Genomic DNA, 57,671 nt, shown 5'->3' with positions numbered 1-57,671 from the left:
CCAGGACCGCGAGCGCCATGATGCCGCCGAACAGCTTGATCGGCGCCCCCACGACCCACAGCAGCGCCAGGAAGATCATGAACAGCACGAGCGTGGTGCCGAGGTCGCTGCCCAGCATGACCATGACGGCCAGGATCGCGGTGCCCGGCATGAGCGGGATCAGCATCTGCCGCCACTCGATCTTGCCCTGCCTGGCCCGCCTGGCCAGCAGGTCGGCGCCCCACAGCACGAGACCGAGCTTGGCCGGCTCCGACGGCTGCACGGTCAGCGGGCCGATGTAGATCCAGCGCTGCGCGCCCAGCTCGGACGAGCCGATGAACAGCACCATGACCAGCGCGATGATCGACAACGCCATCAGCGGGTAGCCGGCCCAGCGGAAGAACTTCACCGGCAGCCGCGAGCACGCGTACATCAGCGGCACGCCGATCGCGGCCGACAGCGACTGCTTGATGAACCACGAGAACGGGCTGCCGGTCTTGTTCAGCGCCTCGATGCTGGAGGCCGACAGCACCATCATCAGGCCCAGCGCGAGCAGCAGCGCGCTGCACATGATGATCAGGTAGTAGGTGGTCAGCGGCTTGTCGAGCAGCTCCTTGAGCGCGACGAGCTGCTCGCGCAGGAACTTCTGCGGGCTCTCCTGGGCGCGGGCCGGCGGCCGCACCCGCTCCTCAGCGCTCGTGCTCACGTCGTGCCCTCAGCTCGCGTACGGCACGCGCGAAGGCCTCCCCCCGCGCCGGATAGTTCGCGAACATGTCGAAGGAAGCCCCCGCCGGGGAGAGCAGCACGGTGTCGCCTGGCGAGGCCAGCCGGGCCGCTTCGGTGACGACTTTGTCCATCGCACCAGTGTCCCGATCCGCGATGTCCACGAGGGGGACATTCGGCGCGTGTCGCGCGATGGCTTCGGCGATCCTGGCGCGGTCGGCGCCGATCAGCACCGCGGCGCGCAGCCTCGGGGCGGCCTGGCGTACCAGGTCGTCCACGTCGGCGCCCTTGAGCAGGCCGCCCGCCACCCACACCACCGAGGGGTAGGAGGCCAGCGCCGCCGCCGCGGCGTGCGGGTTCGTCGCCTTGGAGTCGTCGACGTAGTCGACCTCGCCGATCCTGTCCACGTGGGCGAGCCGGTGCGGGTCGGGGACGAAGTCGCGCAGCCCCTGGCGTACGGCCTCGGACGGCACGCCGAGCGAGCGGGCCAGGGCGGCGGCGGCCAGCGCGTTGGCCACGTTGTGGGGCGCGAACGGCTTGACGTCGTCAAGCGTGGCCAGCTCCTCGGCCGCCTCCACGGGGTCGGCCACGAACGCGCGGTCCACCAGCAGGTCCTCCACCACGCCGATCTCGCCCCGCTTGGGCACCCGCAGGGTGAACCCGACCGCCCCGGGATAGGGCGCGGCCAGCCGGGCCGCCTCGGGGTCGTCGGCGTTGAAGATCACCGTGCCGGCCCGCTCGAACACGCGACCCTTGGCGGCGGCGTACTCCTCCATGGAGCCGTGCCAGTCGAGGTGGTCGGGCGCCACGTTGAGCACCGCCGCGGCGTGCGGGGCCAGCGTGGAGGACCAGTGGAGCTGGAAGCTGGACAGCTCGACGGCCAGCGCGTCGTACGGCTCCCCCACCGCGCGCACCACGGGCACGCCCACGTTCCCCACGGCCAGCGCCTTGCGGCCGGCGGCCAGCAGGATCGAGGTGAGCATGCGCACGGCGGTGGTCTTGCCGTTGGTGCCGGTCAGCGCCAGCCACGGCGCCGCCTGTTCGGGGCGCAGCCGCCAGGCCAGCTCGACCTCGCCCACGACCTCGACCCCCGCCTCCAGCGCGGCGGCGATGAGCGGGTGGTGCGGCGGCCAGCCGGTGGTGACCAGCCGGGTCACGCCGTCGGGCAGCGCCATCTCGCCGAACCTGGTCTCGACGCCGGCCCCGGCCAGCGCCGCGGCGGCGGCGAGCTGCCGCTCGCCCTCGGTCGCCTCGACCACCACGACCCGCTCGCCCCGCGCGGCCAGCACCTCGGCCACGGCGGTGCCGGACACGCCGAGCCCGGCCACACACGTGAGCGTCATGGCCGCGGCATCCACTCGACGTAGAACAGGCCGAGGCCGAGCGCCGCGCACAGCATCGCGATCAGCCAGAAGCGGACCACGATCGTGGTCTCCGCCCAGCCCTTGAGCTCGAAGTGGTGCTGCAACGGCGCCATCCTGAACACCCGTCTCCTGGTCATCTTGAAGAACCCGACCTGGATGATGACCGACAGGGTGATGATCACACACAGGCCGGCCAGGATGATGAGCAGCAGCTGCGTACGCGTGGCGATGGCGAGGCCGGCCAGCACGCCGCCCAGCGCCAGCGAGCCGGTGTCGCCCATGAAGATGCGGGCCGGCGGGGCGTTCCACCACAGGAACCCGATCAGCGCCCCCAGCACGGCGGCGGCCACCACGGCGAGGTCGAGCGGATCTCGCACCCAGTAGCAGTTGGGGCCGAGCTGGTCGATGCAGTTGTTGCGCAGCTGCCAGTTGCCGATCAGCACGTACGCGGCCAGCACCGTGCCGGTCGCGCCGCTCGCCAGGCCGTCGAGGCCGTCGGTGAGGTTCACCGCGTTGGAGAACCCGACGATCATGATGAGCACCCAGATGGTGAACCCGACGATGCCGATCGAGGGGCCGATGTCGCGCAGGAACGACACCCGGGTCTCGGCGGGGGTGATGCCGTAGACGTTGGGCTGGCGTACGACGAGGACGGCGAAGACCGCGCCCACGACGAGCTGGCCGAGCGCCTTCGCGCCGCTGCGCAGGCCCAGGCTGCGCTGCTTGTAGATCTTGATGAAGTCGTCGAGGAAGCCGACCGCGCCGAGTCCCGTCATCAGGAACAGCACCAGCATGCCCGACACGGTGATGGGGGTCAGGGTGGCCAGGTGGGAGGCGCCGTAGGCGAGCAGGGCGGCCAGCACGAACACCGTGCCGCCCATGGTGGGGGTGCCCCGCTTGCCGAGGTGGGCCTGCACGCCCTCCTCGCGGACCTGCTGGCCGATGCCGCGCCGCGAGAACAGCCGGATCGCCAGCGGGGTGCCCAGCATCGAGAGGATGAGGCCAACCGCGCCGGCGATGATGATGTTGGTCACTGGGGGGCACCCCCGAGCACGAGCTCGGCCGTCCGCTCGAGGCCCATCGCCCTGGGGCCCTTGATCAGCACCGCGTCACCGGGCCGCAGCCACGCGGCGAGCTGCTGCGCCGCCGCCTCGGCGTCGACCACGTGCACGACCGTCGTCGGCTGCCCGTACCCACCGGGCGGCCCGAGCGGCGGCCCTCCGGGCGGGCCCTGCCACCCCGGCACCGGCCCTCCCTGTCCGTGGGGTCCGGGCACGGGAGCGCCAGGGGCCTGCGGGCCCGGGGCGGGGGTGCCGGGGACCGCGGCGGGAGGCTGGAAGGTGTTCTGGGATTCCATGGCGGCGGCCGTCTCCACGGCGGCGGCGCGGGCGCCCTGGAGGACCGGCTCGGCTTCGGGGCCGGCCACGATGAGCCCGGCCAGACCGGCGGCGCCGGCCATGCGGCCCAGCTCGGTGTTGAGCGCCTCGCTCTCCTCCCCCAGCTCGCGCAGCGCCGCGATGACGGCGAAGCGCCGCCGCCCGCGCCCGATGACGTCGAACGCCTGGAAGGCGGCCCGCATCGAGTCGGGGTTGGCGTTGTAGGCGTCGTTGACCACGGTCACCCCGTCGGGCCGGTCGGTGACCTCCATCCGCCACCGGCTGCGCGGCGTGGCCGCCGACAGCTCCTCGGCGATCGTGGCGACCGGCAGCCCCAGCTCGTAGGCGGCGGTGGCGGCGGCCAGCGCGTTCTCGACGGCGTGCGCCCCGATCAGCTTGAGCGCCACGTGCGCCGACCCCGAGGGGGTGCGCAGCGTGAACGAGGCCCGCCCGCGCGCGTCGACCACGACGCCCTCGGCCCTGACCGAGGCGGACTCGCTCTGCCCGAAGTACGTGACCCGCGCCTCGGTGCGCGATGCCATGCCGCGCACGAGCGGGTCGTCGGCGTTGAGCACCGCGACGCCGTCGCGCGGCAGCGCCTCGACCAGCTCGCCCTTGGCCTTGGCGATGGCCTCCTTGCCGCCGAACACGCCGAGGTGGGCGGTGCCGACGTTGAGCACGACGCCGATCTTCGGGGGCGCGATGCGGGTGAGGTCCTTGATGTGGCCGATGTTGCGGGCGGCCAGCTCGAGCACCATGAAACGGGTGTCGAGGCCGGCCCGCAGCACGGTCAGCGGGTGGCCGAGCTCGTTGTTGAAGCTGCCGACGGGCGCGATGGTGGCGCCGATCCGCCCGGTGAGGCGGGCCAGCAGGTCTTTGGTGCCGGTCTTGCCGGCCGACCCGGTCACGCCGATGACGGTGACCTCGGGCAGCGTGCGCGCCTGGGCGGCGGCCAGCTCGGCGAGCGCGGCGGCGACGTCGGGGACGATCACCGCGGGCGCGTCGACGGGGCGGCTCGCGAGCACGGCGACGGCGCCGTCGCGTACGGCCTGGGCGGCGAAGTCGTGACCGTCGACCCGCGCGCCCTTGATGGCGACGAAGAGGGATCCCGGTTCTACGGCCCGCGAGTCGATCACGACGGGCCCGCGCACCACCGCGCGGGGATCGGCCATGCCCGACAGGGCGCCCGAGGTCATCTCGGCGATCCTGGCCAGAGGCAACGGGATCATTAGTGCTTCCTGCTTTCCTTGCGTGCGTCGATCGCTTCGGCGACCACTTCGCGGTCGTCGAAGGGGATCACCTCGCCTGAAACGTACTGGCCCTGTTCGTGACCCTTGCCCGCTACGACGATCACGTCGCCGCGCCCGGCCCGGGCGATCGCCAGGCCGATGGCGGCCGCGCGGTCGGGCTCAATGATCACATGAGCGCGGTCGTGCTGCGGAACGCGGAGCGCCCCTTCCATCATCGCCGCGAGGATGGCCAGCGGATCCTCGGACCGCGGATTGTCGTTCGTGAAGATGGCCACATCAGCCAGTTGTGCGGCGATCTCCCCCATGATGGGACGTTTACCGCTGTCGCGATCGCCGCCGCAGCCGAGCACGATCGTCAGCCGCCCCTCCGTGACCGACCGCAGCGAGCGCAGCACCGACTCGACGGCGCCCGGCTTGTGTGAATAGTCCACGACGGCCTGGAACTCGTCGTCCGCGGCCGTGACGCGCTGCATGCGGCCGGGCACCCCGGCGAGCGTGCCGAGGCCCTCCACGGCCGCCTGGAGCGGCACGCCGGCCTCGACGAGCGTCACCACCGCGCCGAGCGCGTTGGCCACGTTGTACGGCCCGGGCAGCGCCACGCTCGCGTCGGCCTCGACCCCGCCGGGGCCCACCACGCGGAAGGTGCTGCCGTCGGCGCCGAGCCTGGTCTCCACCGCCCGCCAGTCGGCCTCAGGATCGCCCAGCGCCGAGAACGTCGTCATCGGCACCTTCGCCAGGCTCAGCAGCTCGCGCCCGTAGCGGTCGTCGAGGTTGGTCACCCCGACGCGGCTCAGCTCGGGCTGGAACAGCTTGACCTTGGTCATGAAGTAGTCCTCGAAGTCCTTGTGGAAGTCGAGGTGGTCCTGCGACAGGTTGGTGAACAGCGCGACGTCGTAGTAGACGCCGTCGACCCGGCCGAGCGCGAGCGCGTGGCTGGAGACCTCCATGGCCGCCGCGGTGACGCCCAGCTCGCGCATGAGCGCGAACAGGCCGTGCAGCTCCGTCGCCTCCGGCGTGGTGAGCCTGGGCTGGAAGCGCAGCTCGCCGGCGTGGATCTCGACGCCGCCCACCAGGCCCGTACGGTGACCCGCGGCCCGCAGGCCCGCCTCGATCATGAACGTGGTGGTGGACTTGCCGCTGGTGCCGGTCACGCCGAGCACCTGGATGTCGTGGGCCGGCTGGCCGTAGATCCAGGACGCGATCTGCCCGAGCAGGGCGCGCGGGTCGGGCACGATGAGCACGGGCAGCCCGGTGGCCACCGCCGCGTCGCGCCCGGCGCGGTCGGTGAGCACGGCGACGGCTCCGCTCGCCATCGCGTCCGCGGCGAACGCGGCGCCGTGGACCCGGTTGCCCGGCAGGGCGACGTAGAGGTCGCCGCGCCGGACGTCACGGGAGTCGATGGTGACGCCGGTCAGCGCGGCGTGCGGTGAGCGCGAGGTGCCCGAATCGGCATCGAGCATGGTCGCGAGCCCGCTCAGCGGGCGAGGCGGGCTGGTCGTGGGACGCATAGACGACGGGGGACGCACGGCGAGAGCGTACCTTCCCTGGTCACTGTCCCGCGCGGTTCCGCACCGGCGGGGCGGCGGAGCCTGTGGGAGGAATCTTCTTGCTCTTGATGGCGAACGTCATCACATCCTTGAAGACGGGGGCCGCGAGCTGCCCGCCGAAGTGGCCGTTCTTCGGGTTCTGCAGCACCGACAGCACCACCAGGCGGGGGTCGTCGGCCGGCGCGAACCCGGCGAACGAGGCCGTGTAACCGTCGTAACGGCCGAGTTCGGCATCGTAGCGGTTGGCGGTGCCCGTCTTGCCCGCCACCCGATATCCGTCGATGGCGGCCAGCTGGCCGGTGCCCTCCTCACCCACGGCGCTCTCCAGCATGGTCGCGATCTCCTTGGCCGTCGTCTCACTCACCACCCTGGTCTGCTTACCTGCGGGAGCGGGGACGAACCTGCCGGACGCGTCGGTCGTGCCCGCCACGATCTGCGGCTCCATCTTGACGCCGCCGTTGGCGATGGTCTGGTAGACGCTGGCCATCTGCAGCGCGGTCACCGAGACGCCCTGCCCGTAGGCGACCGTGCAGTTCTGGCTGCCCGACCACTTCTTGTAGTCGGGCAGCAGACCGGCCTCGGCGCCGGGAACGCCGCCGCCCGGCCTGGTGCCGAACCCGAACGCCTTGAGCATGGCGTGCAGCCGCTCGCTGCCGACCTTGCGCGCGGCCATGACCGTGGCCACGTTGCTCGACTGCGCCATCGCCTGGCGGAACGTCATCGACTCCACCTTGTGGCTGTGGGCGTCGCGCAGCACCTGGTCGGCGCACTTGATGCGGTCGGGCACCTGGTAGACCGTGTCGGGCGTGACCGCCTTGGCCTCCAGCGCCGCGGCGGCCGTGATCACCTTGTTGGTGCTGCCCGGCTCGAACACGACGGCGGCGGCCTTGTTCACGAAGCTCTCCGCGGGGGCCTTGCGCCAGTTGTTCAGGTCGAGCTCGGGCGCGTTGGCCATGGCGACGATCTGGGCGGTCCGCACGTCCATGACGATGACGGTGCCGCTGTCGGCGCCCGACTTCTTCACCTGCTCGGCGATGGACTTCTGGGCGGCCCACTGGATGTCGCGGTCGATGGTGAGCCGGACGTTCCTGCCGTCCACGGGCGCGGTCTGCTGGCTGGCGGTCATCGGGATCTGCTGGCCGTCGCGGCCGGTCTCGACGCGCTGCTCGCCGTCGCGGCCCGCCAGCAGCTTGTTCTGGGTACGTTCGACGCCGCCGAGCCCGGTGCCGTCGTCGCCGACGAACCCGATGAGGCTGCCCGCGAGGTCGCCCGCCGGGTAGAGCCTGCGGTAGGTCTTCTTCGCCGAGAGCGCCGGGATGCGGGCCTGCATCAGCCGGGTGGCGACGACCGGGTCGACGTCTCTGGCCAGCAGCTGGTAGTGGGTGCCCGTCCTGGCGAGCTTGGCGGCGATGTCCTGCTCGCTCTTGCCGAGCTGCTGGGCCAGGATCGCGGCCGCCTTCGCCCTGATGGCCTCGGGCACCTTGGTCGGGTCGATCGACACCTCGCGGGCCTCGACCGTGACGGCCAGGTTGTGGCCGTTGACGTCGGTGATCGCGCCGCGCTTGGCCGGGATCGTCACGGTGTGCAGGCGCTGCTCGGCCGCCGCGGCCTCGTACACCTTGGAGTCGAGGCCCTGCATCTGGATGAGCCGGCCCGCGAAGATGGACAGCACGAACGTCATGCCGATCAGGCCGATGTTGATGCGCCTGCGCGGGTTGCCCAGCCGCAGCACGAGCGGCGGGCGCGGCGGCGGGCGCCGCGGTCCCCTGGGCGGCGGCACGTCGGCGCCGCCCCGCGAGCCCCCTGCGGCGCCGCTGCGGGAACCGGGGTGCGGGCCGCGCCGGGCCGTGGCGCCGTCGCGCCCCCGCGCCGCCTCGGGCCGCGCACCCGCCGCCGGCCTGGGGCTCCCCGACGGGGTACGCCGCAACGCGTCCTGCCCCCGCCCCCTGGAGTCCTCATCGGCGGTACGCCGCGTCTTACCCCCGGCCTGCCCGGCCCCTCTGGCGCCGGCGCCGGACCCCGGCCTGCCCGCCGAACCGCCCGCACGACCGCCTGGGCCACCGGACGGACCGCCCGCACGCCCCCGATCGTCGTCCCGCCCCTGCACGCGCCCACGCAGCCGATCGGCATCGTCACGGGGACCGCGCCCACGCGGCCGGTCGTCGTCGTCACGGGGGTTCCGGCCGCGCGGCCGGTCGTCGTCGCGGCCCTGGGCTCCCCGTGACCGCGGGCGCTCGTCGTCGCCCGGACGGCGGCGGCCGCCCGCGTCCTCGTCGTCGCGGGGACGCCTGCGGGCGCCGGGACGGTCGGCGTCGCGGGCGGCGCCGTGGGCCGGGTCGTCGGCCGGGTCGGGGCGGCGGCGGTTGCGGCCGTCGTCCGGGCCGAACGTCTCGCGTCCGAACGGCAGGTCGAGCGGGTCGTCGCGATCGCGCGGCCGCCGCGGCGGGTTCTCCTGCGACGGCGGACGCCCCTCACCTGAGGAGCTCCCGCGCCCCGGGTCGCGCCCGGAGTCACCGCGCGACGCGCCGCCCTGACGTGCCGTCCTCCCGGGCCCGCCCGGCGTACGACGAGCGGCGCCTGGCCCTCCCTGAGAGCCGGCGCCGCCTGCGCCGCGGCCGGGACCCTGCCCCCTGCCGCCTGTTTCCCTCACCGCTGCGTGTCCGCCTGGCTCGCCTGGTCACCGGCGCTGCTGTAGGCGTTGACCTCGTCCCAGTCGGTGTGCTGGCCCTGCATCTCGGCCAGCTTGGCGATGTTCCCCGGCTGGGTCTTGAGCTGGTATTCCTGGTCGATCTTCTCGTTCTCGCGCTTGGCCACCGCGATCTCCTCGCGCAGCTTGGCGTCGGTGATCGTGTCCTGGGCGAGCATGGTGTTGAGCAGCAGCAGGCTCACCAGGCCGCCACAGAGCAGGCCGACGACGAGCAGCACGAACGGCGTGCGCTGCCGCCGCGCAGGCCCACGGCCGCCCGCGGGACGTGCCGCCGGCGCCTTGACGCGCGCCCGGCCCTTGGGCGCCTCCGGACGCTCGGTGACGGGCGCCTTCCCGGGAGCCGCGGTCTTGCCCCGCGAAGGAGCGGCCGTCGTGCCCCGCTCGGGCGCCGCGGCCTTGCCGCGTGCGGGCGCGGCCTTGCCCCGCTCGGGAGCCGGCGCCTTGCCACGCACGGGAGCGGGCGTGCCCCGCTCGGCGCTCGCGCTCTTACCGCGCACGGGAGCCGCCCCGCGCGCGGTGGCCTGCTTGCCACGCTCGGGCGCGGGCGCCTTGCCGCGGGCGGCGCCGGGCGCGCCGGCGCGCCCGTCGAGGAGGGCGCGTTCGGCGGCGGCCTCCGCGCGTGCCCGCTCGGCGGCCGAGCGCGTGCCCCCGGCCTCGGGCCGCGTGTCGATGCGGGGCCGCGGCTTGGGCTGCTGCGACACGGCCGACCTGCGGGTGCCCGTCTTGGGCACCGCGCGGCGGACGGGAGCCCCCCGGCCGGTCTCCTGCTCAGTCGTCAACACGGATCCTCTCTGCCGCCCGTAGCCGGGCCGAGGCCGCCCGCGGGTTGCGGGCGAGCTCTTCTTCGCTTGGGAGCTCTGCTCCCCTCGTCAGCAGGCGGAACCTCGGCTGGTGAGCCGGCAGCGGGACGGGCAGCCCGGGAGGGCTGGTGTCCCTGGTTCGCGCCGTGAGGGCCTGCTTGGTGAGCCGGTCCTCGAGTGAGTGGTAGGAGAGCACGACGACTCGCCCACCCAGCGCCAGCGCGTCGAGTGCCGCGGGCAGCGCCGCCTCCAGGGCGGACAGCTCCGCGTTCACCTCGATGCGCAGCGCCTGGAAAGTCCTCTTGGCGGGGTTTCCCCCGGTGCGCCGGGTCGCGGCGGGGATGGCCTCGCGAACGATCTCCGCGAGCCGCTTCGTCGAGGTTATTGCCTCTTTGGCACGTTCTTTGATGATCAGGCCCGCGACACGCTGAGCGAATCTCTCCTCGCCGTAGTCGCGCAGGATGCGGGTCAGCTCGGCGGCGGAGTAGGTGTTGACCACTTCTTCCGCCGTCAGCTCCTGCGAGGTGTCCATGCGCATGTCGAGCGGCGCGTCGTAGGAGTAGGCGAACCCGCGCTCGGCCTCGTCGAGCTGCGGCGAGGAGACCCCGAGGTCGAACAGCGCCGCGTCGATCGTGGTGCGCCCGGCGCGCGCGAGCACGTCGGCCAGGTCTTCGGACGAGGCGTGGACCAGGGTGATGCGGTCGGCGTAGGGGCTCAGCCTGCGGGTGGAGTGTTCGATCGCGAAGGGGTCGCGGTCGATGCCGATCAGGTGCAGCGCGGGATGTGCGGCGAGCAGCGCCTCGGAGTGGCCGCCGAGGCCGAGGTTGGCGTCGACGACGACGGGGGCGGGGCCGGACAGCGCAGGGCCGAGCAGCTCCAGTACGCGGTCGAGCATCACCGGAACGTGACCGCCCTTGGCGACGCTGTCGTCCATCTCCAACCCCCCTCTCGCGTCCTTGCTCGCGGATGACGCGTTCATCGGTCGATCGCCGGTCCTTCCTGGGTCCCCACCCGGCGCCGCCCGGCCAGGTCCCCATCCGCACCCTCTTCGTGGACGCCCGCCATCTGACACCGGGGAAGGTGCATCAGCTGGCGGACAGTGGTTGCGGGTGGAGACCTCGCCGAACGACATCACCGACGGATCGACCGTGGTTCCTACAAGATTCCTGGCAGCACCTCCTCCGACAGTTCGGCGAACGCCTGCTCCTGTGCGCTGAGATAGGTGTCCCAGGCCTGCGCGTCCCAGATCTCCAGCCGGGTGTTGGCCCCGATGACGACGCAGTCACGTTCCAGGCCCGCGTACGCGCGAAGGCCCTGCGGGATCGTGATGCGTCCTTGTTTGTCTGGTTTCTCGTCGGACGCACTGGCGAAGAAGACGCGGCTGTAGTCACGTACCGCCTTGGCGGTGACCGGGGCGGTGCTGAGAGCCTCGGTAATGCGCTGGAACTCCTCCACGGGAAAGACGTAGAGGCATCGCTCCTGGCCTTTGGTGATCACAAGACCCTCCGCCAGCTCCTCACGGTACTTAGCCGGCAGGAACAGCCGTCCCTTGTCGTCCAGACGCGGTTGATGGGTGCCGAGGAACACCGGCCCCACCTCCCGTGCCTCGTGAAGCGCTCAGCGCTGGTGCACCGGGCCCTCCACTGCGCACCACCATACTCCACTTCTCCCCACCGTCAACTGATTCGAACCGTCTTCATCATCGGTTTCCCTTGCGTTACCGCAGGTCAGAGGCATGGCCCGGGGTGGGGCGCGGTGGGGTGGCGGCAACCGCCATGGGCGTGTCGGGGCTTTGAAACGCCGTTCAAATAGGCCCTTCGCGGGGGGCGGCGAAGCTCTGGGGGGAGGAAAGTGGGGCGCTTCGCGGGGCACATGGTGGTGCGCTGTGTCACGGGATTCGCACGACCATGCCACAAGAACCGGAACATCGCCGGTGTTCCCTGAATATCCACAAATGTCGCTACAGAACCCGCAGCGTCGTAGGGTCGTACAGACAATGGAAAAGGAATGGCATGGCTCCCGCAAAGGCACCGTACCGGGACAGCCGTCGCACTTCGCATGGAGGCCTGGTGGCAGTAACCCATGACGTCCCTCCCCAGCTCGACGAGCTGGTCACCACCGCCCACCGGATCCGGCAGGCCATCGAATCGGTGATCGAGGGCAAGAGCGACGCCGTCCGCCTCACCCTTACCGTCCTGCTCGCCGAAGGCCATCTCCTGATCGAGGACGTGCCGGGAGTCGGCAAGACGATGCTCGCCAAGGCGCTCGCCCGCTCCATCGACTGTCCGGTACGCCGCGTGCAGTTCACCCCCGACCTGCTGCCCAGCGACATCACCGGGGTCAGCGCGTACAACCAGCAGACGCGGGAGTTCGAGTTCAAGCCCGGTCCCGTCTTCGCCAACATCGTCGTCGGCGACGAGATCAACCGTGCCTCGCCCAAGACGCAGTCCGCGCTGCTGGAGTGCATGGAGGAGCAGCAGGTGACGGTGGACGGGCGGACGTACCAGCTCGACGCGCCGTTCATGGTGATCGCCACCCAGAACCCCATCGAGATGGAGGGCACCTATCCCCTGCCCGAGGCGCAGCGCGACCGCTTCACCGCGCGCGTGGCGATGGGCTACCCCGAGCCGACCGCCGAGCTGGAGATGCTCGACGTGCACGGCGGCACCTCACCGCTCGACAAGCTGGAGCCGGTCGCGACCACCGCCGAGGTGCGCGCCCTCATCGAGGCCGTACGCGGCGTCTACGTCTCCCAGCCGGTCAAGAAGTACGCCATCGACCTGGTCGTGGCCACCCGCCACTCCCCCGACCTGCGGCTGGGCGCCTCCCCGAGGTCCACGCTGCAGCTCGTACGCGCCGCCAGGGCGCACGCCGCGCTGTCAGGCCGCGACTACGTCATCCCCGACGACCTGCAGGACCTCGCCATCCCCGTGCTGGCGCACCGCCTGCTGCCCAGCATCGAGGCCCAGGGCCAGCGCCGCCTGCCCGAGCAGGTCGTGACCGACCTCGTCAGGCGGGTCCCGGTGCCGGAGACGCGGGGGGCCTGATGGCCGACATCCAGGACCCGCGCCCGCCGGAAGAGGCGCGGTGAGGGCCGGGCTGCGGGCGCTGACCTCCCGGGGCAGGTCGTTCCTGGCGTCCGGGATCGCGGCGCTGGTCATGGCCGTGCTCCTGGGCGAGAACGACCTGTTCAGGATCGGCGTCCTGATCACGGCGCTGCCGCTGCTGGCCGCGATGGTGGCGGCGCGGACGCGCTACCGGCTGAGCTGCGCCAGGCGGCTGGACCCGGCGCGGGCCGAGGTGGGCGGCGAGGCCACCGTGACCCTGCGCCTCGAGAACGTCACCCGCCTGCCCACCGGCCTGCTGCTCATCGAGGACACGGTGCCGTACGCGCTGGGCGTGCGGCCCAGGTTCGTGCTGGACAGGGTCGAGGCCAGGGGCGTGCGGGAGATCGACTACCGGGTGCGCTCCGACCTGCGCGGGCGCTACACGATCGGGCCGCTGTCGATCCGCATCGCCGACCCCTTCGGGCTGGTCGAGCTGGCCCGGTCGTTCACGATCAGCGACACGCTCGTGGTGACGCCGCAGGTGGTGGCGCTGCCGCACGTACGGCTGTCGGGTGAGTGGACGGGCGGCGGCGACAGCCGTACGCGGAGTGTGGCGGCGGCCGGCGACGACGACGTGGCACCGCGCGAATACCGGCAGGGCGACGACCTGCGGCGGGTGCACTGGCGCTCGACGGCCCGCCACGGCGAGCTGATGGTGCGCCGCGAGGAGCAGCAGTGGCAGAGCCGCGGCGCGCTCCTGCTCGACACCCGCAGGCACGCGCACCGCGGCGAGGGCCCGCGCTCGTCGTTCGAGGTGGCCGTCTCGGCGGCGGCCTCGATCGGCGTGCACCTCGCCCGCGAGGGCCTCGGCCTGCGGCTCGTCACCGACCAGGGTGCCGAGCACCTCACCGACCAGGGCCTGAGCCACTCCCTGCTGGACACCCTCGCCGTGATCAAGCACAGCCCGGCCCGCTCCCTGGAGATGGGCGTCTCGGCGCTGCGCCAGGGCGGCGGCGACGGGCTGATCGTCGCCGTGCTCGGCGCGATGGAGCCCGAGGAGGCCAGGGAGCTGGGCAGGCTGCGGCACAGCGGTATCACCGCGGTGGCGGTGCTGCTGGACGTCAGCTCGTGGGAGGGCGGCGACGGCACCGCCGCCGAGAACCAGCGGGCCGTCGAGACGGTGCTCGCCGGGTACGGCTGGCGCATCGTCACCCTGCCCGCGGGCACCTCCATCGCCACCGTCTGGCCGGACGCCGCGGGACGCGGCAGATACGTGCTCGATCCCACGGGAGGGGCGGCATGAGACTGACGATCGCCTCGGGGGTGGCCGCGTTCACCGCGGCCGTCCTCCTTTACCCCCTCTTCGCGGGCGGCGCCTGGTTCTGGACCTCGCTCGGCGCGGTGCTGGCCGTGGTCGCGGCGGGCCTGCTGAGCAGCCGCCTGTCGCTGCCGGCGTGGGCGGCGCCGCTGGTCGGGCTGGCGGCCACGGGCATCTTCCTGACCGTCTCCTTCGCCTCGGAGGAGGCGTGGGCGCTCATCGTGCCGACGAAGGACTCGGTGGCGGAGCTGGTCAGGCTGCTCGGCGTCGGGTGGGCCGACATCCAGCGGTTCGCGGCGCCCGTGCCGGACACCGACGGCATCACGCTGCTGACGTCGGGCGGCGTGGCGCTCATCGCGATCGCCGTGGACCTCCTCGCCGCGCGGCTGCGCCGGGCGGCGCTGGCCGGGCTGCCGCTGCTGGCGCTGGCCACGGTGCCGGCGACGATCCTGACCGACCCGATCAGCTGGCCGGCGTTCATCATCGCCGCGCTCGGGTTCGTGGGGCTGCTCATCTCTGACGGACGCGAGCGGATCGGTCACTGGGGCCGGGCGGTGCTGGTACGCCGGACCCGCGTGGTCAATTCGTCCCAGGCGACGCATCCGCGCGACACCGCCGACACCAGCGGGCTGCGGCTGTCGGGCAAGCGCATCGGGTTCGCGGCGATCGTGCTGGCCGTGCTGCTGCCTGCGGCGCTGCCCGCGATGGAGCCGGTGTCGTTCTTCACCTTCGGCGTCGGCGGGCGCGGGGCGGGTCCGGGCAACTCGATCAGCATCCCCAACCCCATCGCCAACCTCAAGGGCCAGTTGCAGCTGCCGGACCGGCGGGTGGTGCTGACCTACACCAACAACGACGACCAGCCTCGCTACCTGCGCATCTACGCGCTCGACACGTTCGACGGGCAGCAGTTCGGCATGACCCAGCCGAAGGGCGCGCCGCAGAACAGGACCGAGAACGGCCCGCTGCCCGCCCCGCCGGGGCTGGGGCGCGACCCCAAGATCAACAACGTGATCACGAACGTCAGGATCAGCGACGAGATCGCGCGGCTGCAGTTCCTGCCGCTGCCGTACCCGCCGCGGCAGATCAAGGTGGACGGCGACTGGCGGGCCGACGTGGACACGCTCATGGTCTTCTCCACCCGCGAGGAGGCCGCCGGCATCGAGTACGACGTCAGCACCAGCGAGCCCCAGCCCACCGCCGACCTGCTGGACGCGACCGACAACACGCCGCCCCAGGTGGACGACCGCTTCCTCGCCCTGCCCGAGAACCTGCCGCCCGGCATCCTGGAGCTCGCCGAGAAGGAGACCGCCGAGGCGAACACCAGGTACGAGGCCGCGGTGATGCTGCAGAAGTTCTTCACCACCGACGGCGGCTTCACCTACAACCTGGAGACGCAGGGGCACAGCAACTCGGCGCTCAGCGACTTCCTGCTGCGCTCGCGCGCGGGCTACTGCGAGCAGTTCGCCGCGTCGATGGCGGTGCTGGCCCGGCTGATCGGCATCCCGTCGCGGGTCGCGATCGGCTACACCGGCGGCACCAAGGTCGGCGACCACTGGGAGGTCGGCACGAACGACTCCCACTCCTGGCCCGAGCTGTACTTCGAGGGCGTGGGCTGGCTGCCGTTCGAGCCGACGCCGTCCGGCGCCGCGGGTCAGGGCAGCGCCCGGGTGCCCGAGTACTCCCGGCCGCGGCCCGAGCCGGCCGCCACCACCAGCGAGCCGTCGCCAGGCGCCACCAGCTCCGAGGCGGACGCCCCGCAGGACCCGCAGGCCCGGCGCAACATCCGCGAGCTGGACCGCGAGGGCACCGTCGCGACCGGCACGCTGCCGCCCGACGACTCGATGCCGCTGGCCGGCAAGATCGGCATCGGGGCGGGCGCGCTGCTGCTCGTCCTGCTGATCCCGGCGGGTCTGCGGCTGGTCTCGCGCAACCGGCGGGTACGCCGCCTCACCTGGAAGGTCTCCCAGCCCTCAGACGAGCTGACCGCCAGGATGGCCGTGGGCCGCGGCCAGACCACCGTCGCGGCCGTGTGGGCGGAGCTGGACGACGTCCTGTACGACTACGGCATGGCCCGCCTGCCCAGCGAGACCCCGCGGGCGCTGGCCCGGCGGCTCACCCAGCAGTACGAGTTCGACGCCGAATCGGCCGCTGCCATGACGACCATCGCGGGCAACGTGGAACGGGTGCTGTTCGCCCGGGAGCCCGGCAGGATCGCGCCCATGGGCAAGGACCTGCGCAAGGTGCGCCTGGCGCTGGCGGCCACCGTGTCACGCGGTCGGCGGATGCGCGCCGTCCTGATGCCGCCGTCCACGCTGCGGCGCATCCGGATGCTGGGCGAACGCCTGCTCGACGGCTTCGACCTGCTGGAGACGATCAGGCTGCGCCGCACCTCCCAGAAGGGCGCATGACCCCGAAACAGCGACCCCCCGGCCCCCGTACGGGGGCCGGGGGGTCGCGTCACTTGGGGCGCTGAACACGGCATCGGCCGGGCCTGCGAGGGCCGGGCGCGTCATGTCACGACTGCTGAGGCGCTGAACCTCCTCCCCCTGGACCGCACCGGTCGGGTGGCCGCGGCTGCTGTGCGGCGCGCGCCGGGCGGGCTGGGGTGGGGCGGTGGGTGGTGGGCATGCGAGCGGCCGCCCCGTGCCGGGGGGTGGTGGGCATGCGAGCGGCCGCCCCGTGCCGGGGGCGGCCGCGTCAGCTTGCCTGGCGGGTCAGCGCTCGTCGTGGCGACGGCGCCAGCGCTCTTCCATGCGCTCCATGAAACTGCCCCGGTTGCCCCGGCGGGCCTGCTTGCCCGGAGGGGTGGCCGTGCCTGCGGCGGGGGCGGAGTCTCCGAACCCGTTCATCTTTTTCCAGCTGGACAGACCCCACAGACACGCGGCGAGCATGACCACGAAACCGCCGACGCCGAGCGGGATCAGGCTCATCACCACGCCGACCATCATGATGACGACGCCGAGGGCAAAGCCGATGGAGGCTTTGACCAGGCGACGCTTGTAATGGCTGCGCGGGTCGCTGATCCTTACGGTGTTGGCCCACTTCGGGTCCTCGGCGTAGAGGGCCTGCTCGATCTGGTCGAGCAAGCGCTGCTCGTGCTCAGAGAGCGGCACGGCGCCTCCCAAGGACGGCCCCAGGACGGGGAAGACGGCAACGGACGACACGGGGTGTCCGAACCTCGCGGTCGGTTATCCCCAGAATACGAGGCTGTAGACGTAGGCGAAAGCAAACGTCCAACGCAGACCAAACCGGAGGTGACGTCATGGCTCTATTGTGGCCCATCTCGCCCCCCTCTCCCCAAAATCCTGACACGGACGCCCCCAGCAAGTCCTGACATCGAACGTCATGTCTCTATTTCATCAAGCTTGCCACGTACCAGCGACGCAGGGAGCACCGCATCGGGACCGAATCTGCGAATCGCGCGATCCATGGCCCGCTCCGCCTCGCGCCACCCGGTCTCCCTCTCGCCGAGACTGAGCTGCCGGGTGGCCTCGCCGGCCGGTCGGAGGTTCTCCATCCGGACCCCCACCAGGCGCAGCCGCACCCGCTGGAGCCCGGCCGCCTCGTACAGCTCGCAGGCTGTGGCGTAAATCACCTGAGCCACGTCGGTCGGCTCACGCAGCGTGCGCGACCGGCTGATCGTGGTGAAATCGGCTCGGCGTAGCTTCACACTTACAGTTCTTCCCACGTGACCGGCCTTACGCATGCGAGCGGCGACCCGCTCCGACAGCCGCAGCAGCTCACGCTTGATCACGTCGGGATCGTCGACGTCGGCGGCGAACGTCTCCTCGTTGCCGATGCTCTTGTCGGGGACGTGGGCGGTCACAGGACGCTCGTCGCGCCCCCAGGCCAGCGCCGCCAGATGGCCGCCCACCGCCTGCCCCAGCTCGCGCTGGAGGGTGGTGGGCGGGACCCTCGCGAGGTCGCCGACCGTGCGGATGCCGAGGCGTACCAGGGACTGCTCGGTGCGCTCGCCGACGCCCCACAGGGCCGAGACGGGCAGCGGGTGGAGGAAGTCGACCACCTCGTCGGCGGGCACCACCAGCAGCCCGTCGGGCTTGCACTGCTTGGAGGCGAGCTTTGCGATGAATTTGCTGCTCGCCACGCCCACGGAGCACGTGATGCCGTAGCGCTCCGACACCTGCTCCCTGATCATGGCGGCCACCGTCGCGGGCGGGCCGAGCCGCCGCCTCGCACCTCCCACGTCGAGGAACGCCTCGTCGGACGCGATGGGCTCGACCAGCGGGGTGATGGCGTGGAAGATCTCCATGACGCCCTTGGAGACCTCGGAGTATTTGCCGTGGCTCGGCGGGATGATCGTGGCCTGCGGGCAGAGCCGGCGCGCCCGGCTCATCGGCATCGCCGAGTGCACGCCGAACGCCCTCGCCTCGTAGGTGGCGCTGAGCACGACGCCGCGCCCGGCCGGTGAGCCCACGATCACCGGACGCCCCTTCAGCTCGGGCCGCTCGAGCAGCTCGACGCTGGCGTAGAAGGCGTCCATGTCGACGTGGAGGATCGGGCAGCCGCTGTCATCGACCCCGGTCCGCGGAGCGGGGCCGATGCCGGTGATCTGCTTGCGAGACACGCCGCCGATTCTATCCGAACAAGCGTTCTACACCGAGGGGAGCGGTCATCGATTCTTCCCTTCCGCGGGCTCAGGGCCGGTGGGCGAGCACGTGCAGCTGCGTCGCGACGTCGCGCAGCACGGGATGGGTGGAGGCGGCCTGCTCCAGCGCGACCAGCGCCTCGGCGGCGCCCGGCTCGCCGTCGAGCAGCCGGCTCGGCACCAGGTCGGCGAAGACGCGTACGCCGTGGATGGAGCCGATCGTGAACCCGGTGGCGCCCAGCAGCTCGGTCAGCGTCTCGGCGGAGAAGCGGCGCGGCGTCGGGTCGCGGTCGCCCCAGGTGCCGCCCGGGTCGCCCAGCACGGCCCTGGCCTCGTCGAACTGCCCGGCCAGCGCCCGGTGGATGGCGCTGGCGACCGGGTTGGCGGCCAGCACGCTGACCGTGCCGCCCCTGCGCAGCAGCCCGGCCACCGCGGTGAGCGCGCTGATCGGGTCTTCGACGTATTCGAGCACGCTGTGGCACAGGACCAGGTCGGCGGCGTCGCGGCTGAGCAGCTCGCCCAGGTCGGCGGCGTCGCCCTGGAGGCCGCGCACGCTCACGCCGCGCTCCTTGGCGCGGCGCTCCAGCGCGGCCAGCGAGTCGGGGCTCGGGTCGACGACGGTGACGGAGTGGCCGAGCTCGGCCAGCGGCACGGCGAACCCGCCGGTGCCGCCGCCGGCGTCGACGATGTCGAGCGACGTCCGCCCGGTGGCCGCCGTGCGCTCGGCCAGCATGGACCGCAACGCGTCCCAGACGACGGCGGTGCGCACCGCCGGGGTCCTCGTGGTGACGCCTTCTGCACGCAACCTCGGCTCGCCTCCCTCTCCGCCGCGACCGGCGCCCCACGGGCGGCTCCCGGGTCGACCGGGCGGCCGCCGCGAGACGCGGCTCGCGCGTCTCGCGAAACGTGCACTTCGCGGACGGCTTTCTCCATGGACGGGCCCCAGCCTACGCCGTACGCGGGAGCATCCGCTCCCCGCTGAAGGACCCATTACCGGAAAGCCGTCACGCCACCGTCTGAGCGGCGCTCGGCCCTGTGGGCGGCGGCCGGGGTCATTCCTCGTCGCGGTCAGCCGCGCCCGTGGCCGTCAGCCGGCTCTGTGGCGGCCGCCAGGCCCTTGGGAGCGCGCAGCCGCCACGCCTCCGCCAGCAGCTCGCCCAGCTCGCCGGGATCGACGGCCGCCAGCCGCACGAGCACGATCGCGTGCCCGTCGTAGTGGGGCGTGGTGGTGAACGTGGCGGGCTCCGCGGTCAGGAGCTCGTGCTTGTGCTCCTCGGACGGCACCGGGAGCACCAGCAGGTCGCCCTCCTCGCGCATCCGGGCGAACCACTTGCCGCGCACGTAGAAGGCGGGCGTGCCGTACATGGCGCGCTCGGCGGTCTCGGGCAGCGCGAGCGCCAGCCGGCGTACGTCGTCCTCTGTCACCATGCGGTCACCCTAGCCAGCGGCACCGACGAAAAACCGGTCGCTCAGCTGCGAGAACGGGAAAAGGGCGCGTCGCGGCTGGTGACGCGCCCCTTATCCGTACGGACCGGCGTGGTTGGAAACGTACCCCGAACATGGCCCTCCGGTCCCCCGAAACGGGGTACCTAATGGGTGTCTAAAGGGTGAGGCTTGGCTTGAGTTGCTTGAAGCGCGCCAGCAGCCCGTTGATGAACTGCGGCGACTCGTCGGTGGACAGCTCCCCCGCCAGGTGCACCCACTCGCTGATGACCACGCCCTCGGGCACGCCGGGCATCCACAACAGCTCGTACGTGCCGCCGCGCAGCAGATTACGGTCGACGGCCGGCATCCGGTCGAGTGTCCAGCCCTCGGCGTAGGTCGTGATGAGTTCGTCGATGCGCGCGTGGTGCCTGGCGACCCCCTCGACGAGGGCCGAGGTGTATTCGTTGACCGGCGGCTCCTGCCGCTCCACGCGCTCGGCGAGGATCTTCAGCGGATCCTCGTCGCGCAGCTCGGCCTCGAAGAGGATGTCGAGCGCTCTCCTGCGTGCTTTGCCGCGTGCCGACACCTCAGGCCCGGCCGAGGTATTCGCCGCTGCGGGTGTCGACCTTGACCTTTTCGCCGGTGGTGATGAACAGCGGCACCTTGATCTCGGCGCCGGTCTCCAGCGTGGCCGGCTTGGTGCCGCCGGTGGAGCGGTCGCCCTGCAGGCCGGGCTCGGTGTTGGAGATGGTCAGCTCGACGGCGGCGGGCAGGTCGACGTAGAGCGCGGAGCCCTCGTTGAACGCGACCGTGGCCAGGGTGTTCTCCAGCATGTAGTTGGCCGCGGTGCCGACGGTGCCGGCCGGCACGTTGACCATGTCGTAGGTCTCGGTGTCCATGAACACGAACTCGTCGCCGTCCTTGTACGAGTACTGCATCTCGCGCTTGTCGACGTTGGCCACCTCGACCTTCACCCCGGCGTTGAAGGTCTTGTCGACGACCTTGCCGGAGAGGACGTTCTTGAGCTTGGTGCGCACGAACGCGCCGCCCTTGCCCGGCTTGACGTGCTGGAACTCGACAACGCTCCAGAGCTCACCGCCCTCGAGCTTCAGCACCATGCCGTTCTTGAGGTCGTTGGTCGTCGCCACTCGTTCTTCTCCCGCGTGCGGCCGCTCTAAAGGACGAGCAGCTCCTTGGTCGTCTTGGTGAAGAGTTCCGGCCCGCCCTCACGTGTCACGAGCGTGTCCTCGATGCGAACCCCGCCCCGGTCCGGGAGGTAGACCCCCGGCTCGACGGTGATCGGAACTCGATCCTCTAGTCTACCGGTCCTCGACGGGCCGAGGAACGGCTCCTCGTGGATCTCCAGGCCGACACCGTGGCCGAGACCGTGCCTGAAGTGCTCGCCGTGGCCCGCCCGCGCCACGACCGACCTGGCCGCGGAGTCGACCTCCCGGGCCCCGGCGCCAGGGGTCAGGGCGTGCCGTCCGGCCCGCTGGGCCTCGGCGACGAGGTCGTACAGCTCGCGCTGCCAGGCGGCGGGCGGGCCCAGGCTGACGGTGCGCGTCATGTCGGCGTGGTAGCCCTGGTAGCGGGCGCCGAAGTCGATGGTGACCAGGTCTCCGGCGCGCAGCTCGCGGCCGGTGGGGCTGTGGTGCGGCACCGCGCCGTTCTCCCCCGCCGCCACGATCGTGTCGAACGCGGGCTTGTCGGCGCCCAGCTCGGCCATCCGCTGCTCCAGCAGGCGGGCCAGCTCGCGCTCGGTCATGCCGGGGGCGATGCGCGGCGCGACGTCCGCGAACGCCTGGTCGGTGATCGCGCAGGCGGTGCGGATGAGGTCGAGCTCCTGCTCGTCCTTGACCGCGCGCAGCCGCTCCACGACCGGCCCGAGCGGCACGAGACCCTCGCCCAGCCGCAGGTACGTGGCCACGCTCATGCACGCCGCCTCGATGCCCACCCCTCTGGTGCCCTCCTGGGCGCCGGGGCTGGGCGTGAGCAGCCGCGCCGCGACGTCGGCCGCCTCCACCACGGGCAGGTCGAGCGCCCTGGCCGCGCCGATGTAGCGGTTGTCGGTGGCCAGCACCGCGCCGCCGTCGGCGCCCACCAGGACGCCGGCGTTGGAGCTGGCCAGGCCGGTCAGGTAGCGGACGTTGACCGGCGAGGTGACGAGCAGCGCGTGGACCTCGTGGCCGGCCAGCGACGCGGCCAGCCGCGCCCGCCGCGCCGCGTAGTCGAAGGTCATTCCGCCAATCTACGCCCCCCGGGCGGCAAGGACACCGCCGCACGCGCCCGCCCCGGCCCGTGCTGGGCGCGGCCCCCGGGTGGTGGTCAGTGGCCGGGCACGCGCCAGTCGCGCATGAATTCGGCGGCCGGGCCGGAGGACCGCATGTCGCCCTTCTCCTGGGCACGCAGCAGGTCGCGGTAGACGCCGGCCACGTGGTTGAGCGTCGAGTCGAGGTGGCCTTCGCCGAGCTTCCTCGCGGCCTTCCTGAGCTTCTCGCGGGCCTTGCCGGAGACGCGGGGGTCGATGCCGCCCGCCGCCTCCTGCGCCATGAGGGCCTGGTCGAAGCGCTTGAGCCAGGTGTCGTACCCGCCGGCCGGCTCGGACCTGCCGCCGAGGGTGGCCTTGGGCGTCACGGCCTCGTTCAGCGAGGTGATGTCGTCCTCGCCGATCGTGGCCACGGTCTCCGGCGTGGGGTCGGGGCTGGGCGGCGGCGAGCTGGGCTCGACCTCCTCCAGCGTGTCGGTCGGGACGACGGTCGGGGTGGTCTCCGCGACCGGCTGCTCCTCGCGCTGCCCCGCGATCGAGACCATGACCACGGTCACGGCCGCGATGACGGCGACGGCGATGCCGATCTGCAGGATCAGCTTGCGGTTACGGGCTCCCGACGGCGGCTCGGGCTCCAGGTCGGCGGCCTGGAAGACGGCGGTGTCACCGGCCCGCGGCGGCACGGCGTAGACCTCGGTGGCGCCGGCCCCCTGCCCGAGCCCGGCCCCGCGCAGCGAGGCCCCGGTCTGCGGCATGCCCCCGGGTACGGGGCCGGTCCGGGGCGGGACGCCGCCATGGGGAAAGGCGCCGGTCTGGGGCGCGACGCCGCCGTCGGGGAAGGCGCCGGTCTGGGGCGTGGCGGCGGGCTTGGGGCGGGCGATGGCGGCGAGCGTACGCCTGATGGACTCGCCGCTGCCCGGCCGCCTGGCGGGGTCGTCGGCGAGCATGGCGAGCACCAGCCGGTCCAGCTCGGCGGGCACCTCGGCCCTGATGCTGCTGGGCGGCGCCACCTGGCCCCTGGGCGCGTCGTCGTCGAAGGGCGGGCGCCCGCACAGCAGCTCGTAGCAGACGCAGCCGAGCGCGTAGATGTCGCCGGGCGCCTCGGCGGGCTCGCCGGGGACCCGCTCGGGGGCGGCGTAGCGGCCGCTGCCGCGTACGGGCTCGCGCCCGTCCATCCCGAACCCGACGACCTTGAGCACGCCGCTGGCGGCCATCCTGAAGGCGTCGGGGTCGACCTGCCCGTGCACGACGCCGGCCCGGTGCGCGGCGTCGAGCCCGGCGGCGGCCTGCCCGATCAGGTCGCACACCTCGACGATGGTCAGGCTGCCGCGCGCGGCGAGCTCCTCGCCCAGGCTGAGCCCGGTCAGGTGCTCCATGACGAGGAACGGCGCCCCGTCGTGCTCGCCGACGTCCAGGACCATGGCGACGTTGGGGTGGATGACCTTGGCGACGGCCTGGGCGTGCTGCCTGAGCACCTCGCGGGTGGCCGGGCCGGCCGCTCTGGCGCCGAGCACCTTGACGGCCACGACCCAGTCGGCCCGCGTGTCGTACCCTCGCCACACCTCGCCCATCGGGCCGCTGCCGATGCGCTCGTCGAGCCGGTACCGGCCGGCGATCAAGGAGGGCGCGCGCTCCGCGTCGGACATATCCCCGCCAAATACTCAGAAATCAGGATTATCAGGATTTCCGACTTACCATAGGCCCCCGCGGCCCCCGACGCCCCGCGTACACGCTGCCAGGCCGCGTACGGGCAGGAAAAAGGGGGGCGGTGCACCCGCCCCCCTTCCTCACGGGCTCAGGCCGTCGCGGGCTCCGCCACGCGGGTCACGCGCGGCTGGTCGAGCGGCTGCGGCGGCGCGTTGAAGACGGCCGTGTCGAGGCGGCCCTCCGAGCGCGCCACCAGCACCGGGACGACCATCTGCCCGGTCACGTTGGTCGCGGTGCGGATCATGTCCAGGATCGGGTCGATGGCCAGCAGCAGGCCGACGCCTTCCAGCGGCAGGCCCAGCGTGCTGAGCGTGAGCGTCAGCATGACGGTCGCGCCGGTCAGGCCCGCCGTGGCGGCCGAGCCGACCACGGAGACGAACGCGATGAGCAGGTAGTCGCCCACCCCGAGCTGGATGCCGAACACCTGGGCCACGAAGATCGCGGCGAGCGCCGGGTAGACCGAGGCGCAGCCGTCCATCTTGGTGGTCGCGCCGAACGGCACGGCGAAGGAGGCGTAGTCGGCGTCCACGCCGTTGCGCTCGACCGAGACCCGCTGCGTCAGCGGCAGCGTGCCGACCGAGGAGCGGGAGACGAACGCCAGCTCGATCGCGGGCCAGGCGTTGCGGAAGAACCGGACCGGGCTCACCTTGCCCCAGAAGGCCAGCAGGGCCGGGTAGACGGCCAGCAGCACGATGAAGCAGCCGATGTAGACGCCGGCGCTGAACTTGGCGAGCGGGGCGAGCAGGTCCCACCCGTACGTGGAGACGGCCTTGCCGATCAGACCGGCGGTGCCGATCGGGGCGAGCCTGATGACCCACCACAGCGCCTTCTGCACCAGCTCCAGGACGGAACGGGCGAGGTTCAGGAACGGCTCGGCCTTGTCGCCGGCGGCCAGGGCGGCCGCGCCGAGCACGACGCCGAGGAAGACGATCTGGAGGACCTCGACCTCGGTGAAGGCGGTGACGATGTTCGTGGGCAGGATGCCGGTGACGAAGTCGAGCCAGGTGCCGGCGTGCTCGGGCGCCTTGGCCGCGCCGGTGTCGAGGGTGACGCCCTGGCCGGGGTTGATGAGCAGGCCGAGCCCGATGGCCAGCGCCACCGAGACGGCCGCGGTGATGAGGAACCAGACCAGCGTCTTGGTGGCGAGCCTGGCGGCGCCGTTGACGTTGCGCAGGTTGGCCACGCTGACCAGGACCGCGGTGAAGACGAGTGGCGGTACGGCGAGCTTGAGCAGCTGGACGAAGATCGAGCCGACCTTGGTGAGTGTCTCGGCGAGCCAGGCCACGTCCCAGATCTTGGCGACGAAGCCGAGGGCGATGCCGACGGCGAGGCCCAGCAGCAACTGCAGGGAGAAGGTGAATCTCTTCACGGGGGGATGCCTTCGCATGCGGGCATGCCAGAGGCATGCCGGGGTGAGGGAGTTGACGACAGGGACGAGAGCGGCGTCAGCTACAGAGCGATCCGTGCAGCCGGCACAGATCGATGTGCAGCCGCTCGATGAGCCACACGATCACCACGGAAAACCTCACAGCCCGGCATAACCATCAGGAAATGTGGCAAATTCCCCGACGGAGTGTGATCTACGCCACGATCTCCTTGATCTGCTCGATGAGCCTCACCCGGTCCTCGTGCGTCTTGGCGATCGGCGCCACGTTCAGGGTGGTCACCCCCGACTCCTTCAGCGCCCGCACCCGGTCGCGCACGAAGCCCTCACTGCCGATGAGCGAGGTCTTCTCCAGCAGCTCGGCCGGGACCAGCGCGGCGGCCTCGTCCTTCTTGCCCTCCAGGTAGAGGTCCTGGATCTGCTCGGCCTCCTTCTCGTAGCCGTAGCGCCTGGCCAGGTCGTTGTAGAAATTGCGGCCCTTGGCGCCCATGCCGCCGATGTAGAGGGCGGCCATCGGCCGGCCGAACTCGCGCAGCCCCGCCACGTCGTCGCCGATCGCCAGCGTGGCGTGCGCGACGACGTCGAGCTCGCCCAGCTCGGGGTCGCGCTTCGCCTTGCCCGCGGCCAGCGAGGCGCCCCAGACGTCGGCGGCCTTCTCCGGCAGGTAGAAGATCGGCTCCCAGCCCTCGGCCAGCTCGGCGGTCAGCTCGACGTTCTTGGGGCCGATGGCGGCGATCATGATGGGGATGCGGGGGCGTACGGGGTGGTTGATCAGCTTGAGCGGCTTGCCCAGGCCGGTGCCCTGGCCGGGCGGGAGCGGCACGGTGTAGTGGCGGCCGTCGTACTGGACGCGCTCGCGCCGCCAGACCTGGCGGCAGATCTCGATGACCTCCCGCGTACGCCCGAGCGGCGCGGTGTACGGCACCCCGTGGAAGCCCTCGATCACCTGCGGCCCCGACGCGCCGAGCCCCAGCGTGAACCGCCCGTCGGAGACGTAGTCGAGCCCGGCGGCCGTCATGGCGAGCAGGGTCGGCGTGCGCGAGTAGATCGGCAGGATGCCGGAGGCGATCTGCAGCCGCTCGGTCCTGGCCGCGATGTAGCCCATCTGGCTGACGGCGTCGAAGGAGTAGGCCTCGGCCACGAACACGATGTCCAGCCCGGCCTTCTCGTAGTCGGCCAGCTCGGCCACCGACTCCTTGAAGCCGCCCGCGTAGTTGAGTGCCATACCGATGCGCATTCAGGGCTCCCACTGACCGAATGATGTTCTGTTGAGACGGCACCATGCTATCGCGCCGGTCCGCCGGGCAGGAGCGGCTAGCCTGGATCAGGTGCTGAAGCGGGTCGTCATCGTCGTCTCTGTCGCGGTTTCGGCGGCCCTGGCGGGCCATCGGCTGATCCCGGCGCTGGGTGGGTTCACCCCCGTCCTGGAGAGCCTGCTGCCGTGGATGGGCCTCGCGGTGCCGCTGCTGCTGGCCTTCGCCGCCGTCGCCCGCTCGACCGGCGCGGTGGCCGCCGCGCTGCTGCCCGGCCTGATCTGGGCCGCCATGTTCGGCTCCACGCTGCTGCGCACCCCGCCTGGCGGTCCGAGCGACCTGGCCGTGGGCACCGTCAACGTGGGGGTGACCAACAACGCGTCGGGCGAGGCCGTACGCGCCATCGCCAAGGACCTCGACCTGCTGGCCGCGCAGGAGCTGACCAGGGGCGGCCCGGCGGCCAAGCAGCTCAACAAGATGTTCAAGCACCACTACGCGGTCAGCACGGTCGGGCTGTGGAGCCGCTACCCGCTCAGCGAGACCAAGCCGCTCGACGTCGGCATGGGCTGGCCGCGCGCCCTGCGCGCGGTCGTCACCACCCCCAAGGGCAAGGTCACCGTCTACGTCATGCACCTCGCCTCGGCCAGGCCCGGCCACACCGCCTCGCGCGACGTCTCCCTGGCCAGGGCGCGCGAGCTCGTCGACGCCGACCCGAGCAAGCGCATCCTGCTGCTCGGCGACCTCAACACCGCCACCACCGACCGCGGCATGAGCGGCCTGACGCCGCCGCTGACCGACGCGCAGAGCGAGGCGGGCGACGGGTTCGGGTTCACCTGGCCGGCCGAGTTCCCGATCACCAGGCCCGACCACATCCTCCACCGCGGCATGACGACGACCGAGGCGGGCGTGGCGCCCGCCACGGGCAGCGACCACCGCGCCGCGATCGCCTCCCTGCGCTTCTAGGAGGGAGGCAGCAGCCGGTCGAGGTCGGCGGGCGTGTCGATGTCGGACGGGTCGCCGTGCCCGTCGCACGGCACCTCGGTGACCAGCTCGGGATGAGCCTTCAGGTACGCCCGCGCCCCCACGTCGCCCACGGCCAGCTCCGCCACCCCGGCGAAGTGCGCACGGGCGATCAGCACCGGGTTGCGGCGCCGCCCGCCGTACGTGGCGACCGCGAGCCCCGCCCCCGAGCCGATCAGCGCGCGGACCGCGCCGGGCCCGATCAGCGGCTGGTCCACCAGCGCCACCACCACCGCCTCCGCCTGCGCGGGCAGCGCGGCCAGCCCGGCGCGCAGCGAGGAGCCCATGCCGCTCGCCCAGTCGGGGTTGCGCACGGTCACCGCGCCGCGCACCTGCACCGTGGCCGCGCCCAGCACGACCACGACCGGATGGCAGCCGCCCTCGGCCAGCAGCCGCACGCCGCGATCGACGAGCCGCTCACCGGCGTACTCGACCAGCGCCTTCGGCCGCCCGAGCCGCGACCCCTCGCCCGCGGCCAGCAGCAGCCCGGCCACCCGCGCGTCCTTCACGGCGTCTCGTGGTGGATGCGGCCCTCCGTGGTGGTCAGCGGCCGGCCAGAGCCGCCCCAGCGCAGCTGGATCAGCTCGGCGGCGATCGACACCGCGGTCTCCTCGGGGGTGCGGGCGCCGAGGTCGAGCCCGATGGGCGAGCGCAGCCTGGCCAGCTCGTCCTCGGTGAGCCCCGACTCGCGCAGCCGCGCCATGCGGTCGTCGTGGGTGCGGCGCGAGCCCATGGCGCCGACGTAGCCCGCGTTCGTGCGCAGCGCCACCTCAAGCAGCGGGACGTCGAACTTGGGGTCGTGGGTCAGCACGCAGATCACCGTACGCTCGTCCACCCGCACCGAGGCGAGGTAGTCGTGCGGCCACTTGACCACGACCTCGTCGGCGTCGGGGAAGCGCTTGGCGGTGGCGAAGACCGGCCGCGCGTCGCACACGGTGACGTGATAGCCGAGGAACTTGCCCACCCTGGCGACGGCGGCGGCGAAGTCGATCGCCCCGAACACCAGCATGCGCGGCGGCGGCGCGAACGACTGCACGAACACCGTGAGGTCGTCCAGCCGCCGCTCCCCCTGACCGCCGTAGTGCCGCAGGCCGGTCAGGCCCTGGGCGAGCATGCCGCGGGCGTCGTCGTCCACCGCGTCGTCGAGGCGCTCGAGGCCGAGGCTGCCGGTGGCGTGGTCGGGCCAGATGATCCGGCGGGCGCCGACCTGGCCTGGCCCTGACACGATGGTGGCCACGGCGACCGGCCGGTGCTCCTCCACCGCCGCCGCGATCTCGCCCAGCTCGGGGAAGGTCTCGATCGAGACCGGCTCGACGAGGATGTCGATGATGCCGCCGCAGGTGAGGCCGACGGCGAAGGCGTCGTCGTCGCTGACGCCGTACCGCTGCAGCAGGGGCGCGTCGGCCTCGGCGGCCAGCTCGAAGACCGCGCCCTCCACGCAGCCGCCCGAGACGCTGCCGACCACCTCGTCGCCGCGCACCGCCATGGCCGCGCCTGGCTGCCGGGGTGCGCTGCTCCAGGTGCCCACCACGGTGGCCAGTCCGAACTTGAGCCCCGACCGCCACCACTTCATGATCTCCGGCAGCACGTCACGCATGGGCGAGCCTTTCGCTGAGTCGCTCGTACGCGGCCAGGCTGTGCCCGGCCACCAGGTCGTCGAGGTGGGGCAGCGCGGCCCGCATGCCGCCCGTGAGCGGCTGGTAGTCGTCATACCCCTTGTGTGGATTGACCCAGATCACCCGGTGCGCCTGCCGGGCGAGCCTGCCCATCTGGGTGCCCAGCAACGCGGGGTCGCCACGCTCCCACCCGTCGGAGGCGATCACCGCGATCGCGCCCCTGGCGCTGTAACGGCCGAGGAACTCCTTCAGTTCCTCACCGAGCCGGGTGCCGCCGCTCCAGTCGGGGATCACCTTGGACACCTCGTTGAGCGCGGTCCCGGGGTCGCGGTGGCGCAGCTCTGCGGTGATCGGGGTGAGCCTGGTGCCGACCGAGAAGACCCTGGTGGCCCTCGGCTCGGTCCTGACCAGCGCGTGGGCGAAGCGCAGCAGCGTCTCGGCGTACGGGGCCATCGAGCCGCTGACGTCCACGAACAGCACGACCTGGCGCGGCCTGGTGGTGTGCCTGCGGCGGCGGAGCCTGGCCACGTCGCCCTTCCTGAGCGCGTCGCGGACGGTGCGGCGCCGGTCGAGGCCGCCCCTGCGGGCGGGCTCGAACCGGCGCGAGCGGCGCCTGGCCCGGCCGTGGCTCAGCAGGGCGAGCATGCGGTGCACCTCGGCCCGCTCTGCCTCGCTCAGCCGGGCCACGTCGCGGTGCCGCAGCACCTCGGCCCTGCTGGCGGCGGCGGGCGCGGCGGTGCCGTCGTCCTCGCCGTCGTCGCCGCCCTCGTCGCCGCCGGGCTCGGCCAGGTGGCGGGTGACGGTCGCGGTCGCCGTACGGGTGAGCGCGGCCTTGTGGCCCCCGAAGTACGCGGCGAAGCAGCGGTCGTAGCGGGGCAGGTCTTCGGGCCCCGCGCACAACGTCAGCCGCCCGGCCCAGTAGACCTCGGCCGGGTCGGTCACATCGAGGTGGTCGAGTGCTCTGAGCAGGCTCTGGGTGCGTTCGTGGTCGGCGGCGACGCCCGCGGCGCGCAGCGTCCGGGCGAACCCCGTCATGGTGGCGACCAGCTCACTCATGGCCGGGCAGCACCTTGTCCAGCAGCCCGTTGCCCAGCACTGCCGCGACGTCCTCCCGGTATTTCAGCGCCGCGCCCAGCGTGGCGGCGGCCCGTCCTGGGTCGAGCTCCTTGGCGCCGAGCGTCAGCAGCGCCTCGGTCCAGTCGAGCGTCTCGGCCACGCCCGGCGGTTTGACCAGGTCCGCCTGCCGCAGCCGGCCGGCCGCGCGGGCGACCTGCGCGGCCAGCGTCTCGGTGCAGGCGGGCAGGCGGCGCCGCAGGATCGCGACCTCGCGCTCGAAGCCGGGATGTTCGAGCCAGTGGTAGAGGCAGCGCCGCTTGAGCGCGTCGTGCACCTCGCGCGTCCTGTTGGAGGTCACCACGACCACCGGCGGGGTCGCGGCCTTCACCGTGCCCAGCTCGGGGATCGAGATCGTGAAGTCGGAGAGCACCTCGAGCAGGAACGCCTCGAACTCGTCGTCGGCCCGGTCGATCTCGTCCACCAGCAGCACGCTCGGCTGCGTCTCGATGGCCTTCAGCAGCGGCCTGGCGATGAGGAAGCGCCGGTCGTAGATCTCGCCCTCCAGGCGGCCGACATCGGTGATCCCGGCGGCCTCCGCGGCCTTGAGGTGGAGGAGCTGGCGGGCGAAGTCCCAGTCGTACAGCGCCTGGGCGGCGTCCAGCCCTTCGTAGCACTGCAGCCTGATGAGCGGCGCGTCCAGCAGCGCGGCCAGCGTCTTGGCCAGCTCGGTCTTGCCGACCCCCGCCTCGCCTTCGAGGAAGAGCGGCCGGCCCATGCGCAGGGCCAGGAAGGCGGCCGTGGCCAGCCCTTCGTCGGCCAGGTAGGAGTGCCGGTCGAGGAGCTCGATCAGCTCGTCGGGCGACTCGATGTCCGTTGCCCTGATTGTCCGCCGCAGCACGCCTTCAGGCTACGTCGCCACCGCGCTCCAGGCGATGGCCGGCGCGGATCATTGCGACTCGCGCGCCTCGCCGCGCTCTCTGATCAGGGCCTCCAGCTCGGCGGTGGCCTGGCGGGCGCGGGCCTTCTCGGAGCCCTGGATGCCCATGGCCCCGATCGTGCGCCCGTCGGAGAAGTCGATGCGCGGCCAGGGGTCGCCCACCAGCAGCGTCACCTCCAGGACCTCGGGCCAGGTGTAGCGGTGGGTGCGGACGGCGTTGACGATCGTGACGCCCTCGTCGTCGGCCTCGACCCTGACCCGGCCGAGCAGGTGCAGTACGTACGCCACCGCGCACCCGAACGCCACGATCGCCACCCGGTCGGCGATCTGGAACGGCGGGGCGATGAGCACCGCCATCACCACCGCCCCCACCACGATCAGCGCGGCGAAGCCGTAGGCGACGACGCGGGCCCGGCGCGGACGCCAGGTGACGGGCAGGGGCGGAGGGGATACGGGCTCTGGCACGAAGGGAAACCTATCGCAGACCGGCCTCGGGGACGCGGAGCCGGCGCAGCAGCAGGGCGGTCTCGAGGGCGGCGACGGCCGACTCGTACCCCTTGTCCTCCTTGCTGCCGGGCAGGCCGGAGCGGTCGATCGCCTGTTCCATCGACTCGCAGGTGAGCACGCCGTTGCCGATCGGCGTCCCCTCATCCAGCGAGATGCGCGTCAGTCCCGACGTCACCGAGTCGCAGACGTAGTCGAAATGGGCGGTCTCCCCGCGGATGACCGCGCCCAGGGCCACCACCGCGTCGCACTGCCGCGCCAGCGCCTGGGCGACCACCGGGATCTCCAGCGAGCCCGGCACCCGCACCACGGTCGCGCCGGCGCCGCTGTCGTCGCAGGCCCGCAGCGCCCGCGCCACGAGCTGGTCGGTGATCGCGGCGTGCCAGCTCGCCGCCACCACGCCGACCGTCAGCCCCGACGCGTCCGGCGCGCTCGCGACCGGCCGTCCTTCCCCGCTCATGACGCCTCCGAGATGTCGTGGCCGAGCCGTTCGCGCTTGGCCGTGAGATAACGCTCGTTGTACGGGTTCATCGCCACCGGCATCGGCTCCCTGCCGACGACCTTGATGCCGTAGCCGTCCATGCCCTTGAGCTTGGCCGGGTTGTTGGTGAGCAGCCGGACGGACTTGACCCCGAGGTCGGCCAGGATCTGGCCGGCGTTGGAGAACTCCCGCGCGTCGACCGGCAGCCCCAGCTCGACGTTGGCGTCGACGGTGTCGCTGCCGTTGTCCTGCAGGCTGTACGCCTTGAGCTTGGCCAGCAGCCCGATCCCCCTGCCTTCGTGCCCGCGCAGGTAGACGACCACACCGCGGCCCTCGCGGGCGATGGCCGCCATGGCGTTGTCGAGCTGCACGCCGCAGTCGCAGCGCAGCGAGCCGAACACGTCGCCGGTCAGGCACTCGGAGTGGGCCCTGACCAGGATGTTCTCGCCGCCGGTCAGATCGCCGTAGACGAGCGCGACGTGCTCGCCGCCGTCGAGGGCGCTGGCGTAGCCGTAGGCCCGCCACATCCCGTACGCGTTGGGCAGCCGCGTCTCGGCGACCCTGGTGACCATGCTCTCGGCCCGCCGGCGGTGATCGACGAGCTGCTCGATGGAGACCAGCGCGAGGTCGTGCTCGTCGGCGAAGCGGCGCAGCTCGGGCAGCCTGGCCATGGTGCCGTCGTCGTTGACCACCTCGGCCAGCGCCCCGGCCGGCGACAGCCCGGCCAGCCTGGCGAGATCGACCGCCGCCTCGGTGTGGCCGCGCCTGGCCAGCACCCCGCCCTCGTGGTAGCGCAGCGGGAAGACGTGACCGGGCCGCACGAGCTCGTTCGGCTCGGTGGCCGAGTCGGCGAGCGTGCGGATGGTCCTGGCCCGGTCGGCCGCCGAGATGCCGGTGGTGACGCCGTCGCGGGCGTCCACGGTGATCGTGTACGCCGTGCGCATGCGCTCCTTGTTGTGGAAGACCATGAGCGGCAGGCCCAGCCTGTCGAGCTCCTTGCCGTCCATGGCCACGCAGATCATGCCGCTGGTGTGCCTGATCGTGAACGTGCACAGCTCGGGCGTGGCCTTCGACGCGGCGAAGATGAGGTCGCCCTCGTTCTCGCGGCTCTCGTCGTCCACGACGACCACCGGCTTGCCGTTGCGGATGTCGTCGATCGCGCGCTCGATCGGGTCGAGCTTGATGTCACTCATCGAGCCACTCCCTCGGGGGCCGCTCCCCCGGTCACCGGCACGCTCAGCGGCGCGGATCGAGACTCCCGCAGCCACTTGACGAACCCGACCACCACCAGAACGAAGAACACGCCGTAGACGGCGCCCGAGACCACCAGGCCCGAGCTGAACGCCAGCGGGACCCCGACCAGGTCGACCGCCAGCCACACGATCCAGAAGTCCACCAGCGCCCGGCCCTGCGCCCAGGTCGCGAGCGCGCTGCCGACGAAGATGTAGGCGTCGGCGGCCACCAGGACCGCGCCCTCCGGCAGCGGCACGTGCGCGCCCCACGACAGGCCCGTCACCCAGAACAGCACAGCGACCGCGATGGTGCCCACCACCGCGACGACGACCAGCAGCAGCCGCTCCCACCATGCGCCCTGCCTGATCGCCAGCCGCCTGCCGTCCTGGGTGCCGCGCCGCCAGGCGTACCACCCGTAGATCGCCAGGCCGGCGAACAGCACCTGCTTCAGCGCGTTGCCGGTGACGTGCGCGCTGATCGAGGCGATCAGCAGCAGCACCGCCCCGGCGAACTGGACCGGCCACGTCCACATCGACTTGCGCATCGCCAGCACGACCGTGGCCAGGGCGGCGATGTTGCCCACCAGGTCGGTCCACAACACATGCGTGCCGAATATCTCGAATCCGGCCTCGGCCCAGCTCATTTGCGGCCCACCAACCTCTCCACATACTTCGCGATCACGTCGACCTCGATGTTCACCACGTCACCCACCTGGCGCTCCCCCATGGTCGTCAGCTTGAGCGTGGTCGGGATCAGGCTCACGCCGAAGCTTTCGTCGTCAACCGTGGTGACCGTCAGGCTGATTCCGTCGATCGCGATCGAGCCCTTCTCCGCGACGTACGGGCTGAGCGCGGGCGGCAGTGTGAAGCGCAGGTCGTCCCAGCTCTCGCCGGGCTCGCGGGACAGCAGCACGGCGGTGCCGTCCACGTGGCCCTGCACGATGTGGCCGCCGAGGCGCTGGTCGGCGCGTACGGCGCGTTCGAGGTTCACCGCCGAGCCCGCTTTCAGGCCGCCCAGGGAGCTGCGGTCGAGCGACTCCCTGATCACGTCCACGGTGAACACGTCGCCCGCGACCTCGACCACGGTCAGGCAGACGCCGTTGACCGCGATGGAGTCGCCGTGCCCCGCGTCGGAGGTGACCAGCGGGCCGCGCACCGACAGCAGCGCGCCGCCGCCCGCCTGGTCGATGGCCGTCACTTCGCCCTTTTCCTCAATGATTCCGGTGAACATCTAGCGCTCCTCGCCTGGTTGCCGGTGGGTGGGGACGGGCCTGGCGATCAGCCGCACGTCCGGCCCGATTACGGAAATTTCGTCAAATGTCAGGTGGTGGAGCTCGCCGATCGTGCCCACCCCCACCGTGCCCAGCGCGGCCCTCCCCGAGCCGAGCAGCGCGGGCGCCACGTACGCCACCACGCGGTCCACCAGCCCCTCCCGGACGAACGACCCGGCCAGCGCGGGGCCGCCCTCCAGGAACACGCTCACCACCTGCCGCGCGGCCAGCTCCTTGAGCAGGGCCCGCAGGTCGAGCCCCGCGTCGTGGCGGGGCAGGCGCAGCAGGTCGGCCTTGAGGTCGGTGTTCACGTCGTCGGCCACCGCGATCAGCGTGGGGGCCCGGTCGTCGAGGACCCGCGCCGACGCGGGCGTGCGCGCGTCCGGATCCACGACCACCCGCAGCGGCCCCTTCTGGACACCGCTCGGGCCGGCCGCACCGCTTTGACCAGCCGCACCGGCCGGGCGGGCCGTCAGCTGGGGGTCGTCGGCCAGCACCGTGCCGATGCCGGCCATGACCGCGTCGGAGGCGGCACGCAGGCGGTGCACGTCGGCGCGCGCCTCGGGCGAGGTGATCCATTGGCTGGTGCCGTCCTCGGCGGCCGACCTGCCGTCCAGCGTGGCGGCGAACTTCCACGTGACGTGGGAACGCCCGAGCCGTACGAAGGTCAGCCACTCCTCGTTGACCCGCTCGGCGGCCTCGGCCAGCACCCCTGAGGTGACGGCCACGCCGTGGGCACGCAGCCGCGCGGCGCCGCCCGCGGCCTTGGGGTTGGGGTCGGGGACCGCGATCACGACGCGGGCCACGCCGGCCTCCAGCAGCGCCAGGCTGCACGGCCCGGTGCGGCCGGTGTGGTCGCAGGGCTCCAGCGTCACGTACGCGGTGCCGCCCCGCGCTCGCTCTCCCGCCTGCGCCAGGGCGGCGACCTCGGCGTGCGGGCCGCCCGCGTACGCGTGGAAGCCCTCGCCCGCGGCCTGCCCTGCGGCGTCGAGCACGACGCAGCCGACGACGGGGTTGGGGGTGGTGCTGCCGTGTCCACGACCGGCCAGTTCGACGGCGCGCGCCATGTGCGCGGCGTCCTGCTCGGGTATCTCCACCCGGGTCTCCTACTCGCCAGTAGCTCCAAGCCACGGCGGGCCCCGGGGGATCTATCGCCGAGACGCATGCCATACGTCACGGCAGGCGCCCGGCTGGGACACCGGACACCTCGCGCGCTTCCTCCCATCCGGACTTTAACCGTCGGTCCCGGAATTTCACCGAGTCAACCGGCCGATGGCATCGGCCGGGTCGCGGACTGTCACCGCCGGTTCGGACTTCCACCGACCCCGGAGCACGCTAGCTCTCTTTCGCTACCAGTCTGCCACGTCCTTCGCAAAGCACGCGACCGCCCCTCATCTTTTGAGCAAGCGCTCGCTCAGGCGGCCATCAGGCGGCGGGCCCTGCGCGCCGCCGGGCTGTGCAGGACGTGCCCGGGGACCAGGCCGATCCCGGTGTGCAAGGTGCGCAGCGTCGCCGTCGCCCACAGGTCCCCGACCGGCGTGGCGGGCAGGCCGTACAGGCGCCTGGCCCAGCGCGGCAGGGTGGCGAACGACAGCAGGGTCAGCGCGGGCAGCGCCGGCTTGAGCGGCGTGAGCAGCAGCGGGAGCGGGGCGTTCAGCGACATGCGCAGCGGATGCGACGCCTCGGGCACGAACCGCAGATGCGGGCGCTCCGCCTCGATGTAGTCACGCAGCTCCGCCACCGACCCCGGCACGTCGTCCGCGGCCAGCCCCACCACCTCGGCGGCGCGCCGCCACTCCGCCACGAACGCGTCCGCGTCCTCGTCCGACAGCCGCACCCCCGCCCTGCGGGCCACCGACAGGTAAGAATCGACCTCGCCCACGTGCACCCAGCGCAGCGCGGCGGGCTCGTCGAGGCGGTAGGTCTCGCCGGTGTCCGGATCGTGGGCGGTCAGGCTGGCGTGGATCTTCCGCACCCGGCGGCCGGCCCGCTCGACCTCCGCGTGCGTCCCGTACGTACGCACGCGGACGAACTCGGTCGTCCGGACGAACCGGGACCAGGCCTCGTTCGGGTCCATGAGCGCGGAGTTCTGGAGCACTCCGCGCATCGCCCTGGGGTGCAGCCCCTGCATGAGCAGCGCCCGGATCCCGCCCACGAGCAGGATCGGCTCCCCCATCACCCGCCACGTCACCGAGCGAGGCCCGAAGATCCCATAGTCGCTCATAAGTGAAGAATTACCCAGGTGACAGACATTTCATGTCACTTCACGATTGCACAGCCAGAGCCCTGATCCCGCACTCCGGCCGCCGCACGGGGACGTGGGGCGGGGACGTGGGGCGGGGACGTGGAGCTGGGAGGCCTCAGGAGGTGGCGCGGTCGGCGGCGGCGCGGAGCTCGTCGATGGCGGCCACCGGGTCGGAGGCGCCGTAGACGGCGCTGCCCGCCACGAACACGTCGGCGCCCGCCTCGGCGCACCGGCCGATGGTGTCGGCGTCGACACCGCCGTCGACCTGCAGCCAGACCCGGCCGCCGTGCCGGGTGACCAGCTCACGGGCCCGCCGCACCTTCGGCAGCACCACGTCGAGGAACTTCTGTCCGCCGAACCCCGGCTCGACGGTCATCAGCAGCAGCATGTCGATCTCGGCGAGCAGGTCTTCGTACGGCTCGACGGGCGTCGCCGGGTTGAGCGCCAGCCCGGCGCGGGCCCCCAGGGACCGGATCTCCCTGAACGTCCGGATGGGCGCCTTGGCCGCCTCGGCGTGGATGGTCACGCTGCCCGCCCCGGCCTCGGCGTACTGCGGCGCCCAGCGGTCGGGGTCGGCGATCATGAGGTGGCAGTCGAGCGGTGTGTCGGTCGCCTTGCGCAGCGCCTCGACCACGGGCAGCCCAAGGGTCAAGTTGGGCACGAAGTGGTAGTCCATCACGTCGACGTGCAGCCAGTCGGCATTGGGGACGGCGGCGGCCTCATCGGCGAGCCTGGCGAAGTCTGCGGCGAGGATGCTGGGCGAGATCTGTACGGCCATGATGCCCCAAGTCTAGTGACCTCGCCCGTGCCCACCGCCCCCGCCGCTCCGGGCCCCGGCGCTCACCGCGGGCTCACGGCGGGCTCGGCGGTGGCCGCCGGCTCCATCAGCCCCAGCCGGATGAACAGCACCGGTGCCCCGAGCTGCACCCACAGCGCCAGCACCGCGAACGCCACGAAGGTGGACAGCCCGCTCTCGGGCAGCACTTCGCGCTCGGCGTACCAGATGGCCACCGCCACCACCGTGCCCAGCACCCAGCGGGCGGCCCGCAGCCCGAGCGGCCCGCCCGCATCGAACCATCCGATCCGGTACATCACCGACGTCCCCGCCAGCGTCCCGAGCAGCACCCCGGACATCACGACGACGGTGTCCAGGCTCTCGGGATCGACCATCCCGGCCGCGCTCCAGCCCGCAGGCACGGCCCAGTCCCCGTACGGCGCACCGGCCAGCGCCGCCGCCCCCAGCAGCACCCCCGGCGCCGCCATGGAGGCGCACAGCTGCACCCACAGTGCCTGCCTCCGCCACCAGAGCGTCGCCGGCCGCTCCACCCGCAAGACGACCACCAGCACCACGACCCCGAGCGCCACCCCTACCACGACGTCAGAGATGAAGTGCACCCCGAGATAAACCCGGCTCAAGCACACGAGCGCCATGGTCACCACCGCCACCCACCACGCCCACGTCCGCCCGACCGCCACCGCGAACCGCCCCATCCCCGCCGTGCCGACCTGCGCATGCCCGGAGGGCAGCCCGAAGCTCTCCTCAACGGAGAACGCCCGGATTCCGGGGTCGATCCAGTAAGGCCGCGGCTGATGCAACGCCAGCTTCCCGATGGCGTTGGTCCCCGCAGCCACCATCACCGTGAACCCGAGCCGCAACGCCAACGCCGGATTCACACACCAGTACAGAACCGGCAGGACGAGCAGAAAGAACGTGTTGGTGCCGAACACCGACACCAGCTCCATCACCGGCCTGACGACATCCGGCCAGCCCTGAAGCCAGGCGATCGGCCCGAGCTCCGCCCTGTGAAGATCGTCCAGAAAGTCCACGCCGCCGATCGGACCACACCTCCACCCCCCACCGCCACACAACTCCCCCACACCCCCCGAATCCGCCCGCCCCACCCCCTGCCCCGCCCCCACCCAGCAACACGTCGCACATCTTCATCCGCGGACGAACGCGCAGGTCAGAGCGGGCTTTCAGGCTGAGCTGGCGCGCAGGTCAGAGCGGGCTTTCAGGCTGAGCTGGCGCGCAGGTCAGAGCGGGCGTTCAGGCTGAGCTGGCGCGCAGGTCCGGACGGGCGTTCAGGACGGCTGAGGCTTTTTGCGGAGGAGGGCCAGGAACATGGCGTCGGTGCCGTGTCTGTGGGGCCAGAACTGGGCGTGCGGGCCGTCGCCGAGGCCCTCGACCTCGGGCAGGTAGTCGCGGGCGTCGAGTTGCTCGACGTCGTCGCGGCGCGCCAGCAGGTCGCCGACCACGACGCGGGTCTCGGCGAGGTGCGGCGAGCACGTCACGTACGCCACCACACCACCGGGACGCACGGCGTCGAGCGCGGTGCCGAGCAGGCGCCGCTGGAGCTTGCCCAGCTCGGCGATGCCGGCGGGGTCGCGCCGCCATCGCGCCTCGGGCCGCCGGCGCAGGGCCCCGAGCCCCGTGCACGGCGCGTCGAGCATCACCCGGTCGAACACGCCGGGCCGCCACGCGGGTTCGGTGCCGTCGGCGGTGATCACCGAGGCGTCCTTGGTGGTCTCCCAGACCAGGCGGGCCCGGTGCTGCTGCACGTCGGCGGCCAGCACCCGAGCCCCGCCGGGAAAGGCCACCCCTCCCCGTGACGAGGCGAGCGACTCCCCGGACGAGGACGCGCCCGGTGTGCGCGCTTCATCGGCGAGGCCGGCCAGGTCGCCGTGGGTGGCGATGGCGTCGAGAAGGCCCGCCTTGCCGCCGGGGCCGGCGCACATGTCGAGCCACAGCTCGTCCCCGTCACCCTCGACGGGCACCCGGGTCAGGGCCAGGGCGACGAGCTGGCTGGCCTCGTCCTGGACGGCGGCGCGCGTCTCGGCGACCGCGTCGATGCCGCCCGGGTCGCCCTCGCGCAGGTAGGCCGCGTACGGCGAGTAGCGGCCCGGCAGGGCGCCCACGTCTTCGAGCTCCTCGGCCGACGAGCGTCCAGGCCGGGCGACCAGGGTCACCAGCGGCCGGGCGTTGTCGGCGTCGAGCAGGTCGGGCATCTCGTCGGGCGCGCCGAGGGCGTCGCGGAAGGCGGAGACGATCCACCGGGGGTGGCCGTAGGCGATGGCGAGGTGGCCGACCGGGTCGTCGGCCGGGTCGGGCGCGACGATGGGCAGCCATTCGTCGAGCGTCCTGGAGCCGATCTTGCGCAGCACCGCGTTGACGAACTTGGCCGCGCCGGCGCCGATGCGCAGGCGTACGAGGTCGACGGTGGTGCCGACGGCGGCGTGCGGCGGCACGCGCATGCGCAGGAGCTGGTGTGCGCCGATGCGCAGGGCGTCGCGTACGTCGGGATCGGGCGCCCGGTCGCCGCACACCTCGATGATCGCGTCGTAGGTGCCGAGCCCGCGCAGCGTGCCGTAGGCCAGCTCGGTGGCGAGTGCGGCGTCGCGCCCCTTGATGCCCCGGTCGCGCAGCAGGCGTGGCAGCAGCAGGTTGGCGTACGCGTCGCGCTCGTCCACCGCGCGTACGACGTCGTAGGCGGCGTTACGGGCGGGATCACGCGTCGGCCGGCGCGGCCCGCGCGCCCGGTTACCGCCGCCGGACCCCTGATGCCCCCTGGTCTTCATGCCCACGAACCCTCACTCACGCCCGGCACAGCACCCCATGGAAAACCCTGTCGGGAACCCCGTCGGAAACCACGCGACAAGCCACCACCCGAGCGCCGAAGCGACCGCCGCCCGCACGGACGGCCGAAGGGCCGCGAGACCCGCCGGCCCAGGCCGAAGGGCCGCGGGAACCGCCGACGCCGGCCGCTGTCACTGAAAGGTCTCCTTGCCCTCGAGGCGCACCCCGCGGGCCCACTCCCCCGCTCCCATCAGCCGCTTGCCCTGCGGCTGAACCTCGCCCAGCTCGACCGCCCCGGTGGCGGTGCCGACGAGCACGCGCGCCTTGGTGGCGGCCAGCTCACCGGGGGCGAGCTTCTCGCCGGGCGCCGGGCGCACGGGGCCGAGCTTGATCCGCTGGCCGCGGAACTCGGTCCACGCGCCCGGGTTGGGCGTGCAGGCGCGGATCAGCCGGTCGACGTGCATGGCGGGCTTGGCCCAGTCGACGCGGGCGTCGGGGACAGTGATCTTGGGGGCGACGGTCACGCCGTCGGCGGGCTGGGGGCGGGGCTCGAGCGTGCCGTCCTCGATGCCGTCGAGGGTGGCGGCGAGCAGCCCCGCCCCGGAGACCGACAGCCGCTCCAGCAGCGCGCCGCTGGTGTCGGAGGTGCGGATCTCCTCGGTGACGACGCCGTAGACGGGCCCCGCGTCGAGCTCCTTGACGATCTGGAAGGTGCTGGCCCCGCCGATCTCGTCGCCGTGCAGGATCGCGTGCTGGACGGGCGCCGCGCCGCGCCAGGCGGGCAGGATCGAGAAGTGCAGGTTGACCCAGCCGTGCTTGGGCACATCGAGGGCGCTCTGCGGCAGCAGCGCGCCGTAGGCGACGACGGGACAGCAGTCGGGCTCGTACGAGCGCAGCTGGTCGAGGAAGGCGGGGTCGCCGGCCTTCTGCGGGCGCAGCACCTCGATGCCGGCCTCCTCGGCGAGCTCGGCGACCGGGGAGGGGTGGACCTTGCGCCCCCGGCCCGACTGCGCGTCGGGACGGGTGACGACCGCGACGACGTCGTGCCGTGGCGAGTCGATCAGGGTGCGCAGGGACGGCAGTGCCGTCTCGGGTGTGCCCGCGAAGACCAGACGCATGCTGTCAGAGTGCCTTTCCGCCGGTGGCGTGGGGCGAGAACTTGACCACCGGCGCGGCCAGCCCGCTCCACTCGGCCTCGCGCACGGCCTTCATCGCGAGCTTGCGCTGCTTGGGGTCCATGCGGTCGATGAACAGGATGCCGTCGAGGTGGTCGGTCTCGTGCTGGAAGCAGCGCGCCATCATGTCGGTGCCCTCGAGCGTGACGGGCTCGCCGTGCATGTTGAATCCCTTGGCCACGGCGCGCACCGCGCGCGGGGTGGGGAACGACAGGCCGGGGAAGGACAGGCAGCCCTCCTCACCCTCCTCGTCGAGGTCGGACGACAGGTCGAGGTCGGGGTTGATGAGGTGGCCGAGCTGCTCGTCCACGTAGTAGGTGAACACCCGCAGGCCCACGCCGATCTGAGGGGCGGCGAGACCGGCGCCCGGGGCGTCCATCATCGTGTCGGTCAGGTCTTTGACCAGCTTGCGCAGCTCCTTGTCGAAGTCGACGACCGGGGCCGCCGGGGTGCGCAGCACCGGATCTCCGAACAGCCGGATGGGCTGGATCGCCAAGGGGGTCACTCCGTTCTCATGCGTGGATCAGCCCAGTTTAGTGCAGGTGCGGGCCTCACCGGAGGCCGTGCGTCCTGGCGTGCTCCAGCGTCCTGGCCTTCAGCGCGGCCTTGCGCGCCGCCTTGACCACGGCGGGGTCGTCGTGGGCGGCGGCGAGCATGTCGAGCACGGCGACGGTGTCGGGGTGGCCGACGGCGGGCATCTCGCCGATCAGCTTGATGAGGTCTTCGCCGGGCTCCGGCGGGTCGAGGCGGCCGGCTGCGGGGCCGGACAGGTGCATGAGGGCCGCCAGGGAGTCGACGGCGATCCAGGTGTGGTCCTCGGGGCTGAGCGCGGGCGCGGGCAGGTCGCGGATGTGCAGCCAGGAGGCGGCGTAGCGGCGCGTGAGCGGGTGGTCGAGGGCCTGCCTGACGGGGGCCTCGGCCTCGGGCCCCAGCTCCTCCATGATGGCCCCGACGGCGCCGCGCTGCCCTGCGGTGCCGGACGCGGCGATCTCGATGAGGTCGCGGGCCGCGGACTCGGGCGAGCGGCGCTCCAGCCACCCGGCCACCGCGCTCTGTGTGGCGCTGCCCTTGACCAGCGCCTCGACGAGCTCGGCGGCCGACAGGTCGGCGAACACCTCGACCTCGGCGGTGGTCGGCGCGTCGTGGCCCTCGCGCAGCAGGTCGCGGCGGATGGCCCACACCCCGAGCGGGGTCAGCGCGGTGCGCCCAGCGGGGGTCTGCTCGACCAGCCCGCAGTACGCCAGCAGTGAAAGCGCCTCCAGCAGCTCGGCCGGCAGCGCGGCGGCGATCTTGCGCATCTCGGCGGGGCCGGGCGCGCAGGCGACCTCGTGCGACTGCAGGATGCCGCGGGCCAGGTTGGCGGTGGCGACGCCCGAGCGTACGGAGTAGATGGTGGCGAGCATCTCGGCCAGGTGGCCGTCGACCACGGCAGAACCGGTCAACCCGTCGTCGGCGCGGTCGAGGACGTCCATGACCACGCCGTCCCAGAACTCCAGCGTGGCCTCGACCGTCAGCTGCATCGACAGCGGGCCGCGGGTGGCCTGGCCGCCGAGGATCTGCAGCAGGCCGGTGTTGACGGCGACGACCCAGATGAGGCGCAGGCGCGTGAGCGGGACGCCGAGGTGGGCGGCGGCCGCGGCGGCGTCGGCCGCGCTCAGGTGGCCGTCGGCGCCGACCTTGCGGGTGCCCGTCCAGGTGGTCAGCCGGATGGCGTCGGCCACCAGCGGCACCGTGGGCACCGCCGCGGCCAGCTCGGCGTCCGGCGCCGGCAGGACCGGCGGGAACGTCAGGGCCTCGCGCTCCTCCGGGGTCTCCTCAGGGGGCCGTGGAGGCACGGCGGCCTGCTCATCGATCAGCTTGCGCAGCTCGGCGAGGTCGAAGACGTTGTTTGCCACCCACGAAACTTACTGCACACCGGTCACATGAGCGTACTCAACGGATGGCTCGGGACCGGGCCTTGAACGCGGCCTTGCGCGCGGCCTTGGCGACCGTGCCGTCGGGGATGGAGCGTCCGAGCAGCTCCAGCACGTCGACCACGTCGGGGTGGTCGACCCGCCACATCTCCTCGATCAGATGGGCGGGCGGGCCCGAGGCGGCCATGTTCTCGGCGAAGATCTCCGGATCGGCCTCGGCGGCGGGCATGGCGAGGGCCAGCATGTCGACGCTGACCCACAGCAGCTCGTCCTGCGTGAGGGGCGGCGCGGACAGCTTACGGGCCGCCAGCCAGTGGATGGCGTGCGGGCGCAGCTCCTGGTCCTCCAGGTAGCCGCGGACGGCGGGCTCGGCCTCGGGGCCGAGCCGGTCGACGATGGTGATGGCGATGCCGCGCGCCACGGCGGGCGCTCCGGAAGCGGCGGCCAGCAGCTCGCCGGCGGCCTCGACCGGCATCCGCCCCGCCAGCCAGCGGTCGATGTCGGCCTCGGCCAGCTCGGTGGGCACGCCTTCGAGCAGCCCTTCGATGAGCCCGAGCGCGTCGGCCTCGGCCAGGTCGGGAGCCTCGGGCGCCTCGACGCCAACCGACAGGTAGTGCTCGCGCAGCGCCCAGACGGCCACCGGGGTCAGCTCGGCGGTGTCGCCGGTGACGCTGAGCAGGCCCGTCCACTCCAGCCGGTCGAGCACGGCGGGCAGGTCGATCGCGCGGTCGCCGGCGATCTCGTCGAGGTAGTCGCCGATCACCGTGACAGGCACCCGGGTCTGCAGCCGGTAGAGCATGTCGAACAGGTCGTAGAGGCCCTCGTCGAGCTCGGGAGAGCCGGTGACGGCGCCGCCGGTGTCGTGGTCGAGCAGGTCGGCGACGCGCCGGGCCCACGCGGCCAGCGGGTCGCCGTCGCCGGTCAGCGGCTGCTCGGCCAGCATGGGGACAGCGGGCAGCGCGGCCCGCAGCTCCTCGGGCTCGGCGAGGCGGACGGCGGGCAGCGGCGTGCAGGCCGGGCAGTCGCAGGGCGCCTCGCCGAGGTCGGGCAGCTCGCCGGACGGGATGGCGATCGACTGTTCGAGCGACTCTGGGCCGATGGAGCTGAACAGGCTCTTGGCCATGCCGAAGTTCGCCGGGTCGGCGAGCGCCTCCGGCATGCGGGGCTCGATGTCGTCGAGCCTGGAACGCATGGCCGCCGCCGTCTCGGCCCTCACCTGGCCGGCCTCGCTGAGGTAGTCGACGAGCGTGCGGGCGGCGGCGATGGTCTCGGGCGCGCTCTCGGGCGGAGCGATGACCTTGCGGGGATAGATGGACAGCAGCAGCTCGTCGAAGGTCTCGGGAGTGAAGTCGCGAAGTTCGTTGACGTTGAGGTAGTCGCTGGCGTAGTCGCAGAGCAGGCGGACCTCGTCCGCGTCCACTTCGACGTCCCGCGTGCGCCCCCAAGCACGCAGGTCGTCGATGGCCTGGTTCACCCATTCGATCGACACAGGGGCACGCTAACGGCTGGCCAACGGATGAGCGAATCGGGGAAACGGGCTAAATCAGGTCGAGGGGGTCGACACTCACCCTCACGACATCCGGCGTCTTGCGCGCCGCGCGTACGCCGCTGGCGCCCTTGAGCGCGGCCGACAGCGCCGCGCCGCCCGCCCTGGGCACCCGGATCATGGCGCGTTCCTGTCCGTCGTCATCGACCGGTACGGGGCCGAGCACCTGGGCGTCGGACGGCAGGCGGGCCTCGTCGATCATCTGCCTGACCGCGCTGGCCGGGCCGGTGAGCGTGGCCATCCGTACCGCCGGCGGGAACCCCAGCTCGGCCCGGTCGGCCAGCTCGCGCTCGGCGTGGGTGACCGGGTCCCAGCGCAGCAGCGCCTGTACGGCCGGCAGCGCCGCGTCGCCCAGCACCACCAGCTCGGCCGCTGGACGCAGCAGCGCGGCGGCGTTCATCCAGCGGCGCACGGTCTCCTCCCCCGCCCGCAGGTCGGCCCGCCCGAGCAGGGCCCAGCCGTCCAGCAGCACCGCGGCCGTGTAGCCGCCCTCCGCCACCGGCTCCGCCCCCGGGGTGGCGACGACCAGGGCGCGGGCGGCGGGCACCGTGGCCAGCACGCCGTCCCTGCCCGACGTGCGCACCTGCACGGAGGGGAACGCCCTGCCCAGCTCCTCCGCGGTCCGCCTGGCGCCGGTGACCACCGCGCGCAGCCTGGGGCTGCCGCAGGACGGGCAGCGCCAGTCGGCGTCGACCCGGCCGCACCAGCGGCAGTAGGGCGCCGCGTGCCCGCCCCGCAGCGCGAGCGGCCCGTGACACCGCGGCCCCGCGACCGCCTCACCCGGCTGCCGGGCGGTCTCCTGCAAGGTGGTGCCGAGCTGCGGCGCGGCCTGCTGCGCCGGGAACGTGCTCTGCCCGTGCGGCGGGACGTCCTGGGCGCTCCTGGTAGGCGGCAGGACGCAGCGGGCCGGGGCACGGCAGTGGCGGCAGGCCAGCGCGGGCAGATAGCCGCGCCTCGGCACCTGCACCAGCACGGGGCCGCTGTCCAGGCCGTGGCGCAGGGCCCGCCAGGCGATGCTGGGCAGCCGGGCCTGCCGGGCGGCCTGGTCCTTGGCCAGCTCGGCGTCCTCGCCCGCCGGGCGCACGCGCGGGGCGAGGCTCCTGATCGTCGTACGGGCCGCCACGATCGGCCTGGCCCAGCCGCTCGCGACGAGCTGGGTGGCCTCGGCGGTACGCGCGTAGCCGCCGATCAGCATGCCCGCGCTCACCCGGTGGGCGCGCAGCCCGAGCACCTCGCGGGCGTGCGGGTAGGGGGCAAGCCGTTCGGCGTGCAGGTCGTCGCCGTCGTCCCAGATCGCCACCAGGCCCAGCTCGGCGACCGGCGCGAACATGGCCGCCCTGGTGCCCACCACCGCGCGCACCTCGCCCCTGAGCAGCCGCAGCCATCGCCGGTAGCGCTCGGCGGGGCCGAGGTCCGCGGTGAGCGCCACGTGGGCGCCGGGGCCGAGCAGGCGCAGGAACGCGGCGTCGGCCAGCGCGACGTCCTTGCCGTCGGGGACCACGACGACCGCTCCCCTGCCGCCGTCGAGGGTGGCACGCACGGCTTCGGCGATCGGGTCCGCCCAGCCGGTGGCGCCGGGTAGCGCCGACCACACGGCCCGCGGTGCGCGGCCGTCACGCAGGGCGGCGAGGAAGGAGGGGCCTGCCGGGTACGCGTCCCAGGCGCTCGGGGAGGGCGCCTGCGGGCGCTCCTGCGGCGGGACGGGTCTGGGCTCCTCGCCTTCGGCCCTGGCGTGCCGGGGCGGGACGGCCAGGCGCAGCACGTCGGTCAGGGTGCCCGCGTACCGGTCGGCCACGGCTCTGGCCAGGCCGGCGATCTCGGGGGTGAGGACGCGCTCGGGCGACACGACGCGTTCGAGGGGGGTGAGCCTGCCCTCGTGGTCGCTCTTGGGGACACGCTCGAGGAGGAAGCCGTCGATGAGCTTGCCCGCGAACCGCACCCGCACGCGCACGCCGGGCTCGGCCGTCTCGTGCAGCTTGGCCGGGACGAGGTAGTCGAAGGGCCGGTCGAGGTGCGGCAGCGGGCTGTCGACGACCACCCTGGCCACGGGGTTCTCGGGGGCGGGGAGCACCGCTCCCCTGGTGTCCTTCTCGGACGCCGGGGGCCGCACGGCTTCGAGCGGCAGGAGGGCGTCGTCGGAGGAGTCGGTCACGAACAACGTCTACCAGACCCCCGGCCATGACCACCCCACCGGAACGCCGGCCCGTCCGGCACACCGGAGACGCACGCGGGGACACCGGAGACGCACGTGGGGACCTCGCCATGACGGCGTGTGCCGGGCGTGCGCGGGCCGCCTCGCTGTCCGGCGGCACGGAAAACACCGAGCGGTGCCGCCCTCCTCCGCGGGAGAGGCGGGCGGCACCGCTCGGCTCGCAGCGCACGGCCGGCGGCGTGACGCCGGCCGGTGACGGGGTCAGAGACCGGCGGCGGTCCTCAGGGCCTCGGCGCGGTCGGTGGACTCCCAGGAGAAGCCCTCGCGGCCGAAGTGCCCGTAGGCGGCGGTCTCGGAGTAGATCGGGCGCAGCAGGTCGAGGTCGCGGATGATCGCGGCAGGACGCAGGTCGAAGACCTGCAGCACGGCCTCCTGGATCTTCTCCACCGCCAGCTTCTCGGTGCCGAAGCACTCGACGAACAGGCCGACCGGCTGAGCCTTGCCGATCGCGTACGCCACCTGCACCTCGCACCGGTCGGCCAGCCCGGCGGCCACGACGTTCTTGGCCACCCACCGCATGGCGTAGGCGGCGGAACGGTCGACCTTGGACGGGTCCTTGCCGGAGAACGCACCGCCACCGTGGCGGGCCATGCCGCCGTAGGTGTCGATGATGATCTTCCGGCCGGTGAGCCCGGCGTCGCCCATCGGGCCGCCGATCTCGAAGCGGCCGGTCGGGTTGACCAGCAGGCGGTAGCCCTCGGTGTCGAGCTCGAGGTCGGCGAGCACGGGGTCGACCACGTGCTCCTTGATGTCGGGGGTCAGCATCTCCTTGAGGTCGATCTCGGCCGCGTGCTGCGTGGAGACGACCACGGTGTCGAGGCGGACCGGCGTGTCGCCGTCGTACTCGATCGTGACCTGCGTCTTGCCGTCGGGGCGCAGGTAGGGCACCGTGCCCGACTTGCGCACCTCGGACAGGCGCTGGGCCAGCCGGTGGGCCAGCGTGATCGGCAGCGGCATCAGCTCGGGCGTCTCGCGGCAGGCGAAACCGAACATGAGGCCCTGGTCACCGGCGCCCTGGCGGTCGAGCTCGTCGCCGTCACCGGCCACCCGGTGCTCGTAGGCGTCGTCGACGCCCTGGGCGATGTCGGGCGACTGCGCGCCGATGGACACCGACACGCCGCACGAGGCGCCGTCGAAGCCCTTGTGGGAGGCGTCGTAGCCGATCTCCAGGATCTTCTCCCGGATGACGCCGGGGATGTCGACGTAGGTCTCAGTCGTGACCTCGCCTGCGACGTGGACCTGGCCGGTAGTGATCATCGTCTCGACCGCGACCCGGCTCTTGGGGTCGTCTTTGAGCATGGCGTCGAGAATCGCGTCACTGATCTGGTCGGCGATCTTGTCCGGGTGGCCCTCGGTGACCGACTCGGAGGTGAACAGGCGACGTGACAACTCAGTGGCTCCTCATGCAGCGGCTGCTGACGGATGTGAGGCCCGGGACCAATGGGCATGGCCGGGCCTCGCCGAAGTCTAGCCCTACCTGGTGCCCTGCGGCGAAACCGTCCACGATCTGTCTCCCATCACAGTTCGGGTAAAGGGTCGGGCGGCAGCGTCTCCGGCGCGAAGATCTCCGCGTCCGCAGCCGAGATCACCGCCGCGTACTCCTCATCAAACTCGAACACCATCGAGCCAAGCTCGAGAGCGTTGCCCGGCAGGATGGGGCCGAGCCTCGTGTGCCGCGGAAACTCCGCGAACACCGACACGGGACGGTCGGTCCTCAGCGTCCTCGTCGCCAGCACGGAGATGGCCGCACGCGTGACCACGATCAGAAAGTTCCCCGTCCCCGCCGGCCCCGAGGAGAAGGCGGGAAAGAGGTAATGAATCTCCCCTTGGTCACCCAGCAGCGTCCTACAACGATCTCTAACAGCGGAACCCACCGGCATTCCATCCCCCTTTGCCCCAAGTATCCGCAGGCGTGCGGGGGTGTTGCAACAGGTGATCGAGTAGTGGGATCTGCACGCTTTGTACGCCCTACAACCCCCACATCCCATTACCCCCACGTCTTCCCAGCCTCGCGAGTCTCACCAGACCCGGGAGGCGGGGGGCGGGCGAGAGCGGTCGAGGAAGTCGGGAGGCGACCACCCACCGCCACAGAAGCAAGGGCGGGTGGCGGGCGGTGAGGTCAGCGAGAGCGGGCCACCGCCCACACCCGGCTCAGCCGCCGCAGGCGGTGCAGCAGAGGCAAGAGGGCGATCACCGGCCCCGGAAGGGCGAGGGCCGGTGGGTTCAGGAGGGGCCGGGGGCGACCGCCCAACCCGAAGGGGTCAGGACAGGCCCGGGGCGACCGCCCAACCCGAAGGGGTCAGGACAGGCGGGTGGCGACCAGGTCCCAGACGGTGTCGGCGAGGTCTTCCTTGGGGCCGAACGGCACCTCGACCGGCTCTCCCCCGGCCACCAGCACCGTGGCCGCGTTGCCGGCCGTGCCGAAGGCCAGCCCCTCGCCGACCTGGTTGACGACCAGCAGATCGCAGCCCTTGCGGGCCAGTTTGGCCTGTCCGTTGGCGAGCACGTCGTGCGTCTCGGCGGCGAATCCGACGATCACCTGCGGCCCGGCACCATGACCGGCCGCCTTTTCCTGCCCCGCGCCGATCCCGGGCGTGTCGCCCCTGACCAGCTCAGCCAGCTCAGAGGGCGTCCCGGGCGCGGTGGGCGGGCCTGACCTGGCCTCGCGGCGGCGGTCGCCCAGCTCCGCGAGGATGTCGGGGTTCTTGACGAGGTGGATGGCCTCGGGTTCGCCGTCCGTTTTCTTGATCTTGGTGTCGTGGCGCGCGGCGGGCCGGAAGTCGGCGACCGCGGCGGCCATCACGACCACGTCGGCGTCGGCGGACGCGGAAAGCACCGCCTCGCGCAGCTCGGCCGCCGACTCCACGCGTATGACGGCGGCCCCGGCGGGGTCGGGCAGCGAGACGTTGGCCGCCACGAGCGTCACCTCGGCCCCCCGAGCGGCGGCGGTGCGGGCCAGCGCGTAGCCCTGCAGCCCCGACGAGCGGTTGCCGATGTAGCGGACCGGGTCGATGGCCTCGCGGGTGCCGCCTGCGGAGACGACGACCTTGCGCCCTGCGAGGTCGAGCGGCCGCCCCCTGGCGACCCGCAGGCAGACCTGGAAGATCTCGTCAGGATCGGGCAGCCGTCCGGGACCGGTGTCGGCGCCGGTGAGCCGCCCGGAGGCAGGGTCGATCACGACGGCGCCCCGCGAGCGCAACGTGGCGACGTTGGCGCGGGTGGCGGGGTGCTGCCACATCTCGGTGTGCATCGCGGGCGCGAACACGACCGGGCAGGTGGCCGTCAGCAGCGTGTTGGTGAGGAGGTCGCCGGCCAGCCCATGGGCCGCCTTGGCGAGCACGTCGGCGGTGGCGGGCGCGACCACGACGAGGTCGGCGCTCTTGCCGATGCGTACGTGGGGCACCTCGTGGACGTCGTCCCACACCTCGGCCGAGACCGGGTTGCCCGACAGGGCGGCCCAGGTGGGCGCGCCCACGAACTTCAGCGCCTCGCGGGTCGGCACGACCCGCACCTCGTGCCCCGACTCGGTGAACAGGCGCAGCAGCTCACACGCCTTGTAAGCGGCGATGCCGCCGCTGACGCCCAGGACGACCTTCATCGAAGGGGTCAGACCGCGCCTTCGATGGGCTCGGCGGTGAGCAGGCCCTCGGAGACCTCACGCAGCGCGATGGACAGCGGCTTTTCCTGGGCGTGCGTCTCGACCAGGGGACCCACGTATTCCAGCAGGCCCTCGCCGAGCTGGGAGTAGTAGGCGTTGATCTGGCGAGCGCGCTTGGCGCCCATGATCACCAGGGAGTATTTGCTGTCGACGATGTCGAGCAGCGCGTCGATCGGCGGGTTGGTGATGCCCTCCGCGGCCGGGATGGTGCCTGCCACGATTGTCAGACCTCTCGGTTGGTGGTTGTCGTGACCCCCTGAGGGTCAGTCATCAAGGCTATCAGCCGATGGCACACGTCTTGGACGTTCGTGTTGACGAGCGTGACGTCGAACTCGTCCTCGGCGGCCATCTCGATGCGCCCGGCCTCCAGCCGGCGGGCGATGACCTCTTCGGGCTCGGTGCCGCGCCCGCGCAGCCGCTTCTCCAGCTCCTCCCACGAGGGCGGGGCCAGGAAGACCAGCAGCGCCTCCGGCATGCTCCTGCGCACCTGCCGGGCGCCTTCGAGGTCGATCTCGAGCAGGGTGGGCACGCCCTCGGCGAGCTTCTTCAGCACCGGCTCGCGCGGGGTGCCGTAGCGGTTGCCGGCGAACTCCGCCCACTCCAGCAGCTCGCCCGCCTCGACCAGCCGGTCGAACTCGGCGCCGTCGACGAAGAAGTAGTGGACCCCGTGCACCTCGCCGGGCCGGGGCCTCCTGGTGGTCACCGAGACCGACAGCCACACCTCGGGGTGTGCCCGCCGGAGCTCGGCGACTACCGTGGACTTGCCGACGCCCGACGGCCCTGAAAGGACCGTCAGCCGCCGCTCGCTCAAGGGCAGGAAACCGACCTCCGCTCCTGGCCCGACCGCCTCGTGGGCACTGACATCGCCGGACCAGGACCTCTCGGTCACTTCCTACCCCCCGTTGAACCCGCGTTTCCGTGTGGAACAGAGATTAGCTCTCGTTGCCACCGAACTCGCGCTCGAGGGAGGCCCTCTGGTTCGCGCCGAGGCCCCGCACGCGGCGGGACTCGGCGATGGCAAGCCGCTCCATGAGCTGCTTGGCGCGGACCTTGCCCACGCCGGGGAGCGATTCCAACAAAGCCGAGACCTTCATCTTGCCGATGACGTCGTCGGTCTGCCCATCCTTGAGCACCTCAGCCAGAGAAACCGCGCCATGCTTGAGCCGGTTCTTGACCTCGGCACGCTCTTTACGGGCCTTGGCAGCCTTCTCCAGGGCTGCGGCGCGCTGCTCAGGGGTCAGGGGAGGAAGAGCCACGCCGGGTCACCTCGAATTTCTGTCGATGTACTCGGACGGGAAGGGAAACTAGCTGGTCATCGCCCCCTAAGCAACGTCAAGAGCGGTTTCTCTCGCGACAAAATCCACTTCATCACTCTCCGTGATCGTAAAATCACCTTGAGCTGATCAAATCGCCCTCACATCCGCCTACACGCGTCGGCTCGCGCCGATGTCGCGAAACGCAACGATGATCGACTTCGGGCGACCCTACGATGTCCGAAACCCCTGCCACACCTGGGCCGAAACCCATTCCGGCGATCTTGCACGCGGCTCGCACGGATGCCTTATGATCTTGTGAGCGGGGCACTCCCGCGCCCTCGGCGCACTGTGCTCACAGGCCGTCACCCTGCCCTGTGCGCCGCCCGGCCTGACGACGCGCGTCAGGACGCGCGGCGCAGCGAGGCGGCGATCGCGGCGGCCGCCGCTCCCGGGTCGGGCGAGCCCGTGATGGGCCGGCCGATCACGAGCAGGTCCGCGCCGTCGGCGAGCGCCTGCTCCGGGGTGGCCACGCGCTTCTGGTCCTGGGTGTCGGCGCCCGTGGGCCGCACGCCGGGCGTGATGAGCGTGATGCCGTCGCCGACCTCGGCCCGTACGCTCGCGACCTCGTTGGGCGAGCACACCAGCGCGGTGGCGCCCGCCTCGACCGACAGCGCTGCCAACCGGCGTACGGCGTCGTCGGCCGGACCGGCGATCCCGATGCGCTCGAGATCGGCCTCGGTCAGCGAGGTGAGCACCGTGACGGCGGCGATCTGGGTGTGCGGCGCGGACTCGACGGCCTCCCTGATCATCGCGGGGCCGCCGGCGGCGTGCACGGTGAGGATCGAGGGCCGCAGCCGCCCCACGGCCTTGGCGGCACCGGCGACGGTGTTGGGGATGTCGTGCAGCTTGAGATCGAGGAAGACGCGCACGCCGCTGGCGCCGCGCACGGAGGCGATGACGTCGGGCCCGTAGCGCAGGTAGAGCTCGAGGCCGACCTTGACGGTGCTGACGTGGGGGGTGACCAGGGCGGCCCACCGCGCGGCGGTCTCCAGGTCGGGTGCGTCGAGAGCGACGGCGATGGGTGCGGGGGTCAAGGGCGTCAAGACGTGCTCTCCAGGCGCTCGGGAGTCAAGGCGTGCTCTCCTCGGTGTCTACCAACAGGTGCCGGGGTGCGCTCCCCGGCGGGCGGTGGGCCAGGCCGACGGCGTCGGCCAGCCGCTGGAAGCCGCGAGCCCTCAGAAGGTCCTCAAGCTCGCGTTCGATGCGCAGGCAGGCGTAGGGGTCGTGGAAGAGCGCCGTGCCCACTCCGACGACGCAGGCGCCCGCCAGGACCAGCTGGAAGGCGTCCCTGCCGCTCATCACGCCGCCGATGCCGATCAGCGGCACGCCGGGCAGCGCCGCGTGGACCTGCCAGACGCACCGTACGGCCAGCGGCAGGATGGCCGGGCCGGACAGCCCGCCGGTGACGGCGGCGAGCGAGGGACGCAGGGCCTCGGTGTCGATGGCCATGCCCAGCGGGTTGTTGATCATGGACAGCGCGTCGGCCCCGGCGTCCACGCAGGCGCGGGCGACGGAGACGATGTCGGCCACGTCGGGGGCGAGCTTGGCGACGACGGGCACGTCGTAGCGCATGATCGAGCGTACGGAGGCGATGACCTCGGCGGCGGCGCTGCCCTCGCGGGCGAAGACGCGCCCGCGGTCCTCCATGTTGGGGCAGGAGAGGTTGACCTCCAGCGCGGTCACCCCGGGCGCGTCGGCGAGCCTGCGGGCCAGCTCGGAGTATTCGGCGACGGTGCCGCCGCCGATGGAGACGATGGTCTTGATGCCGCGCTGGGCCAGCCAGGGCAGCTCGCGTTCGAGGAACGCGTCGATGCCGGGGCCCTGCAGCCCGACGGCGTTGAGCATGCCGGAGGGCGTCTCGGCCATGCGCGGCGTGGGCCGCCCCGCGCGGGGCGCCATGGTGATGGAGCGGGTGGTCAGGGCGCCGAGCCGGTGCAGGTCGAAGAACTGCGCCAGCTCGCGCCCAGAGGAGGCGCAGCCGGCGGCCGTGGTGATGGGGTTCGCCAGCTCCACGTGCGCCAGAAAAGTCCGCATATCAACTGACATGTCGTGCACCGCCCCCGGGGGCGCCCAGCGCGTCGAACGGGATCGTTCCCACGTCCTCGAAGCGCACCCGCTCCCCCCGGAACACCGGCCCCTCGGCGCACGCCCTGACCATCCTGGTCGAGCCGTCGTCGCCGATGACGGGCAGCACGCACGTCATGCACACCCCGATGCCGCAGGCCATCGCCTCCTCGACGGCCACCTGCACCGGGATGTCGAACTCCATCGCCACCGCCGTCACCGCCCGCAGCGTCTCCATGGGCGCGCAGGCGTAGACGACGTCGGCCCGCGTGTCGGCGATCACCGACGGCAGCGCGTCGGTGACCTTGCCGCGCAGCCCGAGCGAGCCGTCCTCGGTCGTCAGCGTGGTCGTCTCGGCCATCCTGCGGGCCCGCATCGCCCCGAACACCCGCTCGGCCCCCGCTCCCCCCAGCACGAAGTCGACCCGGCAGCCGCGCGCCAGCAGCGCGTCGGCCAGCGGGAACAGCACGGCCGAGCCGTACTCGGCGCCGACCAGCACGCAGTGCACCGGGTCGCGGGGCAGCGGGAACGGCCGCCCGAGCGGCCCGACCAGGTCGAGCGTGTCACGGGCGCGCCGCTCCGCGAGCCACGCCGTGCCCGGCCCGCGGGTGGTGAAGACCAGCTCGACCGTGCCGCCGTAGTCGGACTTCACATCGTGGATGGACAGCGCGCGGCGCGTCACCATCGAGGTGTACGCCCCGCCGACCGCCACCGAGACGAAGTGGCCGGGGCGGTAACGCTCGGCGATGCCGGGCGCCACCACCGTCAGCGCATGGTAGGCGTCGACCCGGCGCGTCGTCAGCACCGTGCCCGTCACCTGCACCGGTGTACCGGCCAGTCGTCTTCACCTCCCGTGGCGGGGTCAGCCCCTGATTGCCTGCGCGTGCTCCTGCAGGGACCGTACGCCCACATCGCCGCGTACGATCGCCTGGATGCCCGCCGCCGCGGCGGCCAGCCCCGACACCGTGGTGATGCACGGGATGCCGCGCAGCACGGCGGCCGTGCGGATCTCATAGCCGTCGAGCCGCGGCCCCGACTGCCCCGGGCTGCCGAAGGGCGTATTGACGATCAGATCGACCTCGCCGTCGAGAATGGCCTGCACACTTGTGGGCTCACCTCCGGGACCCGCTCCCTCGCTGTGCTTTCGCACGATCTTGGCATGGACGCCGTTGCGGCGCAGCACCTCGGCGGTCCCCTCGGTGGCGAGGATCTCGAATCCGAGATCCGCCAGCGCCTTCACAGGGAAGATCATCGCACGCTTGTCCCTGTTGGCCACGGATACGAACGCGCGTCCCTTGGTCGGAAGCTCACCGTAGGCCCCGGCCTGCGACTTGGCGAAGGCGATGCCGAAGAACTCGTCGATGCCCATGACCTCGCCGGTCGAGCGCATCTCGGGCCCGAGGACGATGTCCACGCCCCTGAACCGGTTGAACGGCAGCACCGCCTCCTTGACCGCGATCGAGGAGTCGAGCGGCAGCGTGCCGCCGTCGCCCGTGGCGGGCAGCATGCCCTCGGCGCGCAGCTCGGCGATCGACGCGCCGAGCATCACCCGGGCCGCCGCCTTGGCCAGCGGCGTGGCGGTGGCCTTGGACACGAACGGCACCGTACGGCTGGCGCGCGGGTTGGCCTCCAGGACGTACAGGACACCCGCGGACATGGCGTACTGGACGTTGAGCAGCCCGCGCACGCCGACCCCCTGGGCGATGGCCCTGGTGGCCTCCCTGATGGCGGTGATGTCGGCGCTGCCCAGCGTGATGGGCGGCAGCGCGCACGCCGAGTCGCCGGAGTGGATGCCGGCCTCCTCGATGTGCTCCATGACGCCGCCGAGGAACAGCTCCTCGCCGTCGTAGAGCGCGTCCACGTCGATCTCGATGGCCTCGTCCAGGAACTTGTCGATGAGCACCGGGTGACCGGCGCCCTCGGGCTGCTCCTGGGCCGCCATGTAGCCGGTGAGCGTCTCCTCGTCGTAGACGATGGCCATGCCGGCTCCGCCGAGCACGTAGGAGGGCCGCACCAGCACGGGGTAGCCGATCTCGCCGGCGATCTCGCGCGCCTCGGCGACGGTCAGCGCGGTGCCGTGCTTCGGCGCGGGCAGCCCGGCCTCGGCCAGCACCCGCCCGAACGCGCCGCGCTCCTCCGCGAGGTGGATCGACTCGGGCGAGGTGCCGACGACGGGCACGCCGGCGTCCTTGAGCGCCTGGGCCAGGCCGAGCGGCGTCTGCCCGCCGAGCTGCACGACGACGCCCGCGACCGGGCCCGTCTGCTGCTCGGCGTGGACGACCTCCAGGACGTCCTCCAGGGTGAGCGGCTCGAAGTAGAGCCGGTCGGAGGTGTCGTAGTCGGTCGAGACGGTCTCCGGGTTGCAGTTGACCATGACGGTCTCGAACCCGGCCCTGGACAGCTCGAACGAGGCGTGCACGCACGCGTAGTCGAACTCGATGCCCTGGCCGATGCGGTTGGGCCCCGAGCCGAGGATGATCACCTTGCGGCGCTCGCCGTAGGGGACCTCGCTCTCCTCGTCGTAGGTCGAGTAGAGGTAGGGCGTCTTGGCGGCGAACTCGGCGGCGCAGGTGTCGACGGTGTTGTAGACCGGCCGCAGCCCGAGCGCGTGGCGCAGGTCGCGCACCCGCGCCTCGTCGATGCCGCGGATCTCGCCGATCTGCACGTCGCTGAACCCGTGGCGCTTGGCCCGCTCGAGCACCTCGGCGGTCAGCTCGGGCGCCTGGGCGACGGCCTCTGACTCCTCGTGCAGCAGGAAGAGCTGGTCGATGAACCACGGGTCCACGCTGGTGGCCTCGTACAGCTCATCGGGCGTGGCGCCGGCCCTGATGGCCTGCTGCATCGTGCGCAGGCGGCCGTCGTGGGGCGTGCGGCAGGCGGCCAGCAGCTCGTCCTTGGCGGCCACGTCGCCGGCCCAGGTGAAGGAGGAGTCCTTCTTCTCCAGCGAGCGCAGCGCCTTCTGCAGCGCCTCGGGGAAGGAGCGGCCGATGGCCATGGCCTCGCCGACCGACTTCATGTGCGTGGTGAGCGTCGGGTCGGCGCCGCGGAACTTCTCGAACGCGAAGCGCGGCACCTTCACCACGATGTAGTCGAGCGTCG

Annotated in this window: 52 protein-coding genes and 1 riboswitch (2 of these 53 running past the window's edge); of the genes, 4 read left to right on the top strand and 48 right to left on the bottom strand. The window is 72.4% G+C overall.

All coding sequences use genetic code 11. From position 1 onward, the window contains the following. The 9 genes from ftsW to mraZ form a co-directional block, all read right to left on the bottom strand. Nucleotides 1-685, bottom strand: partial view of a putative lipid II flippase FtsW gene (gene ftsW, locus AB0K12_RS22450; RefSeq protein ID WP_364564248.1) — the 5' portion only. 605 nt of this gene lie to the left of the window's left edge; the window shows 685 of its 1,290 coding nt (coding positions 1-685); its start codon is at nucleotides 683-685; its stop codon lies beyond the left edge, outside the window. Next, nucleotides 669-2,045, bottom strand: a complete 1,377-nt coding sequence (gene murD / locus AB0K12_RS22445) for a UDP-N-acetylmuramoyl-L-alanine--D-glutamate ligase (RefSeq protein WP_364564245.1) — start codon at nucleotides 2,043-2,045, stop codon at nucleotides 669-671. Before murD ends, ftsW begins: the two co-directional genes overlap by 17 nt. Beyond that, nucleotides 2,042-3,100, bottom strand: a complete 1,059-nt coding sequence (gene mraY, locus AB0K12_RS22440) for a phospho-N-acetylmuramoyl-pentapeptide-transferase (protein ID WP_364564242.1) — start codon at nucleotides 3,098-3,100, stop codon at nucleotides 2,042-2,044. Before mraY ends, murD begins: the two co-directional genes overlap by 4 nt. Further along, entirely contained in the window at nucleotides 3,097-4,671 is a 1,575-nt protein-coding gene (gene murF / locus AB0K12_RS22435) for a UDP-N-acetylmuramoyl-tripeptide--D-alanyl-D-alanine ligase (RefSeq protein ID WP_364564239.1), read from the bottom strand. Before murF ends, mraY begins: the two co-directional genes overlap by 4 nt. After that, nucleotides 4,671-6,200: a UDP-N-acetylmuramoyl-L-alanyl-D-glutamate--2,6-diaminopimelate ligase gene (locus AB0K12_RS22430; protein WP_364564236.1), complete on the bottom strand. Its 1,530-nt coding sequence runs from the start codon at nucleotides 6,198-6,200 to the stop codon at nucleotides 4,671-4,673. The genes murF and AB0K12_RS22430 overlap by 1 nt, the downstream gene beginning before the upstream one ends. Nucleotides 6,201-6,240: 40 nt before the next feature. Continuing rightward, nucleotides 6,241-8,889 carry a penicillin-binding transpeptidase domain-containing protein gene (locus AB0K12_RS22425; RefSeq protein WP_364564233.1) on the bottom strand — a complete coding sequence of 883 codons (2,649 nt, stop codon included), beginning with the start codon at nucleotides 8,887-8,889 and terminating at the stop codon, nucleotides 6,241-6,243. Then, nucleotides 8,886-9,725, bottom strand: a complete 840-nt coding sequence (locus tag AB0K12_RS22420) for a hypothetical protein (protein ID WP_364564230.1) — start codon at nucleotides 9,723-9,725, stop codon at nucleotides 8,886-8,888. The genes AB0K12_RS22425 and AB0K12_RS22420 overlap by 4 nt, the downstream gene beginning before the upstream one ends. Continuing rightward, a complete protein-coding gene (rsmH, locus tag AB0K12_RS22415) occupies nucleotides 9,715-10,680 on the bottom strand; it encodes a 16S rRNA (cytosine(1402)-N(4))-methyltransferase RsmH (protein WP_364564227.1) in 966 nt (321 codons plus the stop codon). Before rsmH ends, AB0K12_RS22420 begins: the two co-directional genes overlap by 11 nt. Nucleotides 10,681-10,901: 221 nt before the next feature. Continuing rightward, nucleotides 10,902-11,333 (bottom strand): division/cell wall cluster transcriptional repressor MraZ, encoded by a 432-nt coding sequence (gene mraZ, locus AB0K12_RS22410; RefSeq protein ID WP_345401317.1) that lies wholly within the window; start codon nucleotides 11,331-11,333, stop codon nucleotides 10,902-10,904. 482 nt (nucleotides 11,334-11,815) lie between these two features. Between mraZ and AB0K12_RS22405 the strand changes: the two genes are divergently transcribed. From AB0K12_RS22405 to AB0K12_RS22395, 3 genes are read left to right on the top strand one after another with little or no spacing between them, the layout of a single operon-like run. Continuing rightward, entirely contained in the window at nucleotides 11,816-12,793 is a 978-nt protein-coding gene (locus AB0K12_RS22405) for a MoxR family ATPase (RefSeq protein WP_345401314.1), read from the top strand. A 40-nt stretch (nucleotides 12,794-12,833) separates the two neighbouring features. Beyond that, the gene (locus tag AB0K12_RS22400) at nucleotides 12,834-14,096 is read left to right on the top strand and encodes a DUF58 domain-containing protein (protein ID WP_364564223.1); all 1,263 of its coding nucleotides are present in this window, start codon (nucleotides 12,834-12,836) and stop codon (nucleotides 14,094-14,096) included. Continuing rightward, entirely contained in the window at nucleotides 14,093-16,519 is a 2,427-nt protein-coding gene (locus tag AB0K12_RS22395) for a DUF3488 and transglutaminase-like domain-containing protein (protein ID WP_364564221.1), read from the top strand. Before AB0K12_RS22400 ends, AB0K12_RS22395 begins: the two co-directional genes overlap by 4 nt. A 306-nt stretch (nucleotides 16,520-16,825) precedes the next feature. Here AB0K12_RS22395 and AB0K12_RS22390 read toward each other — a convergent pair whose 3' ends face one another. From AB0K12_RS22390 to AB0K12_RS22345, 10 genes are all read right to left on the bottom strand, one after another. Continuing rightward, nucleotides 16,826-17,224 (bottom strand): DUF3040 domain-containing protein, encoded by a 399-nt coding sequence (locus AB0K12_RS22390; RefSeq protein ID WP_364366014.1) that lies wholly within the window; start codon nucleotides 17,222-17,224, stop codon nucleotides 16,826-16,828. Nucleotides 17,225-17,454: 230 nt separating this feature from the next. Then, nucleotides 17,455-18,696: a DNA polymerase IV gene (gene dinB, locus AB0K12_RS22385; RefSeq protein ID WP_364564217.1), complete on the bottom strand. Its 1,242-nt coding sequence runs from the start codon at nucleotides 18,694-18,696 to the stop codon at nucleotides 17,455-17,457. A gap of 70 nt (nucleotides 18,697-18,766) precedes the next feature. Beyond that, nucleotides 18,767-19,522 carry a methyltransferase domain-containing protein gene (locus tag AB0K12_RS22380; RefSeq protein ID WP_364564214.1) on the bottom strand — a complete coding sequence of 252 codons (756 nt, stop codon included), beginning with the start codon at nucleotides 19,520-19,522 and terminating at the stop codon, nucleotides 18,767-18,769. 263 nt (nucleotides 19,523-19,785) lie between these two features. Continuing rightward, nucleotides 19,786-20,145 (bottom strand): MmcQ/YjbR family DNA-binding protein, encoded by a 360-nt coding sequence (locus AB0K12_RS22375; protein ID WP_364564211.1) that lies wholly within the window; start codon nucleotides 20,143-20,145, stop codon nucleotides 19,786-19,788. A gap of 172 nt (nucleotides 20,146-20,317) precedes the next feature. Beyond that, nucleotides 20,318-20,728 carry a transcription antitermination factor NusB gene (gene nusB / locus AB0K12_RS22370; protein WP_355420633.1) on the bottom strand — a complete coding sequence of 137 codons (411 nt, stop codon included), beginning with the start codon at nucleotides 20,726-20,728 and terminating at the stop codon, nucleotides 20,318-20,320. Nucleotide 20,729: 1 nt separating this feature from the next. Then, a complete protein-coding gene (gene efp / locus AB0K12_RS22365; RefSeq protein WP_355420631.1) occupies nucleotides 20,730-21,290 on the bottom strand; it encodes an elongation factor P in 561 nt (186 codons plus the stop codon). A 26-nt stretch (nucleotides 21,291-21,316) separates the two neighbouring features. Next, a complete protein-coding gene (locus tag AB0K12_RS22360) occupies nucleotides 21,317-22,381 on the bottom strand; it encodes a Xaa-Pro peptidase family protein (RefSeq protein ID WP_364564207.1) in 1,065 nt (354 codons plus the stop codon). An 86-nt stretch (nucleotides 22,382-22,467) separates the two neighbouring features. Then, nucleotides 22,468-24,054 (bottom strand): serine/threonine-protein kinase, encoded by a 1,587-nt coding sequence (locus AB0K12_RS22355; RefSeq protein WP_364564204.1) that lies wholly within the window; start codon nucleotides 24,052-24,054, stop codon nucleotides 22,468-22,470. A gap of 149 nt (nucleotides 24,055-24,203) precedes the next feature. Beyond that, a complete protein-coding gene (locus AB0K12_RS22350; RefSeq protein ID WP_364564201.1) occupies nucleotides 24,204-25,484 on the bottom strand; it encodes a dicarboxylate/amino acid:cation symporter in 1,281 nt (426 codons plus the stop codon). A gap of 211 nt (nucleotides 25,485-25,695) precedes the next feature. Then, complete coding sequence (locus AB0K12_RS22345; RefSeq protein WP_364564198.1) at nucleotides 25,696-26,736, bottom strand: LLM class F420-dependent oxidoreductase; 1,041 nt, start codon at nucleotides 26,734-26,736, stop codon at nucleotides 25,696-25,698. A gap of 91 nt (nucleotides 26,737-26,827) precedes the next feature. Between AB0K12_RS22345 and AB0K12_RS22340 the strand changes: the two genes are divergently transcribed. Then, nucleotides 26,828-27,715: an endonuclease/exonuclease/phosphatase family protein gene (locus AB0K12_RS22340; RefSeq protein ID WP_364564195.1), complete on the top strand. Its 888-nt coding sequence runs from the start codon at nucleotides 26,828-26,830 to the stop codon at nucleotides 27,713-27,715. Here the strand turns inward: AB0K12_RS22340 and AB0K12_RS22335 are convergent. From AB0K12_RS22335 to carB, 29 genes are all read right to left on the bottom strand, one after another. Beyond that, complete coding sequence (locus AB0K12_RS22335) at nucleotides 27,712-28,281, bottom strand: nucleotidyltransferase family protein (RefSeq protein ID WP_364564192.1); 570 nt, start codon at nucleotides 28,279-28,281, stop codon at nucleotides 27,712-27,714. The genes AB0K12_RS22340 and AB0K12_RS22335 overlap by 4 nt on opposite strands. Then, the gene (locus AB0K12_RS22330) at nucleotides 28,278-29,369 is read right to left on the bottom strand and encodes an XdhC/CoxI family protein (protein WP_364564189.1); all 1,092 of its coding nucleotides are present in this window, start codon (nucleotides 29,367-29,369) and stop codon (nucleotides 28,278-28,280) included. Before AB0K12_RS22330 ends, AB0K12_RS22335 begins: the two co-directional genes overlap by 4 nt. Beyond that, entirely contained in the window at nucleotides 29,362-30,444 is a 1,083-nt protein-coding gene (locus AB0K12_RS22325; protein WP_364564186.1) for a VWA domain-containing protein, read from the bottom strand. The genes AB0K12_RS22330 and AB0K12_RS22325 overlap by 8 nt, the downstream gene beginning before the upstream one ends. Beyond that, on the bottom strand, nucleotides 30,437-31,342 hold the full coding sequence (locus AB0K12_RS22320) for a MoxR family ATPase (protein WP_364564183.1): 906 nt from the start codon (nucleotides 31,340-31,342) through the stop codon (nucleotides 30,437-30,439). The genes AB0K12_RS22325 and AB0K12_RS22320 overlap by 8 nt, the downstream gene beginning before the upstream one ends. Nucleotides 31,343-31,390: 48 nt before the next feature. Next, a complete protein-coding gene (locus AB0K12_RS22315) occupies nucleotides 31,391-31,846 on the bottom strand; it encodes a PH domain-containing protein (protein WP_364564180.1) in 456 nt (151 codons plus the stop codon). 10 nt (nucleotides 31,847-31,856) lie between these two features. Further along, nucleotides 31,857-32,345 (bottom strand): 6,7-dimethyl-8-ribityllumazine synthase, encoded by a 489-nt coding sequence (gene ribH, locus AB0K12_RS22310; RefSeq protein WP_364564177.1) that lies wholly within the window; start codon nucleotides 32,343-32,345, stop codon nucleotides 31,857-31,859. Next, nucleotides 32,342-33,559 (bottom strand): bifunctional 3,4-dihydroxy-2-butanone-4-phosphate synthase/GTP cyclohydrolase II, encoded by a 1,218-nt coding sequence (locus AB0K12_RS22305; protein ID WP_364564174.1) that lies wholly within the window; start codon nucleotides 33,557-33,559, stop codon nucleotides 32,342-32,344. The genes ribH and AB0K12_RS22305 overlap by 4 nt, the downstream gene beginning before the upstream one ends. Continuing rightward, nucleotides 33,556-34,242 (bottom strand): nicotinamide mononucleotide transporter family protein, encoded by a 687-nt coding sequence (locus tag AB0K12_RS22300; RefSeq protein ID WP_364564171.1) that lies wholly within the window; start codon nucleotides 34,240-34,242, stop codon nucleotides 33,556-33,558. The genes AB0K12_RS22305 and AB0K12_RS22300 overlap by 4 nt, the downstream gene beginning before the upstream one ends. Next, entirely contained in the window at nucleotides 34,239-34,829 is a 591-nt protein-coding gene (locus tag AB0K12_RS22295) for a riboflavin synthase (RefSeq protein WP_364564169.1), read from the bottom strand. Before AB0K12_RS22295 ends, AB0K12_RS22300 begins: the two co-directional genes overlap by 4 nt. Further along, the gene (ribD, locus tag AB0K12_RS22290) at nucleotides 34,830-35,966 is read right to left on the bottom strand and encodes a bifunctional diaminohydroxyphosphoribosylaminopyrimidine deaminase/5-amino-6-(5-phosphoribosylamino)uracil reductase RibD (RefSeq protein WP_364564167.1); all 1,137 of its coding nucleotides are present in this window, start codon (nucleotides 35,964-35,966) and stop codon (nucleotides 34,830-34,832) included. A 110-nt stretch (nucleotides 35,967-36,076) separates the two neighbouring features. Next, a riboswitch (FMN riboswitch) is annotated at nucleotides 36,077-36,207 on the bottom strand. 76 nt (nucleotides 36,208-36,283) lie between these two features. Continuing rightward, entirely contained in the window at nucleotides 36,284-37,093 is an 810-nt protein-coding gene (locus AB0K12_RS22285; protein WP_364564164.1) for an oxygenase MpaB family protein, read from the bottom strand. 136 nt (nucleotides 37,094-37,229) lie between these two features. Continuing rightward, entirely contained in the window at nucleotides 37,230-37,892 is a 663-nt protein-coding gene (gene rpe, locus AB0K12_RS22280; protein ID WP_355420586.1) for a ribulose-phosphate 3-epimerase, read from the bottom strand. 62 nt (nucleotides 37,893-37,954) lie between these two features. Beyond that, nucleotides 37,955-38,941: a phosphatase PAP2 family protein gene (locus tag AB0K12_RS22275; protein WP_364564159.1), complete on the bottom strand. Its 987-nt coding sequence runs from the start codon at nucleotides 38,939-38,941 to the stop codon at nucleotides 37,955-37,957. Nucleotides 38,942-39,196: 255 nt separating this feature from the next. Then, nucleotides 39,197-40,690 (bottom strand): transcription antitermination factor NusB, encoded by a 1,494-nt coding sequence (locus AB0K12_RS22270; protein ID WP_364564156.1) that lies wholly within the window; start codon nucleotides 40,688-40,690, stop codon nucleotides 39,197-39,199. A gap of 189 nt (nucleotides 40,691-40,879) precedes the next feature. Next, nucleotides 40,880-41,806, bottom strand: coding sequence for a methionyl-tRNA formyltransferase (fmt, locus tag AB0K12_RS22265; RefSeq protein ID WP_364564153.1), 927 nt, complete (start codon nucleotides 41,804-41,806; stop codon nucleotides 40,880-40,882). Between the two features lie 4 nt (nucleotides 41,807-41,810). Then, nucleotides 41,811-42,359, bottom strand: coding sequence for a peptide deformylase (gene def / locus AB0K12_RS22260; RefSeq protein ID WP_364564150.1), 549 nt, complete (start codon nucleotides 42,357-42,359; stop codon nucleotides 41,811-41,813). 55 nt (nucleotides 42,360-42,414) lie between these two features. Then, nucleotides 42,415-43,758, bottom strand: coding sequence for a hypothetical protein (locus AB0K12_RS22255; RefSeq protein ID WP_364564148.1), 1,344 nt, complete (start codon nucleotides 43,756-43,758; stop codon nucleotides 42,415-42,417). A gap of 37 nt (nucleotides 43,759-43,795) precedes the next feature. Next, entirely contained in the window at nucleotides 43,796-45,265 is a 1,470-nt protein-coding gene (locus AB0K12_RS22250) for a hypothetical protein (protein WP_364564145.1), read from the bottom strand. Between the two features lie 49 nt (nucleotides 45,266-45,314). Continuing rightward, nucleotides 45,315-47,432, bottom strand: a complete 2,118-nt coding sequence (locus AB0K12_RS22245) for a primosomal protein N' (RefSeq protein ID WP_364564993.1) — start codon at nucleotides 47,430-47,432, stop codon at nucleotides 45,315-45,317. A 303-nt stretch (nucleotides 47,433-47,735) separates the two neighbouring features. Further along, nucleotides 47,736-48,923, bottom strand: coding sequence for a methionine adenosyltransferase (gene metK, locus AB0K12_RS22240; protein ID WP_355420567.1), 1,188 nt, complete (start codon nucleotides 48,921-48,923; stop codon nucleotides 47,736-47,738). A 128-nt stretch (nucleotides 48,924-49,051) separates the two neighbouring features. Next, complete coding sequence (locus AB0K12_RS22235; protein WP_364564142.1) at nucleotides 49,052-49,414, bottom strand: hypothetical protein; 363 nt, start codon at nucleotides 49,412-49,414, stop codon at nucleotides 49,052-49,054. Between the two features lie 419 nt (nucleotides 49,415-49,833). Continuing rightward, a complete protein-coding gene (coaBC, locus tag AB0K12_RS22230; protein WP_364564139.1) occupies nucleotides 49,834-51,132 on the bottom strand; it encodes a bifunctional phosphopantothenoylcysteine decarboxylase/phosphopantothenate--cysteine ligase CoaBC in 1,299 nt (432 codons plus the stop codon). A gap of 8 nt (nucleotides 51,133-51,140) precedes the next feature. After that, complete coding sequence (rpoZ, locus tag AB0K12_RS22225) at nucleotides 51,141-51,410, bottom strand: DNA-directed RNA polymerase subunit omega (RefSeq protein WP_364564136.1); 270 nt, start codon at nucleotides 51,408-51,410, stop codon at nucleotides 51,141-51,143. Between the two features lie 5 nt (nucleotides 51,411-51,415). Then, nucleotides 51,416-52,009, bottom strand: coding sequence for a guanylate kinase (gmk, locus tag AB0K12_RS22220; protein ID WP_364564990.1), 594 nt, complete (start codon nucleotides 52,007-52,009; stop codon nucleotides 51,416-51,418). Between the two features lie 115 nt (nucleotides 52,010-52,124). Then, nucleotides 52,125-52,448, bottom strand: coding sequence for an integration host factor, actinobacterial type (mihF, locus tag AB0K12_RS22215; RefSeq protein WP_020541698.1), 324 nt, complete (start codon nucleotides 52,446-52,448; stop codon nucleotides 52,125-52,127). A 401-nt stretch (nucleotides 52,449-52,849) separates the two neighbouring features. Then, entirely contained in the window at nucleotides 52,850-53,542 is a 693-nt protein-coding gene (gene pyrF / locus AB0K12_RS22210) for an orotidine-5'-phosphate decarboxylase (protein ID WP_364564987.1), read from the bottom strand. A gap of 34 nt (nucleotides 53,543-53,576) precedes the next feature. After that, nucleotides 53,577-54,554 (bottom strand): dihydroorotate dehydrogenase, encoded by a 978-nt coding sequence (locus tag AB0K12_RS22205; protein ID WP_364564132.1) that lies wholly within the window; start codon nucleotides 54,552-54,554, stop codon nucleotides 53,577-53,579. Next, the gene (locus tag AB0K12_RS22200) at nucleotides 54,544-55,395 is read right to left on the bottom strand and encodes a dihydroorotate dehydrogenase electron transfer subunit (RefSeq protein ID WP_364365924.1); all 852 of its coding nucleotides are present in this window, start codon (nucleotides 55,393-55,395) and stop codon (nucleotides 54,544-54,546) included. Before AB0K12_RS22200 ends, AB0K12_RS22205 begins: the two co-directional genes overlap by 11 nt. Nucleotides 55,396-55,434: 39 nt before the next feature. Then, nucleotides 55,435-57,671: the 3' portion of a carbamoyl-phosphate synthase large subunit gene (gene carB, locus AB0K12_RS22195; RefSeq protein WP_364564128.1), read on the bottom strand. It continues 1,063 nt past the right edge of the window; 2,237 of the gene's 3,300 nt are visible here — the last part of the coding sequence; the start codon falls outside the window, past its right edge; its stop codon occupies nucleotides 55,435-55,437.

Origin of the sequence: Nonomuraea sp. NPDC049419, from assembly GCF_040676995.1 — a bacterium.
GTDB classification, from domain to species: domain Bacteria; phylum Actinomycetota; class Actinomycetes; order Streptosporangiales; family Streptosporangiaceae; genus Nonomuraea; species Nonomuraea salmonea.
The sequence above is the reverse complement of the archived record's forward strand: the minus strand, read 5'-3'. Positions and strand labels throughout refer to the sequence as shown.

Excerpts from the sequence above, each read along its gene's own strand:
- AB0K12_RS22345 (WP_364564198.1), bottom strand. The coding sequence starts at position 26,736 with ATGCGCATCGGTATGGCACTCAACTACGCGGGCGGCTTCAAGGAGTCG.
- AB0K12_RS22355 (WP_364564204.1), bottom strand. The coding sequence starts at position 24,054 with ATGTCCGACGCGGAGCGCGCGCCCTCCTTGATCGCCGGCCGGTACCGG.
- rsmH (WP_364564227.1), bottom strand. The coding sequence starts at position 10,680 with ATGGACGACAGCGTCGCCAAGGGCGGTCACGTTCCGGTGATGCTCGAC.
- AB0K12_RS22305 (WP_364564174.1), bottom strand. The coding sequence starts at position 33,559 with ATGAGTGACATCAAGCTCGACCCGATCGAGCGCGCGATCGACGACATC.
- AB0K12_RS22285 (WP_364564164.1), bottom strand. The coding sequence starts at position 37,093 with ATGAGCGACTATGGGATCTTCGGGCCTCGCTCGGTGACGTGGCGGGTG.
- murF (WP_364564239.1), bottom strand. The coding sequence starts at position 4,671 with ATGATCCCGTTGCCTCTGGCCAGGATCGCCGAGATGACCTCGGGCGCC.
- AB0K12_RS22360 (WP_364564207.1), bottom strand. The coding sequence starts at position 22,381 with ATGACCTTCGACTACGCGGCGCGGCGGGCGCGGCTGGCCGCGTCGCTG.
- AB0K12_RS22205 (WP_364564132.1), bottom strand. The coding sequence starts at position 54,554 with ATGTCAGTTGATATGCGGACTTTTCTGGCGCACGTGGAGCTGGCGAAC.
- AB0K12_RS22325 (WP_364564186.1), bottom strand. The coding sequence starts at position 30,444 with ATGAGTGAGCTGGTCGCCACCATGACGGGGTTCGCCCGGACGCTGCGC.
- AB0K12_RS22295 (WP_364564169.1), bottom strand. The coding sequence starts at position 34,829 with ATGTTCACCGGAATCATTGAGGAAAAGGGCGAAGTGACGGCCATCGAC.
- AB0K12_RS22395 (WP_364564221.1), top strand. The coding sequence starts at position 14,093 with ATGAGACTGACGATCGCCTCGGGGGTGGCCGCGTTCACCGCGGCCGTC.
- AB0K12_RS22300 (WP_364564171.1), bottom strand. The coding sequence starts at position 34,242 with ATGAGCTGGGCCGAGGCCGGATTCGAGATATTCGGCACGCATGTGTTG.
- coaBC (WP_364564139.1), bottom strand. The coding sequence starts at position 51,132 with ATGAAGGTCGTCCTGGGCGTCAGCGGCGGCATCGCCGCTTACAAGGCG.
- rpe (WP_355420586.1), bottom strand. The coding sequence starts at position 37,892 with ATGGCCGTACAGATCTCGCCCAGCATCCTCGCCGCAGACTTCGCCAGG.
- AB0K12_RS22375 (WP_364564211.1), bottom strand. The coding sequence starts at position 20,145 with ATGGTGACAGAGGACGACGTACGCCGGCTGGCGCTCGCGCTGCCCGAG.
- AB0K12_RS22235 (WP_364564142.1), bottom strand. The coding sequence starts at position 49,414 with ATGCCGGTGGGTTCCGCTGTTAGAGATCGTTGTAGGACGCTGCTGGGT.
- AB0K12_RS22330 (WP_364564189.1), bottom strand. The coding sequence starts at position 29,369 with ATGCGTGACGTGCTGCCGGAGATCATGAAGTGGTGGCGGTCGGGGCTC.
- AB0K12_RS22430 (WP_364564236.1), bottom strand. The coding sequence starts at position 6,200 with ATGCGTCCCACGACCAGCCCGCCTCGCCCGCTGAGCGGGCTCGCGACC.
- fmt (WP_364564153.1), bottom strand. The coding sequence starts at position 41,806 with ATGCGTCTGGTCTTCGCGGGCACACCCGAGACGGCACTGCCGTCCCTG.
- murD (WP_364564245.1), bottom strand. The coding sequence starts at position 2,045 with ATGACGCTCACGTGTGTGGCCGGGCTCGGCGTGTCCGGCACCGCCGTG.
- ribH (WP_364564177.1), bottom strand. The coding sequence starts at position 32,345 with ATGAGCGGGGAAGGACGGCCGGTCGCGAGCGCGCCGGACGCGTCGGGG.
- AB0K12_RS22270 (WP_364564156.1), bottom strand. The coding sequence starts at position 40,690 with ATGAAGACCAGGGGGCATCAGGGGTCCGGCGGCGGTAACCGGGCGCGC.